The following is a 57,671-nucleotide window of genomic DNA, read 5'->3' as shown; positions in this document are numbered from 1 at the left end:
GCGCCGTCCGGGCACCGGGACGGTTACGCAGGGTGGCTCCGAACGATTGGGAGGTTGGCCGGACGGAGTGTGGATACGACAGGGCGGGCAGCCGGTTGCGAAGGCGCTCCCACCGGGCGATGGCCCGGGTCGCACCGGTCGGCATGGTGTCCGAGGGGACATCAGCCGAACGGTCATCGCGACTCAGGGTGGCGTCCTCGCTCCTTGTGGTGTCGTCATCAGGCATTCGACGAGGCTAGGCAGGCCGAAACCCGATCACCTAGGGTGATTTTGTGATGGGCGCCACAATCTCTCGTCGGGTAATCGGACGACCCCTCAGCAGCATCGGCACGACTGAACACACAGGGCAAACCACCGGTAAACGAAATTTCGCTCTTCACTGTTTACTACAGCATTTATCGCCTGTTAACCGACTACCTCCCGCCACCACCCCACCACTCCCCCGTCCGGCCGGCGGGCATCACCCGTCCCGCCGGATGCGGCATCCCCCGGACAGGCAGGAGCCGATCAGTAATTGTTGACCCGGAAAGCGGAATGCGCCGGCATGGGACTAGCGTTGCCGCAATTGGAGATGCCGTACCCGCCGTACCGTTCTGAGGAGGTTGCGCCCGGTGCTCGACCCACACGAGCTCTACGACGTCGTCGACGAGGTGCCCGAGCTCGGTCAGCCGGTGCTGATCCAGGCGATGACGGGTTTCGTCGACGCCGGCAACGCGACCCGACTCGCCCGTGAGCACCTGCTCGCCTCCCTCGAGCACGAGGTCGTGGCCACCTTCGACATCGACCAGCTGCTCGACTACCGGTCCCGCCGGCCGGTGATGCTCTTCGTCGAGGACCACTGGGAGAACTACGAGGAGCCCCGGCTCGAAGTCCACCTGATGCGTGACGACGCCGGCACGCCGTTCCTGCTGCTCGGTGGCCCCGAGCCTGACCTGCAGTGGGAACGGTTCACCGCTGCGGCGATCGCGGTGAACCGCCAGTTCAACGTCGGCACCACGATCGGGCTGAACGCCATCCCGATGGCGGTGCCGCACACCCGGCCGACCGGGGTCACCGCGCACGCCAGCCGCCGCGAGCTGATCAGCGGCTACGAACCCTGGCTGCAGCGGGTCCAGGTGCCGGGCAGCGCCGGGCACCTGCTGGAGTACCGCCTCGGTCAGCAGGGCCACGACGCGGTGGGCTTCGCCGTGCACGTCCCGCACTACGTGGCCCAGGCCGAGTACCCGGCCGCCGCCGAGCTACTGCTCAACTCCGTCTCGCGGACCACTGGTCTGCTGCTGCCCACCGAGCAGCTGCACAGCGCCGCCGAGGCGGTCCGGGAGGACATCGACCGGCAGGTCGCCCAGACCGAAGAGGCCGGCTCCCTGGTCAGTGCGCTGGAGGAGCAGTACGACAGCTTTACCCGGGGTCGGTCCGGCACCAACCTGCTCGCCGAGTCCAGCGGGCCGCTGCCGACCGCCGACGAGCTGGGCGCGGAGCTGGAGCGCTTCCTCGCCGAGCAGACCCGGCCCGGTGACCTGCCCGGCTGACCGGCTCAGAGGCGGCCCTCCCCCGGGTGACCTGCCCGGTCCGGCGAAACCGGCCGGTGTTGTGGCACGCTGGCCGGGTGCGGATCGCCACCTGGAACGTCAACTCGGTCAAGGCCCGGCTTAACCGGCTACTCGGCTGGCTGGCCGACACCGCCCCGGACGTCGTGTGTCTTCAGGAGACCAAGTGCTCGGCGGCCGCGTTTCCGGCCGCCGAGGTCGGTGACCTCGACTACGAGGTCGCGGCGCACGGTGACGGTCGCTGGAACGGCGTCGCGGTGCTGTCCCGGGTCGGGCTCGACGACGTACGGACCGGGTTCGACGCCGAGCCCGGCTTTCCGCTGCCGGAGGCCAGATCCGTCGCGGCGACCTGCGCCGGGGTCCGGGTCTGGTCGGTGTACGTGCCGAACGGGCGCAGCCCCGACTCGGCGCACTACACGTACAAGCTGGACTGGCTGGCCGGGCTGCGCCGCGCGCTCGCTGCGGAGGCCGCCACCGATCTGCTGGTCTGCGGCGACTTCAACGTCGCGCCCACCGACGTGGACGTGTGGGACCCGACGGTGTTCGCCGGATCCACCCACGTCACCCCGGCCGAACGGGCCGCGCTGGCCGACCTGCTCGCCCTCGGCCTGGTCGACGTGGTGCCACAACCGATGAAGGGCCCGCACCCGTACACCTACTGGGACTACCGGGCCGGGATGTTTCCGAAGAACATGGGCATGCGGATCGACCTTGTCTACGCCAGCGGCACCGTCAACCGGCGGGTCCGGGCGGCCTACGTGGACCGCGACGCCCGCAAGGGCCCGACCCCGTCCGACCACGCCCCGGTCGTCGTCGACCTGGCCTGAGCCACCGCTGCCGATCGCCGTGGCTGACGGGGTACGCCAGCCACGGCGACCGTACGGCCGGACCGGGTCAGTCGGCCGGGTCGGGTCAGCGAGACTCGACCTGGCTGCGGTCGTCGGCCCACAGCACGTGGAAGCTGCCCTCGGCGTCGACCCGGCGGTAGGTGTGCGCGCCGAAGAAGTCCCGCTGCCCCTGGATCAGGGCGGCCGGCAGCCGGGGCGCGCGCAGCCCGTCGTAGTAGGCCAGCGCGGAGGCGAACCCGGGAGCCGGCACCCCGATCTGCGCGGCGGTCGCCACCACCCGGCGCCAGCCCTGCTGGGCACCGGCCAGCGCCTCGGCGAAGTACCCGTCGGTCAGCAGCGTCGGTAGCTGCGGCGCTGTGGCGTAGGCCGCCCGGATCTTGTCCAGGAACGCGGCCCGGATGATGCAGCCGCCGCGCCAGATCCGGGCCACCGCGCCGAGGTCGATGTCCCAGTCGTACTCGGCGCTGCCCGCCTGGATCTGGTGGAAGCCCTGCGCGTACGCGACAATCTTCGACGCGTACAGCGCCTGCTCGACGTCGGCGATCAGCTCGTCGGCCGAACCGGCCCAGCTCTCCACCGGGCCCGGCAGGTCGGCGGCGGCGGCCCGGATGTCGGCGTGGCCGGACAGCGACCGGGCGAAGACCGCCTCGGAGATGCCGCTCACCGGCACCCCGAGGTCGAGGGCACCCTGCACGGTCCACCGGCCGGTGCCCTTCTGGCCGGCCTGGTCCAGCACGACGTCGACGAACGGCTTGCCGGTGACGGCATCGTTGTGGCCGAGCACCTCGGCGGTGATCTCGATCAGGTACGAGGAGAGCCGACCGGAGTTCCAGCTGCGGAACACGTCGGCGATCTGCACCGGGGTGAGCCCACCGGCGCGGCGCAGCAGGTCGTACGCCTCACCGATGAGCTGCATGTCGGCGTACTCGATGCCGTTGTGGACCATCTTGACGAAGTGGCCGGCGCCGTCCGGGCCGATCCGCACGCAGCACGGCGTGCCGTCGACCTTGGCCGAGATGTCCTCCAGCAGCGGACCGAGCGCGGCGTACGACTCGACCGAACCGCCGGGCATGATGCTCGGCCCGTGCAGGGCGCCCTCCTCGCCACCGGAGACGCCGGTGCCGACGAAGTGCAGGCCGCGTTCGCGCAGCTCCGCCTCCCGCCGGCGGGTGTCCAGGAAGTGGGCGTTGCCGCCATCGATGATCATGTCGTCCGGCTCCAGCAGGGGCGCGAACTCGTTGATCACCGCGTCGGTGGCGGCCCCCGCGTTGACCATGATCACCACACGGCGGGGCCGTTCCAACGAGGCCACGAAATCGGCGGGGCTCTCCGCCGGCAGGAAGGTGCCCTCGTGGCCGAACTCGGCCATCATCTCCTTGGTCCGGCCGACCGACCGGTTGTGGACCGCCACCACATGGCCGTGCCGCGCGAGGTTACGGGCCAGGTTACGGCCCATCACCCCCAGACCGGTGACCCCGATCTGCGCCGTCTGGCTCATGAATCCTCCTCGGTGCTGCTGGATGTGCTGGCTATCTTTCCGCCTTCCGGATGGCGGGACACTCCGGGGCGGCCGGCGGTGGTGGAGGCCCGTCCGCACGCCCGCCCCGGAGTGGGACCGCAGCGGGCACGACCAGAGGTACGGCGTCCGTCCGGCAACGGTTCACCGGCCGACCCGCAGGCAGCTGTCACAGGCCCGGCTGACGCCTCAACTGTCCCTGGTCTGCACCAGGGAGGCGAACACCACGATGTTGTCCGCGTACCCGATGCCGTCACCCAACCACTCGCCACCGCAGGTGATCAGCCGCAGGCCGGGCCGAGCGTAGTCGCCGTACACCTGCTCGATCGGCAACTCGTCCTTGCCGAAGTAATCGACCGAGTTGACCTCGAAGACGGCCACCACCCGGTCCCGCCGGGTCACCTCGACGGTCGCCCCCGGCTCGATGCCGGCCAGATCATGGAAGACCGACGGCCCGTCCCGGGTGTCGGCATGCCCGACGATGATCGCCGGCCCGAACTGACCGGGCGTCGGCCCCCCGTCGTACCAGCCGGCCTGGTTGTGCCGGTGCAGCGCCGGTACGGCGATCGACCCGTCGTCGGCGAGCCCGACCGAGTGCACCGGGGCGCGGATGTCGAGCGACGGGACGGCGATGCGGATCGGCCGGCTCGGCTCCAGCACCGGGAACTCCCGGGGCGGCGGATTGTTGCCGCCGGCCAGGATGTCCCGCCAGTTGCCGTCGCCGCCGGAACCGATCGCGAAGAGCCCGACCAGCACCAGCACGATCGCGGCCGGCCCGGTCCAGCCCCGGCCACCGCCCTTCGCCACGGCCCGTCCCCTCCCCTGCCGCGCGCCCGGTCAGGCCGACCGGCGCCGACGCAGGGTCAGTACGCCGAGCACCGCACCGGCGGCCAGCGCGACCACACCTACCCCGGTCAGCAGGCCGCCGGCACCGTCGTCACCGGCGGTGCCACCGAAGCCGGTGGCCGGGCCACGACTGGGCCGGGTCGGATCCAGCACGTACAGCGTGGTGGCCGCCGACCGGTCGTCCGGGCAGGTCAACCGCACCCGGTAGCTGCCCGCCTCGGTCTCGGCCGGCACGGTCACCGCCGCGGTGAGCTCCTCGAACTGCGGACGCACCTCGACGCTGCCGAACGCGTCGGACTCGACGGTGGCCGGCGCGGTGTTGTCGGTACAGCTGGCCCGGATGCCCACCAGGTAACCGGACTCCACCGTGCTCGGATTGAGATCGACGAACACGTCGGCGGCCCGGGCCGGGGCCGCGCCGAGCAGCCCGCCGATGACCGCGAGAGTCACGCCCAGCCCCACGGTGGCCAGTGAACGGCGTACGGACATCGGTCACCATCCTCTCCGCGACGCTGCCGGGATCCTCTCACCACGCAGCCCTGGATGACACCCCGGACACGCTCGGTGTCGGAGATAGGCTGTCGCCACGTGAGCATCCGCACCTACCACCCGCGCCGGGGACGGCTCAGCAGCCGACACCACGACGCGCTCGACCGGCTGTCCGACGCGTACCGGACCGTGGTCGCCGAGCTGCCGGCGCCGCTGGACCCGGCGGCGTTGTTCGGCCGGACGGCACCGGTGGTGCTCGACATCGGTTTCGGCATGGGCGACGCCACCGCGACGATGGCGGCGGCCGACCGCGACCGCGACTACCTGGCCGTCGAGGTGCACACCCCGGGCATCGCGAACCTGCTGGCGCTGATCGAACAGCACGCGCTGACCAACGTCCGGGTTGCCACCGGCGACGCCCTCGACCTGGCCCGCCGCTGCCTGCCCGAACGCAGCCTGGACGCGGTGCACGCGTTCTTCCCCGACCCGTGGCCGAAGGCCCGCCACCACAAGCGGCGACTGGTCCGACCCGAGCATGTGGCGCTGCTGCGCTCCCGGCTGCGGCCCGGTGGGCGGCTGCACTGCGCCACCGACTGGGCGCCGTACGCCGAGGCGATGCTGGCCACCCTGACCGCCGACCCGCAGCTGCGCAACCTGCACGACGGGTACGCGCCCCGGCCGGCGTACCGGCCGGAGACAAAGTTTGAACGGCGCGGGGTCCGCGCCGGCCGACCTGCGCTGGACCTGGTCTTCGAACGCGTCATGGGTACGCCCGACGGCTGACGGGCGTACCCATGTTGGCGGCGGACGGCGGCGGCAGGCAGGATGGACAGACTTGACATTTCCCCCTGCTGAGGCAGGGAGATTCAACCCTCACGGATCGAGTTTTCTGCTTCGCCGACCACAGCCGACCCGAATCAACGGCGAGGGACGGGGTACCGCCCATCGGTCTTACACAGTCTCCACAGACGTTACTTCCCACCAGCCCGGCGGTAGGCCCGACCGGCTTGGTTGTCACCGGAAAGGCAACACCGCGTTAGCACACTTGTTCGCATGCCGGATGTCCCGGTGTGCGGGTAGTGGACGTCGATCCGCCCCGGCGGCGAATCGACTTCCCTGCCATGCTCCACAGGAGTCCGTTTCCTCCCCGGCCGCAACGCCGGAGTATCCACGGAAGGCATCTGATGACGCAGACCGCCCCGACTCTGACCGACCTGCTGCCGCGCGGCGCGGACCCGGACGCCGTCTACGAGGCGTTCGCCGGCTGGGCGGCCGGCCGTGGCCTGGAGCTGTACCCGCACCAGGACGAGGCGCTGATCGAGATCGTCTCCGGGGCGAACGTCATCCTGAACACCCCGACCGGCTCGGGCAAGAGCCTGGTCGCCACCGGCGCGCACTTCGCGGCCCTGGCCGACGACCGGGTCACCTTCTACACCGCGCCGATCAAGGCGCTGGTGTCGGAGAAGTTCTTCGCGCTCTGCGAGATCTTCGGCGCGTCCGAGGTGGGGATGCTCACCGGTGACGCCAGCGTCAACGCCGACGCGCCGATCATCTGCTGCACCGCCGAGATCCTGGCCAACCTGGCGTTGCGCGACGGTTCCGCCGCCGACGTCGGCCAGGTGGTGATGGACGAGTTTCACTTCTACGCCGAGCCGGACCGGGGCTGGGCGTGGCAGGTGCCGCTGATCGAGCTGCCGCAGGCCCAGTTCGTGCTGATGTCGGCGACGCTCGGTGACGTGACCCGGTTCGTCGACGACCTGACCCGGCGGACCGGGCGGGCCACCGCCGTGGTCTCCTCGGCGCAGCGGCCGGTGCCGCTGATGTTCACCTACGCGACGACACCGCTGCACGAGACCCTGGAAGAGCTGCTCAGTACCCACCAGGCCCCGGTGTACGTGGTCCACTTCACCCAGGCGGCGGCGCTGGAGCGGGCCCAGGCGCTGATGAGCATCAACGTGTGCACCCGGGCGGAGAAGGACGCGATCGCCGCGGCGATCGGCAACTTCCGGTTCTCCTCCGGCTTCGGACGCACCCTGTCCCGGCTGGTCCGCCACGGCATCGGGGTGCACCACGCCGGCATGCTGCCCAAGTACCGCCGACTGGTGGAGACCCTCGCCCAGGCCGGGCTACTCAAGGTCATCTGCGGCACCGACACCCTCGGCGTCGGGATCAACGTGCCGATCCGCACGGTGCTGTTCACCGGCCTGTCCAAGTACGACGGGGTACGCACCCGACTACTCAAGGCCCGCGAATTCCACCAGATCGCCGGGCGGGCCGGGCGGGCCGGGTTTGACACCCTCGGCACCGTGGTGGTGCAGGCCCCGGAGCACGTCATCGAGAACGAAAAGGCGCTCGCCAAGGCCGGTGACGACCCGAAGAAGCGGCGCAAGGTGGTCCGTAAGAAGCCGCCGGAGGGGTCGATCGGCTGGGGGAAACCGACCTTTGAGCGGCTGGTCGAGGCCGAGCCGGAGCCGTTGACCTCCAGCTTCCGGGTCAGCCACGCGATGCTGCTCAACGTGATCAGCCGGCCCGGCGACGCGTTCACCGCGATGCGGCATCTGCTCACCGACAACCACGAGGACCGGGCGGCGCAGCGCCGGCACATCCGCCGGGCGATCGCCATCTACCGGGCGCTGCGCGCCGGCGGGGTGGTCGAGCAGCTACCCGAGCCGGACGCCGAGGGCCGGCGGGTCCGACTCACCGTGGACCTGCAACTCGACTTCGCGCTCAACCAGCCGCTGTCGCCGTTCGCGCTGGCCGCGATCGAACTGCTCGACGTGGAGTCGCCGACGTACCCGCTCGACGTGCTGTCGATCATCGAGGCGACGTTGGACGACCCCCGGCAGATCCTCTCCGCGCAGCAGCACAAGGCCCGCGGCGAGGCGGTCGCGCAGATGAAGGCCGACGGCATCGAGTACGAGGCCCGCCTGGAACTGCTCGACGAGGTCACCCACCCGAAGCCGCTGGCCGAGCTGCTGGAGATGGCGTACGAGACGTACCGGCAGGGGCATCCGTGGGTGGCCGACTACGAGCTGGCGCCCAAGTCGGTGGTCCGCGACCTGTACGAGCGGGCGATGACCTTCGTCGAGTACGTCAACTTCTACGGGCTGTCCCGGTCGGAAGGTCTGGTGCTGCGGTACCTGGCCGACGCGTACCGGGCCCTGCGCCAGACGGTGCCCGACGACGCCAAGACCGAGGAGCTGGTCGACCTCATCGAGTGGCTGGGTGAGCTGGTCCGCCAGGTCGACTCCAGTCTGATCGACGAGTGGGAGCGGCTGCGCAACCCGACCGACGACCCCGAGGCCGCAGTGGTTGCCGACGACCGGCCGCCGGCGGTCACCGGCAACCCCCGGGCCTTCCGGGTGCTGGTCCGCAACGCGCTGTTCCGCCGGGTGGAGCTGGCCGCGTTGCGCCGCTACGACGAGCTCGGCGAGCTGGACGCCGACTCCGGCTGGGACGCCGACGCCTGGGCCGACGCGCTGGAGCCCTACTTCGACGAGTACGACGAGATCGGCACCGGACCGGACGCCCGTGGACCGGCGCTGCTGCTGATCACGCAGGAGCGGGAGCGTTGGCTGGTCCGGCAGATCTTCGCCGACCCGGCCGAGGACCACGACTGGGGAATCAGCGCGGAGGTCGACCTCGCCGCCTCGGACGAGGCGGGCAGCGCGGTGCTGCACGTCACCGCCGTCGGTCAGCTCTGACGGTCAGCGTCGCTATCCCGGCCCGCGACCAGAGCTGAGTGATCACTTGCGCGAAATTCGGCCGACACGCCGGTAGCTGCCCTGCAGCACGTCAAGTGATCATGGCGGTGACCTCACCGGGCCCGCCCGGCGATCGGGACGGACGCCTCGGCGGCAAGAACGGCGTCGGCCGGGCCCAGTGGGGTCACCAGCAACCCCCTATCGTCCGGCGTTGCCACTGAATCCGCGACGATGAACACCCCGTTGTGGACCCCGACGCGGACGGCCGCACCTCCCGACGACCGCACCAGGACCGCACGCGCGTCCGGCAGGGGAACCGTCCCCACGTACGCCTCGAACACCTCGGCGACGGTGAACTGATGACCCCCGCTCCCGGCGCCGATGAATGCCTCGTGCTCGCCGTCGACCAGGCGCTGCACGTACCAGCTGCCCGGTTGCACCCAGAGCCGCATCGTGCGGTCGTCACCGAGGTCGACGGTGTCGACGACGACGTGACCGGCGGGTGGCCGCCACGACTCAGCCGGCCCCGGCTCGTCGCGCGGCACCAGGCTGACGACCACAGCCAGCGCCAGCGCGACACCGGCGAGACCGGCGACGGTACGGATGTTGCCCCTGGTCGCTGAGCTGTCCATCTGTCGATACTGTCATCCGGCACTGGCTGGTGAAGACCCGTCAGGGCCGGCCCTCGGCACCGGCCGTCTCGGCCAGGAACGGGAGCATCAGCGCGACCACCTCGTCGGGGAACTGGGTGTGCGGGTAGTGGCCGGCTCCGTCGATCATCGCCACCGTACCCAGGCCGGCAGGCAGCGCCGCGACGATCGCCTCGCCCTCGGCACGCGGGTCGGCCCAGTCCGGGTCGATCGTCCCTTCGATGATCAGTACCCGGCAGCGGACGTTGCCGAGCTGCGCACCGGCGTCGGCCGGGCTGGACTGGCCCATCTTCTGCAGCACCTTCATCCGGCCGGGCTCGCGCAGGCGTGCCTCGGTCCTAGCCAGCTGCTCGGCCCAGTCGGCCGGCCGCTGCCCGGGGAAGGCGACGTCGAGGTAGCGCAGCCACTGCCTGACGCTTCCGAACACGCCGGCGCCCAGCAGCCGGCTCATGCCCTGTCGGTACCGCTTAACGCGCAGGTCACCGAGGCTGATCGACTGTTTGCGGGTGAACGGCGCGAGCTCGACCACGGCGGTGATCAGCTCGGGTGCGGTGGCGGCGGCGATGGTGGCCGCCCCGCCGGAGATCGAGTGCCCGACCAGCACGGCCGGACCGCCCAGGTGCCGGATCAGCGCGACCAGGTCACCGGCGATGTCGGTACGGGAGTACGCCGGCCAGCCGATGCTGGACTCGCCGGTGCCCCGCAGGTCGGTGGCGGCGACCCGGTAGCCGGCCGCGACCAGCTGCGCGACGACGAACCGGTACGCCGTGCGGCTCTCGCCCATGCCGGGCGCGAGGACCACGAGTGGGCCGTCGCCGGTGACCTCGTAGGCGATGCGCCCGCCGTCGAGGGACAGGTACGCGGTCATCGCAACCTCCAGGCTGACAGCTAAATTTGATAGCCCTAAAGCTAACGGCATTAGCCAGCCATGTCAACCAGCACCACCCCACACGGTGCCGCACCGAGGCCAACCGACAACCCACAAACGCGGCGCAGCGTGATCAAACACTGGGCGCAGCGTCACTTCTCGATTAGAATGGGTGTACTAATCCGGCTCCTGACCTGGGAAGGAACGCCGTGATCGCACCCCCTCCTGCCACCGCTTCGACCCCCACCGCAGCACCGACCAACCCCGCCCCGGTCCCGTACGCGACTCTGCTCGGTTTCACCCGCTATGTCGGGCAGTCCGGGCCGGCGAAGGCAACCTTCGTCGGCGGGCTGCGCCGGCAGCGGGTCAGCCGCTCCGGGTTCAACCCACACGGGCAGCTGGTCAAGGCGCTCAAGGCCGACATCCGGTTCCGCACCGGCGGCAGCCACCTGGCCGCCGTGGTCGGTCAGGTCGCCCAGCGCTGGCAGCCGCTGTACGCCACCCTCGTCCCGGGTGCCCAGCGCTACCTGGAGTCGCTGGGAGACCTGAGCCAGGTGGAGCTGGCGCAGACCCACGACGCACTCGGCATGGTCGGCAACCTTCCCGTCAAGGTCAACCCCCACTTCGGCCTGCGGTACGCCGACGGGCACGCCGAAGCGGTCCGGATCCACTTCGACGATCAGCCACCCAGCCCCGACGCGTACACCGCGACCCTGCACCTGATGGCCCGGCACATGGACCAGGTGCTGCCGCACGCCGAGCCGGTCCTGGTCGACCTACGGCGCGGCACCACCTTCCGGCGTCCGGACGTCACCTCCCGCCCCGACCAGGTGGAGCGCTGGCTGGCCGGTGAGGCCGCCGCCTTCACCGCCATCTGGTCCACCGCCGGCTGAGCCGTCCGGCGCATCGCCTCTCGATGCGAGCGCAGGGTGCGCCGGGGGTACGCCGCCACGTGCGGCGTATCCTCGGCCACCGGTGAACCTGTGGACCGAACTTCGCGCCGGTGCCGTCCTGTTCGAGGACGACACCGCCCTGGTGTTGAACAAGCCTTCCGGTGTGTCGGTGATGGGCGAACGGCACGGCACCGACCTGGCCCGCCTCGCCGAGGAGGCCGGTGAGCCGGTCTTCCCGGTGCACCGCATCGACAAGAACACCTCCGGGGCGATCCTGTTCGCCAAACAGCTGCGCCACCACGGCGACCTGACCCGGCAGTTCAACCGCCGTACCGTGGAGAAGGTCTATCTGGCCGTGGTGTCGGCCGCCGCCACCGATGCCGATGCCGCTCGCGCGCCGCTGCCCGACGTCGGCGTCGTCGACCTGCCGCTGAGCGTGGGCCGCAAGAACCGGGTCCGGGTCGCCGGTAACCGCGCCGACATCGGCTTCGACGCCGCCGCCGCGCGCTGGTCGCTCGCCGCCGGGGCCGAGTTCGACCACGTCAAGACCTATCCGTCGCAGAGCCGGATCACCGCCGTCACCGCCGGGTCCGACGGGGGCACCACCGGATCCGGTACGGCGGCAGCCGACGCCACGCACCGGCTGCTCGCCGTCGCGCCGCTGACCGGCCGCCGGCATCAGATCCGGGTGCACCTGGCCTGGATCGGCCACCCGATCGTCGGTGACCCGCTGTTCGACCGGGCCGCCGCTGCCAACGGGGTACGCACCCATCTGCACGCCTGGCGACTCGGCTTCGACACCACAGCCGGCAAGCGGGTCGACGTGACAGCGCCGCCGGACCCCGACTTCTGGCAGCCGGTGTCCGGCGGCGCACCCGCCCGGACCGAGCTGGACCGGGCGTACCAGCGGTTGCGCGGGTCCGGCTGACCTGGCGGACATCCGCGCCCCACTGGCCCGGCAGCGCGTCCGGCGGCTGCGGCGAAACCGTCCGGTGGGGCGCTGCCTCTCCGGGTGGCGGGTCAGCTGGTCCAGCCGCCATCCGAGGTGATGACGGCGCCGTTGACGTTGACCGCCTCGTCGCTGCCGAGCCAGGCGACCAGGGTCGCGACCTCGTCCGGTGCGGCGGTCCGGGTCACGTGACCGGCGAAGGACTTCGACAGTCGCTCGTACGCCCATTCGACCTTCGGTTGGGCGCTGCGGCCGATGTTCGTCTCCACCCCGCCGGGGCAGACAGCGTTGGTCCGGATGCCGTCCGCGCCGTACAGGAACGCCGTCGAACGGGTCAGTCCGATCAGGCCGTGCTTCGACGCCACGTACGCGGACCCGGCGACCGAACCGGTCAGCCCACCGATCGAGGCGATGTTGACGATCGCCCGCCGGGCAGCCGGGTGACCAGTTCGTCGATGTCGGCCTGCACGGTCACATCGGCGGTGACCAGGTCGGCGGCGTGTCCGGCGGCGGCAAGCAGCTTGCCGGTGCCGTCCAGCCCATCGGTGTCGACGTCGCAGCCGACCACCGTCGCTCCCTCTGCGGCCAGCCGCAGCGCCACCGCCCGACCGATGCCGGAGCCGGCGCCGGCGCCGGTGACCAGCGCGACCTTACCCGCGTACCGCTGCTCGGACATGGGTTCCGCCTCCTGTGGCGGCGCGGTCCGGACCGGTCGCCCGGACCCGCCCACGTCCACCCTTTCCCGGTGGGATCCCGGCCAGCCAGGCCCAAGGTCACGACCTTTCGGGCCGACCGGATCAGCCCCGGCCTTCGGAACGTTGATCCGCGCAGTCGAGGGAACCGTCATTGTCGTCAAACCGGCCCGGAGACAACCATGTGGGTGCCCTCGACCGTGGCCACTCGACGCAGGCTCGCGCTGCCACGACCACCGCCAAGATCAGTTAAATGGCATGCTTGGTCGAGGCGACAAAGCGGGACCAGGCCGACGGGGCGAAGGTCAACGTCCCGCCGGCACGGTCCTTGCTGTCCCGGACCAGCACCCGGCCGGGCAGGTTGTCGGCGACCTCGACACAGGCACCGCCGTTGCTGCCGCTACGGGTGGACGTGCGCCACACCGGCTCGCTCATGCTCATCGATCACTCTCAGGATCAGGTCACGGGACTGGTTACAGGGCAGTGCCCGCGCGCAGATCATCTCCCAGGCGAGCACCAGGTGGCGGAGCTTGTCGGCGGTCTCGCAGACCCGCCCCGCGACTTGGTCTTCAATGTACGCCGCCGTTCCGCCGTCCGGCAGGGTCGCCAACACGAACGCCCCGGTCAGGCCCGGATGCAGCCCGGCGGAGAACGGCAGGACGCGCACGTGCACGGTCTGCCGGTGGCCGATGTCGACCAGATGCTCCAGCTGGTCCTTCATCAGCGCCGACGGACCGACCCGCAGCGCCGCCTCGCCGATGATCGCGGTCAGCGGCACCGGGTGCGGGTGTGCCCGCTCCAGCGCCGCCGTCTGCCGCTCCAGCCGCTCCCGGGTCATCTCCTCGATCTGCACCTCGGTGTGCGTGCCGGCGGAGATGACCTCCCGGGCGTACGCCTCGGTCTGCAGCAGCCCCGGGATGAGCGAGTGCTCGAACCAACGCAGCTGCACCGCCCGGGACTCGTTCAGCTTCCACGGACGCATCCACGGAGCGACCGCCTCGCCGCGCGCCTGCTCGGCCAGCCGGCGCAGCTCGTCGCCGGTGCCGAGCGCCCGGTCCAGGTTGACCGCCAGGTCGTCGGGCGGCAGTGAGCGCCCCGTCTCGTAGTGGCCGATCTGCGAACCGGTCACGTGCACCTGTGAGCCGAGCGCGTCCTGCGACAACCCTTTCTCGGTCCGCCGCAACCGCAGGATATGCCGAAACTCATTCACATTCGCCATCTGTTCCCCCACGACGATGAAGTAGTGACCCTATTACCGCCACACATCTTCCTGGCCAGGACACGGATAGTCCAGGGTGGAAGTCAGACCCGGAGGGAATGACCGGCAAGCGTTCCCTCCGGGGCACCCGAATCGCACTCTCCACGTAGGGGGAACAGTGCCCAGGAACGATGGAATCGGCGGGACGCCCCGGCTCGCCCGGTACACCTCGATCGGTACGCCACGCAATGTCGACTTGACACCGAACCGGCCTCCGCTGCCGAAGCGAACCCCTGGGCAGATCGACCCGGACCGCGACTGGCCGTTCCAGCTCAACGGCGCTCAGCCACGCTCCGCCGCGCTGGAAGCGGCGATCCGGCAGGCGAACGAGACGGCTCGTACGCATATCCCGAACCGGACCACCGGCGAGTGCCACCGGTGCGGCGGGGTGGTCGCGCCGTGCCGGCCGTCGCTGCGCGCCCTCGCCATCCTGGACCGGTGGGACCCGAGCTCGGCGCGACGGGTCCGGGCGGTGCTGCACCTCTCCGGCCTGATGCCGGCCGGCTATCCGCACGACAACGCAGGCAACGACCAGGGTGACGACGTCAACGACGAGTGACCAGCCCCCGTAGACACCCGGGGTGCTCCGCTCCCCCGCTCGCCGCGACCGGTCCCATGACGGTCCTCTCCCCAGCCCCCGTCCGGGAGGGTCCGCCACGACGGCCGGTCCAGCGCGGCCGACCGGCCGCGTTCCCTGCCCGGGAGGCACCACCGAATGGGCGGGCGACGGAGCACCCCGGGCCATTCCCGACGTCCGCACGGGATCCTGGCGCATCGATCCGCACGGGATCCTGGCGCATCGATGTGAGGCTGAGATACCTATTCCGCGCCAGATAACGTATCTCAGCCTCACATCGCGGAGCGGCCGGGCGGGGAAGCGGCGGGGGCGGGAAGCGGGGAGCGGCGGGCAGAAAGCGACGGACAGCGCGCGGGGCAGTCGACGGCAGCGCCGTGGCCGGTTAAGCTCACCGGCAGCGCGTCGGGGATCGCGCCGAGACTCGCCGGAAGGCTCGAAGCCACCCCAGGTCCGAGGTTCGAGCGACGGACGCCGGAGCTCTGAATCCGCCCGTGCGAGTCCGGGCGCAGAGCGAGGTTTCCCGTGAAGACGCTCCCCGACAATCCGCACCTGGATCACCTGCGGCAACAGGCCAAGGAACTGCTGGCCGGGCTGCGTGACGTCGATCCGACCGCGACCCTGGCCGACGCGCAGGCGGCGCTGGCCGGTCAGTACGGCTTCCATACCTGGCCGGAGCTCAAGGCCGAGGTCGACCGGATGCACGGGCAGGCCGACACCGCCGACCCGTCGCTTGCCCGGGCGGTCGCGGACCGCTTCGACCTGGGCAGCGTCGCCGGCCCGATGCGCTCGCTGGCCCGCCCGGACGACATCGGTCGCCGCTGGTCGATCACCACCGACCGGGGCCGCTTCACCATCCGTACGATGGACACCTGGCTGCCGATCGTCGACGCCGACACCGACGTCGCCCTGCAGCTGGCCGCCGCAGCGGCCGGTGTGCTGCTGCCGACCCCGGTACGCAGCCGCGACGGCGAGGTCGTCGAGTCCGTAGGTGGTCACCGGTGGCGGGCGTACCACCAGCTGCCGGCCGGGCCGCCGCTCGCGGCCCCGGTGAGTGCGGCGGTCGCCGGTGCGGTCGGCGACGTACTCGCCACGCTGCACGGCCTGGCGTTGCCGGTCGACCGGGTCAGCCCGTGGCACGCCAGACGGCTCGGTCCGGCCAGTTGGGCCGGGCTGGCGGCCACCGCGACCGCCCGGCAGGCACCCTGGGCCGGGCAGCTGGCGGCGGCGGTGCCGGCCCTGGAGGACCTGGCGGCGGTCGGCCGCGACGTGCCGGTGCCGGATCCGGTGCTGACCCACAACACGCTCGGGCCGGCGCAGACCCGGCTCGCCCCCGACGGTCGCCTCGTCGTCGTCGGCTGGGAGCACTCCGGTGGCCAGCCGCCGGCATGGGAGCTAGCGAACGCACTGCTGGACTGGGCGGTCGCCCCGCACGGTCGGGTCGACGCCGTCGGTGCGCGGGCGCTGGTCGACGGCTACCGTCGGCGGGCCGGTGGCGTGCCGACACGGTGCCTGGCCGATTTCCGGGGCGCGGCGACCGGTCTGGTCAACTACGTGTACGAGCAGGTCGAGGCGGCGTTGGCGGCGGAGACGACCGAGGATCGGCGGTACGCCGACCGCGGCGTCCGCCACCTGCTGACGCACCTGCCGACCCGTACCACCTTGGAGCGCCTGCTCGACGCGGTGGCCTGAGCCAGGGACGGGTGGCCGGAAACCCAGGCGACCGGGCGAGGGGCGGCGGGTATCGTGGGCAACGCCATGAACCCGCCCTCCGCCGCGCGCTCCGCCCCTGAACTGCTGAAACTCCTCCCCGAGCTGACGCTTCGTGACGAGCGGCGGCTGCGGCGACGCCTCGACGGAGTGCGCAAGGTCCGGGATCCGCAGGCCCGGCAGTCGGCAATCGACGAGATCGCCAGCGCGGTAGCGTCGGCCCGGCAGGCGGTGCAGCGGCGGCGGGACGCGGTGCCGCAGGTCAGCTACCCCGCCGGGCTGCCGGTCAGCGAACGCGCCAGGGACATCGCAGCGGCGATCCGCGACCACCAGGTGGTGATCGTGGCCGGCGAGACCGGCTCGGGCAAGACCACCCAGATCCCGAAGATCTGCCTGGAGCTGGGTCGTGGGGTGCGCGGGCTGATCGGGCACACCCAGCCGCGTCGGCTGGCCGCCCGTACCGTCGCCGACCGGATCGCCGACGAGCTCGGCACCACGCTGGGCGACGTGGTCGGCTACAAGGTCCGGTTCAACGATCAGGTCGGCGGCCAGACCCTGGTGAAGTTGATGACCGACGGGATCCTGCTGGCCGAGCTGCAGCACGACAAGATGCTGCGCCAGTACGACACGTTGATCATCGACGAGGCCCACGAGCGCAGCCTGAACATCGACTTCATCCTCGGCTACCTCAAGCAACTGCTGCCCCGCCGCCCCGACCTGAAAGTGGTCATCACCTCGGCGACGATCGACCCGCAGCGCTTCGCCGACCATTTCAGCGAGCCGGGCCGGCCACCGGTGCCGGTGGTCGAGGTGTCCGGGCGTACCTATCCGGTGGAGGTCCGCTACCGGCCGCTGCTGCGCGAGACCGTCGACCCGGACGACCCCGACGCCACCCCGGGCACCGTGACGCTCGACCAGGTCGACGGGATCGGCGCGGCGGTCGAGGAGCTGGCCGGCGAAGGCCCCGGTGACATCCTGGTCTTCCTCAGCGGCGAGCGGGAGATCCGCGACGCCGCCGACGCGCTGGGCAAGCTGGTCGCCAACCGGCCCCGGCTGCGCGATACGGAGATCCTGCCGCTGTACGCCCGGTTGTCCGCCGCCGAACAACACCGGATCTTCCAGCCGCATCCGGGCCGGCGGGTGGTGCTGGCGACGAATGTCGCCGAGACGTCGCTGACCGTGCCGGGCATCAAATACGTGATCGACCCGGGTACGGCGCGGATCTCCCGCTACAGCAACCGGCTCAAGGTGCAGCGGCTGCCGATCGAACCGGTGTCGCAGGCGTCGGCCAACCAGCGAAAGGGCCGCTGCGGGCGCACCTCCGACGGCATCTGCATCCGGCTGTACGACGAGGCCGACTTCGAGTCGAGACCGGAGTTCACCGATCCGGAAATCCTGCGGACCAACCTGGCCTCGGTGATCCTGCAGATGACGTCGATCGGGCTGGGCGACATCGCCGCGTTCCCGTTCGTCGAGCCGCCGGATCGCCGACAGATCACCGATGGCGTCGCGCTGCTGCACGAGCTGGGCGCGATCGAGCCACCGTCGCCGGGCCTGCCGCCCCGGTTGACCCAGGTGGGCCGACGGCTGGCGCAGCTGCCGGTGGATCCCCGGCTGGGCCGGATGGTGCTCGCGGCCGAGGGCAACGGCTGCGTCGACGAGGTCGCGGTGATCGCCGCCGCGCTGTCCATCCAGGACCCCCGGGAGCGGCCGGCGGAGCAGAAACCCCAGGCCGACCAGGCACACGCCCGGTTCGCCGATCCCGAGTCCGACTTCGTCGCGCTGCTGAACCTGTGGCGCTACCTGCGGGAGCAGCAGCGGGAACGCTCCGGCAGCGCGTTCCGGCGGATGTGCCGCGCCGAGTTCCTCAACTACCTGCGGGTCCGCGAGTGGCAGGACATCCACAGCCAGATCCGGCAGGTGCTGCGCGGGATGAACGTACCGGTCGACCGGGGCGGTGAGCCGGCCGCGCCGACCGCCGTACACCAGTCGCTGCTGGCCGGCCTGCTGTCGCACGTCGGGGTGAAGGATCCGGCCAAGCCGGAGTACCTGGGTGCCCGGGGAGCCAAGTTCGCGGTCTTCCCCGGCTCGGCGCTGGCCCGCCGACCGCCCCGTTGGGTGATGGCCGCCGAGCTGGTCGAGACGTCCCGGCTGTGGGCCCGTACGGTCGCCAGGATCGAACCCGGGTGGGTCGAGGCGCTCGCCGGTCACCTGGTGAAACGCTCGTACAGCGAGCCGCACTGGGAGAAGAAGCAGGCGGCGGTGATGGCCTATGAGAAGGTCACTCTGTACGGCGTACCGCTGGTCGCCGGACGTAAGGTGACCTTCGGCCGGGTCGATCCGGCGCTGAGCCGGGAGCTGTTCATCCGGCACGCCCTCGTCGAGGGCGACTGGCACACCCCGCACCGGTTCTTCCACGACAACCGGGCGTTGCTCGACGAGGTCGGCGAGCTGGAGGAACGGGTCCGCCGCCGGGACATCGTGGTCGACGACGAGACCCTGTTCGAGTTCTACGACCAACGGCTTCCGGCCGAAGTGGTCTCCGGCCGGCACTTCGACAGTTGGTGGAAGAAGGCCCGCCGGGACCGGCCCGACCTGCTCACCTTCGACCGGGACATGCTGGTCAACCAGGGCAAGGGCCGCATCGACCCGGCGGACTTCCCGGACGAGTGGCACTCCGACGGGGTGGCGCTGCCGCTGACGTACCGCTTCGAGCCCGGTACCGGGACCGACGGGGTGACCGTCGACGTGCCGTTGGCGATGCTCAACCAGGTGCCGGACGACAGTTTCGACTGGCACGTGCCCGGGTTGCGGGAGGAGCTGGTGGTGGCCCTGATCCGGTCGCTACCGAAGCAGCTGCGCCGCAACTTCGTGCCGGTGCCCGACTTCGCCCGCGCGGTGCTGGCCGCCATCAAGCCCGGCGCCGAGCCGCTGCTGGACGCGCTCGGCCGGGAACTGCGGCGGCTGACCGGCGTCGTGGTGCCGCACGACGCCTGGGACCTGACAAAGGTGCCGCCGCACCTGCGGGTCACCTTCCGGGTGGTCGACGAGAACGACAAGCCGCTGGCCGAGGGGAAGGACCTGGCCACGCTGCGCCGCGAGCTGACCACCGAGGTACGCAAGGTGGTGGCGGCCGCCGCGCCGGACGTGGAGCGGCGCGGGCTGCGCGAGTGGACCATCGGCACGCTGCCGCGCAGTGTCGAGCAGGACCGGGTCGGCTACCGGATCACCGCGTACCCGGGTCTGGTCGACGAGGGTGCCAGCGTCGCGGTCCGGGTGTTCGACAGCGCCGCCGTGCGGGACCGGTCGATGTGGGCCGGCACCCGGCGGCTGCTGCTGCTCACCCTGCCGTCGCCGGCGAAGTTCGTCTCCGGCCGGTTGTCCAACCAGGACAAGCTGGCATTGAGCCGCAACCCGTACCGCAACGTCGTCGAGCTGCTGGACGACTGCGCCGGGGCGGCGGCGGACCTGCTGATGACGCAGGCGGGCGGGCCGGCCTGGGACGCCGAAGGCTTCGTCGCGCTACGCGAGCAGGTCCGCGCCGGGCTGGTCGACGTCACGGTCGAGATCGTTTCCCGGGTACGCCAGGTGCTGGCGGCGGCGTACGCGGTGCAGCAACGGCTCGGCCGTACCACCGATTTCGCGCTGGTGGCCGCGCTCACCGACGTCCGCGAGCAGCTCGCCGCCCTGGTCTATCCGGGGTTCGTGACCGCCACCGGGTACGCCCGGCTGGCGGACCTGCCGCGCTATCTGACCGCGATCGAACGCCGGTTGGAAAAGCTGCCGCAGAATCCGCGCCGGGACCGCGACCAGCAGGCCAGGATCGACACGGTACGCCGGGAGTACCAGCAGATGCTCGACGGGTTGCCGCCGGCCCGGCACAACACCGAAGCCGCCCGGCGGATCCGCTGGATGATCGAGGAGCTGCGGGTCAACGTGTTCGCTCAGGCGTTGGGTACCCCGTACCCGGTGTCGGAACAGCGGATCTACCGGGTGATGGACGAGGCCGAGCAGGCCGAGTGAGTCAATCAGTTCCGTTGCAGGGTGAGCACAGACAGCCCGGCGACGGCGTCGATGTCGTACCGGTCGGTCGCGCCCGCCCAACCCTGGCCGGTGAAGACCGCCCCGGGGGCGATGCCGTCGTGGCTGCGGGTGTCGATGGTGGCACTGGCCGCCCCGGACCCGAACCGGACCTGGGCCGGCGGCCCGTCCGGGGCGTTGATCACGAACTGGTTGGCACCGCCGGTCATCCGCACCGGCAGGGTGCCGTCCGGCGCGGGCAGGGACAGCTCGATGCGGGCCGCCCCGCCGACGATGTCCACTCCGCTCAGTTCAGCATCGGTCAGGTCGATCGAGTGTTCCGCGACGCCGCCGGTGAGCCGCAACTGCCAGCGCACCGACGAGTGCAGCTCGATGTCGACGACACCGGGCCCGGGCTGGTCGTTCGGCACCAGGTGCAGCTTGATCCGGTCGCCGTCGGCGATCACCCGTGGTTGCACGTCGGCGTCGATCGGGGTTCGGATCCGGTACAGGTCGTCGCCGAGGTCGGCGGCCCGGATGCTGACCGTCGTGGTACCGCTGACCAGGTTGAATTCGGCCTGCTGTAGTTCGCCGAGCGGGCCGGTCACCAGGCGTTCGGTGGCGGGCTCCGGGGCGACGGTGGCCGGGTCGACCGCATCGGAGCCGGCGGTTGGCGACGGGGAGTCGGCGGCCGGCGACGGGGAATCGGCGGTTGGCGACGGGGAATCGGCGGCCGGCAACGGGGAATCGGCGGCGACGGTGTCCGAGGCGGTCCGCAGCGTGTCAACGACGCCGGCCCCGACCAACGCGGCGACGAGGAACAGCGCCACCAGCCCGGTGACGACCATCGCTAGTCGGCGCGGACCGCGACCGGTCGGCACGGACATGTCTGGTTCCGAGTCGAAGGACGGTACCGCCGGAGTGACCGGTTCCGGTCGGTCCAGTTCCCGGGCCAGCCACGGTGGCGGCGGCACCAGGCGCGGCGGCACGGTCACCGGCTCGTCGAGGTCGAGGCGCTGCGGGTTGTTGGCCGGTTCAGGTGGATACCCGGCCGTGGGACCATGCCAGGCAGGATCGGGTCGCCGCATCGGATTGGGTTCCCGTGCCGGCGCTGGACCCTGCACCTCGCCGAGTTCGATCGCGGCTGGTTCGCCCCCCTGTGCCGGTCGCTGCATGACTGCCCCTCCTCGGCGTTCGCGGGCGCGGCGCACCGTTGTGCCCGTACAGCAGTACGCAGCCGGACGTTGCGCGGATCGATGCCGGTGCCGGAAAGTTCCGGCCGCCGGCCGCAACCTGACCTTGGGCTCAGCGGTCACTCATACTCGGTGGCAGGGCTCGCGTCCACCCCCGCCTACCGGCGCGGGCCCGGAGGACAGTGATGCGCATTCAGGTCGAAACGAGCATCCCACCCGAATTGTCCGAACCAACCTGGCAGTTGTACACCACGGCGTTCGACGAACTCCGGGTCACCGCGGTCCAACGGCACGTGATGTACCGGGTCGAGTTCGACCAGGTGCTGAGCGACACCCGGGTGCTGAAGTATCTGGGGCGCGACGACCGGTCCCCCGATCTGCTGACCGCGCTCGCCACCTTCACCAACGAGCTGGAGTCCATGCCGCTGATCTCCCCGGACTACTTCGCCCACCGCTGGCCGGACCTGTACGCGCAACGCCGGATCTGGTACATCGGCTTCTTCGCCGTCCATCCGCGGTACCGAGGCAGCGGCATCTTCGAATCGGTGATCGCCGACATGTGGCAACGCGTGCAGGACAGCGACGGGGTCGCGGCGTTGGACATCTGCCGCCGCAACGACCAGATCGGGCTCGGCCGGGCCATCCATCAGACCTTGGGGACGTTGACCGAGGGAGCGCGAGCGACCCGGCTGGACGAGCAGACGTTCTGGCTCTACGAGTTGCCGCCGCGCCCCTGAACCTGTCCGGCAGCCGGCACCACTGGCCCGTCCACCGGGTCGGCGGGTCGGTCTGCCCACCGTCGGGCGAACTCAGCCGGGCCGACCGGCTCTCCCCAGAGCCTGCCCTGCCCGAACAGCACGCCGAGGACGGCCAGCACGCCCTGCTGCAGCGGGGTCTCCACCCCCTCGGCGACCACGGTCAGGTGCAGGGCGCTGCTCATCGCCACCACCGCCCTGACAATCTCCTCATCCTTGGCGCTCTGGCCGAGGCCGGCGACGAACGCCCGGTCCACCTTGACCCCGGTGACCGGATGCTTGCGTAGATAGCCCAACGCGGAGAACCCTGTGCCGAAGTCGTCGACGACGACCCGAATTCCCCGCTGCCGCAGGTCAGCCAGCACCTGGCCGGTCGCGCTGGTCGGGTCGATCATCACCGACTCGGTGATCTCCAGGACGACGGCGGAGGCCGGCACCCGGTGACGGTCGAGCGCATCGTCCAACGCCCGGATCAGACCCGGGTCACGCAACTGGCGGGGCGACACGTTGACCGACATCCAGAAATCTGCCGTCACCGTGCCGTCCGCCCGCCACTGTGCCAGTTGCCGCAACGACCGGTCGAGCACCCAGCGTCCGATCGGGCCAATCAGCCCGGTGTCCTCGGCGATCGGGATGAACACCGCCGGTGAGATGCTGCCCCGGCCCGGGTGTTCCCAGCGCAGCAGTGCCTCGGCGCCGATCAGGCTGCCGCTTTCCAGGTCGACGATCGGTTGAAAGGCGATGCGCAGATCGTCCTCGCTGAGGGCGATCCGCAGGGCCTGTTCGATCTCCACCCGCTCGCGGACCCGCTCGTGCATCGACGCGTCGAACATCACCCAGCGGCCGCGACCGTCGGCCTTCGCCTGGTACATGGCCGTGTCGGCGTCGCGCAGCAACGCGTCGGCGGTCACCGGCGGATCGTTGCCCGCGCCATCGTCGTCTAGGTGGGTCCCGGCGATCCCGACCGAGACGGTGATCACCGCCTCGACCTGCCTGATCCGCAGCGGTTCGTGCACACAGTCGATGATCCGGTCGGCCAGCGCCACGGCCTGCGCGCGGCTGCCCAACTGGACCACGACGAACTCGTCCCCACCGACCCGGGCGACCGTCGCCGCAGCCGGCAGCGCCGCCCGCAGGCGGGCCGCCATCTGCGCGATCAGCTGGTCGCCAGCGTGGTGCCCCCACGAGTCGTTGACCAGCTTGAAGCCATCGAGGTCGAGGAAGAACACCCAGACCCCGGCATCCGCTGGCCGACCGATGGTGAGCAGCCGGCGCACCTCGGCGGCGAGCATCAACCGGTTCGGCAGGCCGGTCAGCGGGTCGTGGGTGGCGCGGTGTTCGTAGCGCCGTTGCGCGGCGGCGTACCCCTGGACGGCGGAGACCGCCCGCATCATCAGCAGCACTACCATGGCGGCGCCGCCCACGCCGAGTGCCAGCCGGTCGGCTGTCGACCGGCCAGAGACGAAGACGGTGAGCACGAACGGCGCGGCCAGCGCCGGGCCGATCAGCAGCAGCCGCTGCCAGGACCAGGCCTGCACCGGCAGTCGGGCCGCCTGGCCGAGGTCGACCACGGAGGGGTGCAGGGCGGCGGCGCCGATCAGCAGGAAGCCGAGCATGAAGGGCAGATCCAGCAGCCGGGATCCGGTGAGCTGACCGGAGACTCCGATGATGGCGTACAGCACGTCGCCGACCACCAGCAGACTCATGGAGGCGACCAGTAGCAGGTAGCTCGGCCGCCGTACGGCGGTGGTGAAGGCCAGGCTGACCAGCAGCAGGATCAGGATCACGTCGAAGATCGGATACAGCGCGGCGAGCGCCGAGACCAGGGCCGGCCGGTCGGTGATGCTGCCCGCCGGCACCGCCAGCAGCAGTACGGAGCACAGCGCCGCGCCGATGAAGACGATCAGACCGTCGATCACCGCGTGTGACGGCAGCCGGCCCCGGGTGCGCAGCAGCCCGGCCAGGCCGAGCAGCATGAACAGGTAGCCCGGCACGGTGGCGGCGTCGGCGGTCAATGCGTACGGCCCGTCCTGCTCGACCGCCCACGGCCGGGCCAGCGCCCCGGTGAGGAAGCACACGCAGGCGACGGCGAGCAGCCGCCAGGCCCAGCGGGGCTGGGCTCGGTGCCAACGAGGGCCCAGGGTCACGGCGAGCGCGCCACCGACCCCGGCGACGGTGAAGGCCGGTCCGGCGATCATCGGCGTGTCGAACGCCGCGTAGAGCGCGGCGGCGACAACGCCGAAGGCCAGGAACACCAGTGCCGGCAACGACGACGACAAGGCCCGTCCCGTCCCCGGCGCTGCGGGTCGCGTCACGATGGCCCCTGCGCACATGTCATTCACCGGCTGATTCGTCGAACAGGCCGACACCATACCAAGGTGACGGGGCGGTCAGCCTGGTCAGGCCGGGCCACCACGGCGGGGCCGATCGGTCGCGGCTGATGGCCGCTGCCACACCGCCAACCAATCGTCCGCTTGGCATACGCACGGGTGGATATCGCCGGTTTGACGTGCGAAGTCGGTGGATATGTTGGCCCGGTGCCTGCCACCCCTCCCTCGCCGGGCCGGCTGCCGTCGCTGACCGGGCTGCGGTTCGCCGCAGCGCTGCTGGTCTTCGGCGTGCACGCCTACTCGTTCATCCCGTTGGCTGACCCGCCGGCCGACCAGGTCGCCGGCATCCTGTTCAACGGCGGTGACCTGGGCGTCTCGTTCTTCTTTGTGCTGTCCGGCTTCGTACTCACCTGGTCGGTCCGCCCCGGCTACCGGCCGGGCCGGTTCTGGTGGGGACGCCTGGCGCGCGTCTACCCGGCGCATCTGGTCGCCCTGGGGCCGGCCGTCGTCGGCCTGATGCTGACGGCACGACTGCCGGACATCTGGCCGCGGCTGCTGGCCTTCTCGGCACCGCTGGTCCAGGCCTGGCATCCGTCGGACGTGTACTACCTGGGGATCAACCCGGTCACTTGGTCGCTCTCCTGCGAAATGGCGTTCTACCTGGCGTTCCCCCTGCTGTACGCGGGACTGCGCCGGCTCGGCACGACGGCGTTGCGGGCCACCGCCGTCGCCCTGCCGGCCGCCGTCTGGCTGATGCCGGTGGTGGCCGACCTGCTGATCGCGGCGGAACACCGCCGCTGGTTCGTCTACATCTTCCCGCCGGTACGGATGTTGGAGTTCCTGCTCGGCATCGTGCTGGCGCTGCTGGTGCGGCGGAGCGCCTGGCGAGGTCCGGGACTGCCGGTGGCCACTGCCCTGTGGGTGGCGAACTATCTCGCCGTCGAGTGGCTGCCGGCGCAGGCCCGCGACACCGCGGCGACGATCGTGACGATCGGTCTGCTGGTCCCGGCGGCGGCACTGGCCGACCTGCACGGCCGGCGGTCCTGGTGGCGGCACCGGGTCGCGGTCCATCTGGGCGAGGTGTCGTACGCGTTCTTCCTGCTCCATCTCGTGGTGATCGTGACCGTGATGCACCTCGTCGGCCGGGACCGGGAGTGGACCGCCTGGCAGGCGGTCGGGTTGACGCTGGCGTTCCTGGTCGGGTCCTACCTGTTGGCGGTGCCGCTGCACCGGTGGGTTGAGCTGCCGGCGATGCGTCGACTCAGGCCGACTCCGCCGGCAACTCCGCCCGGGCTCCGGGCCGGACCGCCGCCCGGACCGCAGGAGCGGGACCGGCGGCAGACCGGATCGGATCCCCGGCGGGACGCTCTCACCGGTTGACTACGCTCGCCGACGGGGCGGCACCGCACGCCGATGGGAGGCACCATGGACAGGCCAGTGGGTGGGTTCGACGCACAGCTCGGCGTTCGGGCCGAAGAGATCTCCGCGGAGCGGGTGGAGCTGCGGCTGCCGGTGACCCCGGCGCTGCACCAGCTGTTCGGGATCGTGCACGGCGGGGTGTACTGCGCGCTGGTGGAGAGCGCGGCGAGCATCGGCGCGGCGACCTGGCTCGGTGACGAGGGCCGAGTGGTGGGGGTGGCCAACCAGACCGACTTCCTGAAGGCGGTCTCCGGCGGGGAACTGATCGCCGTCGGCACGCCGGTCCACCGCGGCTACAGCCAGCAACTGTGGCAGGTCCAGATCACCGACGGTGACGATCAGCTGATCGCCCGGGGTCAGGTGCGGCTGCAGAACCTCCGGCCGGGAGGCGGCCGCCGCTCCTGACATCGCCCGCTGCCCGCCCAGCCACGACAGCCCGCCCATTGGTCCGGTGATCCGGCGAACCGGACACCTCTCCGGCCCGTACACACTGGCAGGAGGCGATGAGACATGGGCATCATGGTAAACCCTGCACGCCGTGACACGACCGGTTCCGACCTCTACATCCTGCGCGGTCTGCTGTGGTGCGGCGACCGCCTGTTGATTCCGGCCAGCACCGACGACGGCACCCGCCACTACGCCTGCCCCGACACGGAATGTGACCGTTCCCTGATCAACGCCGAGGAGATCGAACAGCAGGTGTGGCAGCGGTACGTACAGTTGAACGCCGACGCCGCCGACGTGGTCAGTCGCGACCAGCGGCGGGCGGCGCTGGTCGGCGTCCTGGCCCGGATCACCGTCGGCACCAGCCTGGTGGGGCTGGACTACGGCTGGCGGGACTGACCGCAGCCTGGACCGCCACTCGCTACCGGGACGGGCCGGTCACAGCACGAACGCATCGGTCCACAGCTGCCCGGACCGGCCGGTCAACGCGCCCAGCAACGCGACCGCCTGGCCGTCGGTGAGTGAGGCGACGTAGTCGATGATCGCCCGGCCCTGAGCGGCGGCGGCCAGGCCGTCCACCCGACTGCGGCCCGGGGCACCGGTCAGGCCGTCGCGCGGGGCACCGCCCGCCCCGGACGGGGTGTCGCTGCCGACGGTCGCAGCCAGCTCGGCCTCGGCCAGCTCGACCAGGTCGTGCAGCCGGCGGGGCAGCCGCCCCTGCTCGTCCGGGTCGGTCACCCAGGCGTGCAGCGCGTCGACCAGGGTGGCCAGCAGATCGGCCTGACCACGCTGGTGCAGCGCCAGGTCCGGCCGGGCGAGGACGAACCGGTGGTGCACGAACTTGAGCACCTGCACCTCGTGCCACTGGGCGGTGGCCAGCAGCACGTGGCCGGAGCGTACCGGCGGGTCGGCGGTGACGCCGATCGCGCCGACCAGTCGCCGGGTCCACCGCGCGGAGAACGTGCTGATGCTCTCCTCCGCTTCGATCGACCCGTCGAACGGCACCATCAGCAGGCCGTCCACCAGCTCCTGACGGACGTGTTCGACGGCGGCGGCGAACGCCTCGTCGGAGGCGATCCAGCTGTCCTTGCGGTGCAGCTGGCGGCGGAGCCGCTCGATGGACCGGCCGGGGCGGTGCGCGCTGGCGGCGATCTCCGCGTCGGTGAGCTCCCGCAGCTCGGCGGCGGAGCGCTGCCAGGTGACGAGTTCACCGGCGACCGGGCCCTGCTGCAGTACGCCGACCCGGTGGAAGTCCTCCACGTCGTGGATGGCGTACGCGATGTCGTCGGCGGTATCCATTATCGACGCTTCGACGGTCTGTTGCCACGGCTCGATCACCCCGGCGAACGGCGCGCGGGCCTGCCGCAGGTCGGCCGCCTCGGTGGTGTAGGCGCCGAACTTGACCGACCCCACCGCCGGATCGTCGGGCGCGACCGCGGCACCACGGGGCGCCGGACGCAGCAGGCTCGGATGCGGCTGCGGATAGGTGCGCCGGGTCCACGGGTACTTGAGCATCGCGGCCCGCACCGCTGCGGTCAGGTCCAGACCGACGGCCGCCTCGCCCCGGATCTCGGTGCTGGTCACGATCCGGTAGGACTGGGCGTTTCCCTCGAACCCGTCCGGCAGACCGAGCCGGTGCCGGGCCACCCGGTCCAGCACCCGTTCACCGAGGTGCCCGAACGGTGGGTGGCCCAGGTCGTGGGCAAGCGCCGCCGCCTCGACCACGTCCGGATCGCAGCCGCCGAGTTCGTCGAGCAGGGTCCGGTGCCGTTCGTCGGCCGTCAGCCGCTCGGCGACGGCCCGGCCCACCTGGGCCACCTTGAGGCTGTGGGTGAGCCGGTTGTGCACCAGCAGGCCGGAGCCGCCCGGGCTGATCACCTGGGTCACGCCGCCGAGCCGGGCGAAGAACGGTGAGGAGACGATCCGGTCCCGGTCGGCCCGGAACGGACTCGCCGCCAGATCGCTGGCGGCGGCGGCCCGTCGGCCGGACAGGCGGCGGGCACGGAGGTCCCCGGCCGGCGGGGTGGCCGACCGGACTGCTGCTGGTGCCAGGTCCACCAGCAGACGCTAACCCGGCGCCGGTGCGATACCTGGTCCGGGGTGGCATTTCGGCGCTGTCGAAGGAACATTTACCGGTTTCCAACAAAGGAATGGCTTGAGCTGATTGGTCCGGCGTCGTAAGGTTCCGCTTCAGCAAGGTCATCCGTCCTTGCCGGGCCGTTCCCGCGGCCCTGCTCGGCTCGCGCACCAGAAACCGCCGCAGGGGACGACTCGATGCGCCGTGCTCGAACTCCGACGGAGTTGACGCTGACCGAGGAGTTCTTCCTGGTTGCGCTCGACGACAGCACCGGCCGGCCGATGGCCGGCCGGGATCTGCTCGGTGCCGGGCTCGCCGGCGCCGCGATCGCCACGCTGATCCTCGCCGGTCGTGCCGAGGTCCGCGACGACCTGCTGGTGCCGGTTGACGGGCAGCCGCTCGGTGACCCGGTCGCCGACCCGCTGCTGGCCGAACTGCGGCTGGAACAACGCCAACCGGTGCCGGACTGGATCGCCCTGATGCGACCAGGGCTGCCCGGGGTGGTCGCTGAGGATCTGGAGACCCTCGGCGTGCTGCGCACCGAACAGGTCCGCCATCCGGTGACCCGCCGGATGACGACCCGGTTCCCGGCGATGGATCCGGTCCGCGCGGTCGGCCCCCGGGTCCGGCTCGGCCACGCCCTCGGCCGGGTCGTCGCGGTCGACGCCCGGACCGCCGCGCTCGCCCAGATCGTCCGCGCCACCGGCACCGAAGGCTGGTTCGTGACCATGTACGGGGCGACGGTACGGCGGCAGCTGGCGGCCACCGCGAGCCGGCTCGACCCGCAGCTGGCGGTGGTGGTCGACGCGATCAACCACCCGGCGCCACGGTCCCGGCTGCCGGTGCGGCTGTGGCCGCAGCGGGACACGTCGATCGCCTGGTGACCTGCGCCGTCGACCGGGTCGCGTGGTGGCGCGACACCGACCGCCGGTAGCCGGCAGAATGCTCCCCGGACCACCCACCGTGGTCCCCGGCACCGGCCGCAGGACGGGTGCCGGCCACAGGCATCGGGCCGGGCGGGAGCACCCCCGCCCGGCAGCCGGGAGTTGGAGCGGGGCACGCGACGTGACCACAGCGATTGATCAGCGGATCGCCGAAGAACTGGGAGTACGGGCCGGGCAGGTGGCGTCCGCCGTCGAACTGCTCGACGGCGGCGCGACGGTGCCGTTCATCGCCCGGTACCGCAAGGAAGCCACCGGGATGCTCGACGACGCGCAGCTGCGTACCTTGGAGGAACGGCTGCGCTACCTGCGCGAGCTCGACGAGCGCCGCGACGCGATTCTGGAGTCGATCCGCAGCCAGGGCAAGCTCGACGAGGCGCTGACCGCGCAGATCATGGCGGCCGACTCGAAGGCCCGGCTGGAGGACATCTACCTGCCGTACAAGCCGAAGCGGCGAACCAAGGCGCAGATCGCCCGCGAGGCAGGCCTGGAGCCGCTCGCGGATCTGCTGCTCGGCGATCCGGGTCAGGACCCGCGGACCGCGGCCGCCGGCTACGTCGACGCAGACAAAGGTGTGGCTGACGCGGCGGCGGCGCTCGACGGCGCGCGGGCGATCCTGGTGGAACGCTTCGCCGAGGACGCCGACCTGATCGGTGGGCTGCGGGAGCGGATGTGGTCGCGGGGCCGGCTCACCTCCCGGGTACGCGAGGGCCGGCAGACCGAGGGGGCCAAGTTCGCCGACTACTTCGACTTCGCCGAGCCGTTCACCAGGCTGCCGTCGCACCGCGTGCTGGCCATGTTCCGGGGGGAGAAGGAACAGGTCCTCGACCTGACCATGGAGCCGGAGGAGGTGCCGGCCGACGCCGTCGCCGGGCCGAGCAGCTACGAACCGATCATCGCCGGCCGGTTCGGCATCAGCGACCAGGGCCGGCCGGCGGACAAGTGGCTGGCCGACACCGTCCGCTGGGCGTGGCGTACCCGGATCCTGATCCACCTCGGCGCCGACCTGCGGATGCGGCTGTGGCAGGCGGCCGAGGACGAGGCGGTCCGGGTGTTCGCCGCCAACCTGCGGGACCTGCTGCTGGCCGCGCCGGCCGGCAGCCGGGCCACGATGGGTCTGGACCCGGGCGTACGCACCGGGGTGAAGGTGGCCGTGGTCGACGCAACCGGCAAGGTGGTGGCCACCGAGACGGTTTACCCGCACGAGCCGCGCCGGCAGTGGGACGCCTCCATCGACACGCTGGCGAAGTTGGCCGCCGCGCACCGGGTGGACCTGGTGGCGATCGGCAACGGCACCGCGTCGCGGGAGACCGACAAGCTGGTCGCCGACCTGATGGCCCGGAACCCCGGGTTGAAGCTGACCAAGGTGATGGTCTCCGAGGCCGGCGCGTCGGTCTACTCGGCTTCGGCGTACGCCTCTCAGGAGCTGCCGGACCTCGACGTGTCGCTGCGCGGCGCGGTCTCCATCGCCCGCCGGTTGCAGGACCCGCTCGCCGAGCTGGTCAAGATCGACCCTCGGTCGATCGGCGTCGGGCAGTACCAGCACGACATCTCCGAGACGAAGCTGTCCCGCTCGCTCGACGCCGTGGTCGAGGACTGCGTCAACGGGGTCGGGGTGGACGTGAATACCGCGTCGGCGCCGCTGCTGACCCGGGTCTCCGGCATCGGTGCCGGGTTGGCCGAGAACATCGTGCTGCACCGCGACACGCACGGGCCGTTCCGGTCCCGGGAGGCGTTGCGAACGGTGGCCCGGCTGGGGCCGAAGGCGTTCGAACAGTGCGCCGGCTTCCTGCGCATCCGCGACGGTGACGACCCGCTCGACTCGTCCAGTGTGCACCCTGAGGCGTACCCGGTGGTCCGTCGGATCCTCGCCGACACCGGTAGTGACCTGCGGACGCTGATCGGCGACACGAAGACGTTGCGCCGGATCCGGCCGGAGAAGTTCGTCGACGCCGTGTTCGGTCTGCCGACGGTCACCGACATCCTCGCCGAGCTGGAGAAGCCGGGCCGCGACCCGCGACCGGCGTTCCGTACCGCCACCTTCGCTGACGGTGTGGAGACCCTGGCCGACCTGCGGCCCGGCATGGTGCTGGAGGGCGTGGTGACCAACGTGGCCGCGTTCGGCGCGTTCGTCGACGTCGGGGTGCACCAGGACGGTCTGGTGCACGTGTCGGCGATGTCGAAGACGTTCGTCAAGGATCCGCGCGACGTGGCCAAGCCCGGTGACATCGTCCGGGTGAAGGTGCTCGATGTGGACGTCGCCCGCAAACGGATCTCGTTGACGCTCCGGCTGGACGACGAGCCGGGTGCCGGCCGCGCACCGGGTCAGCGCGACGGCGCGGACGGCAGCCGGGGCGGCGGCCCCGGCCGGGGTGGGCAGCCCCGGCAGCAGGGCCGGGACGGCAAAGGCGGCCGAAGCGGCCAGGTCGGCAAGGACGGCCGGGGCGGCAGAGGCGGCAGGGACAGCCAGCGCGGCGGAGGCCAGCCCGAGGGTGCGCTCGCCGACGCGCTGCGCCGGGCGGGTCTGGCCTGACCGGTCGGTCTGCACGCGAGGGGTCGGGACGGTTGCCGTCCCGACCCCTCACCGGTCAGGTGCTCGACGAATAGGTGAGGAAGAAGTTGTTCGGTGCCTGCGAACCTCCGGCGTTGAAGCAGATCACGTTGCGAACCAGCGCCGTGTTGGCGGACAGCACCCACGGTGTCTGCAGGTTGCAGTAGTCCGGGCTGGTGCCGAGCGCGGTGACCTGCACGGTGCTCGCCGGAACACCCACCGACGGCAGTGTCACCAGGTACTGCCCGACGCCGGAGACCGCGATGCTGTTGGCCCCACCGGCGGAGTTGAAGTTGGTCGACCCGCCGAAGGGCGAACTCAGCAGGTAGGCGAACCGGGTCGGCGGCACCGAGCCGAAGATCGGCCGCTCCCGGTGGTAGGTCAGGTTGAAGTAGCTGTCGATGAACGACCCGGCTGGGTCGAAGCAGAACACGTACGCCAGGATCGCGCCGCCGCTGGGGGACCACTGGGCGATCTTGCACCGCCGCGGACCGAACGGGTGCTCGGCGGTGGCCTGCAGGTTGCCGTCCAGCAGGGCGGTGCCGAGTCCGTTGAGCTTCACCTCGTAGAAGCCGGTGCCGAGCTGGGTGACCGTGTTGCCGGCACCCATCGAGTTGTAGGACGACAGCATCGCCCCGACCGGGTTCGCCCTGACGTAGCCGAACGCGTCCGACCCCGGCGGCAGCATCCCGGAGGCGGAGGTGTAGTCGACGACGAACCGGGCGTTGTCCGGTACGCCACCGGGCCGGTAGCACTGCACGATCACCATGTGGTCAGGTCCGGCGGGGGCGTTCGAGACCACCTGGCACCATCGTGGTGCGTTGTCGACCGTGGTGACGTGAACGACACCGTTGGGTGAGGCGGCCAGCGGGAACCGCACCTGGTAGCGCCCGACACCGACCTGGTCGACGGTCGCCCAGAGCGCGGGTGCGGTGGCCTTCCAGCTGCCCCACTGCCGGGTGGTGTCGAGGATGGTGCCGGGTGCCGGGGTCGGCGTGTGCAGGTAGGCGAAACCCCAGCGGTCAGCGACGGCTGCCTGAGCCGGCGCGGCGGCTCCGACCACGGCGGCGGTGGCGGTCAGTAGCCCGGTGGCGAGCAGGGCGATGCCACGGCGGACCAAGCCGCGGCCGTTGTTGGATCCAGTGCGGACAGACACCGGTCCACCTCCATTCACGAGGAGCGATATCCAGTCAGCCTAATGAATACACCACGTGCCCGTACAGTTATTGACCGTGATCTGATTTGATGCGGCATCCGGTCCGGCTCACAATCCGGGAATCACCCGCCAGCAGCGACTTTTACCTGATCCGTACCGGAAACTGATGCGGTCGTTTACCGGTCACGTCAAGATGGGCGGGTGACCGCAGCACCGCAACCGGACCGGGGACTGGTGCTCGTCGTCGAGGACGAACAGCCGATCGCCGACCTGATCCGGCTCTACCTCACCCGCGACGGGTTCGGCGTACATGTGTGCGCCGACGGTGACAGCGGGCTGGCCGCCGCCCGACGGCTGCGCCCGGTGCTGGCCGTGCTGGACATCGCGCTGCCCGGCGTCACCGGCACCGAGATCTGCCGGCGGCTGCGCGCCGACGACGACTGGACCCCGGTCATCTTCCTCACCGCCCGCGACGACGAGATCGACCGGGTCGTCGGCCTCGAGCTGGGCGCCGACGACTACGTCACCAAACCGTTCAGCCCCCGCGAACTGGTCGCCCGGGTGCGGGCCATCCGCCGCCGCAGCCTCGGCCCGCCCGGCGGTCGACCGGTCCGTACCGTCGGTGGCGTCACCCTCGACCCGGCCCGGCGCACCGTCACCGCCGACTCCCACCCGGTCGTCCTCACCTCCACCGAGTTCGACCTGCTGGACCATTTGATGCGCCGGCCCGGACGGGTCTACACCCGTGAGGAGCTGCTCTCCGCCGTCTGGGGTTACGCCGCGCACGCCGGCACCCGCACCGTCGACGTGCACGTCGCCCAGGTCCGGGCCAAGCTCGGCACCGCCGCCACCGTGATCCGCACGGTACGCGGCGTCGGCTACACCGCCGATGGTTGAACCGGACCAGACCGGGCAGCGGTCCGGCTGGCGCCAGCTCACCGGCACACTCACTGCCCGTGCCGTCGGGGTCGCCTGCGCGGTCGCCCTACTGTCGGTGCTGGTCACCGCAGCGGTCGCCATCCCGCTCGGGGTCCGGGGCACGGAACGCGGCGCCCGCGCCTCGCTGGCCGCCAAGGCCGACCTGGTCGCGGCGGCCGTCACCGACGCCCCGGCCGGCACGCGGACGGCTCTCGCCGGCCGGCTGACCGGCGAACTCACCGACCAGGGCATCGAAGTGCTGCTCGTCCGGCCCGGCGGGACGGTGCCTCGGCAGCTGCCCGGCCAGGTGGTCCGCCGGCTCGCCGCCGGTGCGCCGGTGACCAGCCGCCGGCCGGCCCGCGTCGACGGCCAGCCGACCCTGATCGAAGGACGGCCCACCGGCGACGGCACGGCGGTGGTGCTGCTCCAGCCGGTACGACCAGGAGTCGGCCGGCTGGTCTGGAGCAACCTGTGGCTGGCGTTGGCCGCCGGGCTCACCGCCGGCCTGATCGCCGGGGTGCTGCTCGCCGCCCGGCTGTCCCGGCCGATCCGGGCCGCCGCACACGCGGCGCAGCGGCTGCGCGCTGGGGACCGCACCATCCGGGTACCGCTGGATCCGCCCGTCGAGGCCGAGCAGTTGGCCCGCGCGCTCAACGACCTCGCCGCCGCGCTCGCCGTCAGCGAGGCACGGCAACGGGACTTCCTGCTGTCCATCTCGCACGAGCTGCGCACCCCGCTGACCACGCTGCGCGGGTACGCCGAGGCGATCGCCGACGGCGTGGTGGACCCCGACGGAGCCGTGCGTACCGGGCAGATCATGCTCGGTGAGGCGCAGCGGCTGGACCGCCTGGTCGGCGACCTGCTGGCGCTGGCCCGGCTGGAGGCCTCCGACTTCGCCCTGGAACTGGTCGACGTCGACCTCGACGCGCTGCTCACCGACGCCGTCGATGCCTGGCGGCCCCGGTTCACCGGCAACGGGGTGACGGTCGACCTGACCCCACCGGCCGCGCCGGTGACCGTCCACACCGACCCGGGGCGGCTCCGGCAGGTCGTCGACATCCTGCTGGACAACGCGCTGCGGGTGGTGCCGGCCGGCGGCACCGTGCGGCTCGGCGTACCGCCGGAACCGGCGACCGGGCAGGCTGGATCCGCCGCCGGGCAGCCGGACTTCGTCGCGGTGCAGGTGCACGACGACGGCCCGGGGTTCACCGACGACGACCTCGCGGTGATCTTCGAACGCGGTGCGCTGCACCGCCGCTACCGGGGCGAACGGTCGGTCGGCACCGGGATCGGGCTGGCCCTGGCCGCCGGGCTGGCCCACCGTCTGGGCGGGCGGATCAGAGCCGGCCACTCCCCCGGCGGCGGTGCCGTGTTCACCGTACGGTTGCCGCGCAGGACGGCCCGGTAGCTCGGCTGCCTCCGTCGGACCGACGGCGCCTTACCTGATCCGAACATCGACCTGACGGTGGCTTCGTGTCGGTGGCCGATGCTGACCACATGAGAAGTTCAGTTGGCACGAAGGCATTCACCGGTGCTGCGGCGGGGGCGGTCGCGATCCTGGCCCTCACCGGCTGCGGGTCCGGCGGCTCCCACACCGCTGCGGATCCACTCCCGGTCGCCGCGGTCGACACCGTCGACTACAGCGACTTCGGTCTCTCCAGCGACGACCGGCCCGGCTGGTGGGACGGCCGCCGTGGCCCGTGGGGGCGACCCGGCCCACGCGTCGGCTGGCTACGCGGCCTCGGGGCGGGCGGTGCCGGTCTGCACGGCGAGATGACCGTACAGACCGACGGCGGGCCGCGCACGCTCGTCGTGCAGCGCGGCACGGTCGACTCCATCGACGGCAGCACGATCAGCGTCGAGTCGGCGGACGGCTTCGTCCTCGACTGGACCTGCGCCGACGAGTGCCGGGTGATCGACGACGGCGACGAGGTCAAGCTGTCCAGTCTCGACGTCGATGCCGAGGTCGGCGTCCGCGGCCTCCGTGACGGCGAGGAACTGCTCGCCCGGATCGTGCTGCGACCCGAGACGGACTGACCCGCACGTCGCAGTGACCTGTAGTGACCCGCACCGCCGGGCACGCGGCCCGCGCGGTGGACTCCGGTCCCACGACAGCCGCGTGGGCCGCGGTCGATCCGGGCGTCGAGTGCCTTGCCGCGCCGGTCCGGCACCCGGATCGCCGACCCTCCTACAGCGTGATCTGCCAATTCTGCTGCAGGAACTGACGCAGCGCCGCGACGCCCGGTTCCACCGCCGCCCGATACGCTCCGGACCTCGCTTCCAGAACGTTCCGGATTTCCTCGTCGTCCAGCACACCTACGGCATTGGCCAGACTTGTGACCTCGTACAGGTAGACGTTCCCGTTTTCGGTCTTGCCGTGCAGGACATGCCCGTGCTCGTGCCAGATCACCGCTGAGCGGTAGGCCATGGTTCCGTCGAAAACCCCTTCCTGGATCACCAGCGTGTCCACCGCGACGGTGTCGATGATCCCGTCCCAGTCCACGTCGTCCTCGACGTACTTGCGGACCTCGGGCGCGGCCATCTGCTTCTTCACCCAGGTCACCTGAATCGCCGACTTCAGACAGATGGCCGGGTTCTCGGCCGTACCGACGGACATCGACTGCGGAACGACGACAACGTTCACGCCGTCGACGACCTGCCCCAAAATGGCACCTGCCTGCTGCAGCATGGCGTTGCTGATCACGTGCCGAACTCCTGTCTCGATCAGGATGGACAACCCGGTCCGCGCACGAGAAGCAAACACCCAACGGGCATCGACAAGGAGCGTGGATCTGGTGCGGAGCGAACAGACCGGGTGGATTCGAGTAGCGGTCGACCCGGACGTCGGGCGAATCCTGAATCCGCCTCGACAATAGTCGAACGGCGACCGTGGTCACCAGGGTCGTCACGGTCCGGATCACGACAAGGGCTGGCTGCCCAGAGCGCCGGCCAGGGCGACATCGACGGCTCGCTACGGCATCCGACGTGCGGGATACGCTCAGACGATGCGGGTGAACGGGCACGCTGCGGCGGCGGGCACGGCGATGCCGATCGCCACGCCACGGCTGGTGGGACGGTCCGGTGAGGTGGCGGCGCTGGCCACAGCGCTCACCCGTCCCCCGGCGGTGGTCCTGCTGGAGGGTGAGGCGGGGATCGGCAAGAGCCGGCTGGTGCGGGAGACGTCGGCAGCCGGGGCCGGTCTGCGCCCCGGCACCCTGCTGGCGGTCTGCCCACCGCTACGCGAATCGCTCACCCTGGCGCCCATCGTGGACGCGCTGCGCGATGTCCGGCCACGGCTGACCGGGGTAGGGCTGAGCGCGTTGGCCGGGGCACTGCGCCCGCTCCTGCCGGAATGGTCGGCCGAGCTGCCACCGCCACTGGACCCGGTGGACGACGCAACCGCGGCCCGGCACCGGCTGTTCCGGGCGTTGGACGAGCTGATCCGTGCGCTCGACGTCGACCTGCTCGTCGTCGAGGATGCGCACTGGGCCGACGAGGTCACTCAGGAGTTCCTGGTGTTCCTCACCGCCCGACCGGCCCCCGGTGGGCCGAGCCTGCTGGTCACCTACCGGCCCGAGGAAGTCGACGACCGCTCGCTGCTGCTGCGGCTGTCCCGGCCGGCGGCCGGCGGCGGCGCCCGGCTGCGGATCACCCTGGCGCCGCTGGACGTGGCCGACACGGCGGCGATGGTCTCGTCGATGCTGGACGGCAATCCCATGTCGACTGAGTTCGCCACCTTCCTGCACCAGCGCACGAGCGGCGTACCGCTGATGGTCGAGGAGTCGGTACGCCTGCTGTGTGACCGGACCGACGTGGTGTTCCGGGACGGACGCTGGGTGCGGTTGAGCCTGAGTGAGCTGCAGGTGCCGGCGTCGGTACGGGACTCGACCCGGGAACGGGTCGGGCGGCTGACCCAGGCCGCCCAGCGGGTGCTGCGCGCCGCCGCCGTACTCGGCGAACCCGCCGACGAGGCCACCCTGGCGGCCACTGCCGGCCTGCTGACCCGGGCCTGCCGGGCCGGGTTGACTGAGGCGGCCACCGCCGGTCTGCTGGACAGCGACGAGCGTGACCACCCCGGCGGCGGTCGGTGGCGGTTCCGGCACGCCCTCGCCGCCACCGCCGTCTACGAGGCCATCGCGCACCCCGAGCGGCGTACGCTGCATCTGCGGGCCGGACAGGCAGTCGAGGGTCTGGATCCGCCGCCGGTCGCCCAGCTGGCCCGACACTTCCGCGAGGCGGGTGACGTGGCGCGCTGGGCCCGGTACGCGGAGGCCGCCGCCGATCGGATGATCGCCTCCGGCGACCACACCACCGCCGCGGTCGCCCTCGACGAGCTGCTGACCGTGGCGGAACTGGCGGCACCGGACCGGGCCCGGATCGCCCGTACCGCCGCCGTCGCCGCGCTCGGCCGCCGCGAACCGGTCGACGACGTATACCACCGGGTGGTCGCCACCCTGCGGGCCGTGCTGGAGTCGACCCAGCTGACCGCGCGGCAGCAGGCCGACATCCGCAACCCGCTGGGCCGGCTGCTGATCATCGGCGGTGAGGCACAGGCCGCGCTCACCGAACTCGGCCGGTCGGTGGAGCACCTGGCCGACCCGGTGGAGGCGGCCCGTGCGATGACCTACCTCGGCTGGGCGTACGCCGGCCCGTGGCCGGCCGCCACCCATCTGCGGTGGCTGCACCGGGCCGCCGAGCTGATCCCGCGGATCCCGTCCGCCGCCGACCGGATGTCGCTGGCCGGTAACCGGGCGGCGGCGCTGCTGATGCTCGGCGAGCCGCAGGCCTGGGAGGTGGTGGCCGGGCTGCCGACCGACGGCGCGGCGGCGGCCGAACGGCGGGACATCGCCCGGATCCACGCCAATGTCGGCACCGGGGCGCTGATCTGGGGCCGGTACGCCGACGCCGGGCGGCACCTGTCGGTGGCGCTGGCTCTCGCCGACGCCGAGGGTCTGGTCCGGCTGCGCTACAACGTCCTGGTGGAACAGGCCAACCTGGACTGGCTCACCGGCCGGTGGGACGGCCTGGCCGACCGGGCCGCCCAACTGGCCGAGGTGGACCGGGACCGGCCGGGCGTCTATCTGGGGAGTCTGCGGCTGGCCGGACGGCTGGCCGCAGCCACCGGTCAGCTACGCCACGCCGAGCAGCAGTTCCAGGTGGTGCTGGACGAGGCGGCCCGGCGCGGCGCGGTCGACGACACGGTGGAGCCGGCCGCCATGCTGGCCCGGCTGTGGCTCGACGACGGGCAGGCCGATCGGGCGGTGCGGGTCACCGATGGTCCGATCGGGGCGGTCGCCGCCAAGCGGGTCTGGGTGTGGGCCACCGACATCGCCCCGGCGCGGGTGGCGGCGCTGCTCGCCGCCGGCCAGCCGGGCGAGGCGGCCGATCTCGTGCGTCGATTCGCCGGCGGGCTACGCGGCCGGGCCGCGCCGGGCCCGGCGGCCGCGCTGGCGGTGTGCCGGGCCGCGCTGGCCGACGCAGCCGGTGACCATGACCGGGCGGCGGCCGGCTTCGACCGGGCCGCCCGCGCGTGGGCGGCGCTGCCCCGCCCGTACGACGCGCTACTCGCCCGGGAGCGGCAGGCGCTGGCGTTGCTGGCCGCCGAGCGGGCCGAGCCGGGACGGGCGCTGCTGGTCGAGGTGTACGACGGTCTGGCCGACCTCGGCGCGCGCGGTGCCGCCGACCGGGTGGCGCGACGGCTGCGCGAACACGGCGGGGAGGTGCCGCGCCGGTGGCGGGGAGGTCGCAAAGGGTACGGCGACCGGCTGTCCCCGCGCGAGCTGGACGTGGTCCGGTTGGTGGTAGCCGGGCACACCAACCGGGAAATCGGCCGGATCCTCGCCAAGTCGTCGGCCACAGTGGATCAGCAGCTCCGATCGGCGATGCGCAAGCTGCGGGTGTCCAGCCGTACCGCGCTGGCGGTCGCCGCCGTGGAGGCCGGCGTCCTTGCGGCGGACGACTGAAACGGCCCGGCAACCCGGTCGAAACCGGATCGGGCACATCGACCGCGACCGGTCGATTCTTTGACGTATCTACTGGATAGCTAACGATCCGCCGGCTCAGCAGCATGACTTGCATGCACGAGCCACCAGGGCGGTCAACGGATGAACCCGCGCCCGAACCCGACCCCGAATCCGACCGACCCGTACCCGGTGGACCCGTTCCCGGTGGACCCGAGGCGGGCGGACCCGAGGCGGGCGCGGACGCGGCACCCGACGGTGGCACCGGTACCTGCGCGACCTGCAGCGCGGAACGCCGTGACCCGTACCAACCCCTGTGAGGGGCACGGCGTGCCCACCCGCGTGGCCGATCCCACGGAAGGAACCCCCAATGAGACCTATCGCACGAGCGATGTCGCTGGTGCTGCTGGCCGGTGTGGCGTTGGCCGCGCCGAATCCGGCGGCGGCGGCACCCCGGCCCGGCCCCGATCCGGGCGGTGACCCGGCGCGCGGCGTCGCCGACAAGATCCAGCCCGAGTTGGAGCGGTCGCTGGAGTCCGACGGCGCCACCGATCTGTGGATCCGGTTCGCCGAGCGGGCTGACCTGGCGCAGGCGCGGCAGATCGACGACTGGACGGCGCGCGGCGAGGCGGTCGCCGAGACGCTGCGGACCACCGCTGCCACCAGCCAGACCAGTGTCCGACACCTGCTCGACACCGAGGGCGTGACTTACCAGGCGTTCTGGGCCAGCAACGCGATCTACGTACGGGACGGATCGTCGATGCTGGCCCAGGAGTTGGCGACCCGGCCCGACGTCGAAGGCCTCTACCAGCCGGTCGAGTACCAGCTGATCGAGCCGACCCCGGGCGAGCCGGCCCGCGACGACGCCGACGGTGCGGACGAGCGTGGGACCCAGGCCGAGGATGTCGAGTGGGGCATCGCCAACATCAACGCTGACGACGTGTGGGACCAGTTCGGCACCAAGGGCGCCGGCATCACCGTCGCCAACCTGGACACCGGTGTCCAGTTCGACCACCCGGCGCTGGTCGCCCAGTACCGGGGCAACCTGGGTGACGGCACGTTCGACCACAACTACAACTGGTTCGACGCGGACAGCCGGTGCGGCGCGGCCCCGTGCGACCGGGGCTCGCACGGCACCCACACGATGGGCACGATGGTCGGCGACGGCGGCACCGGCAACCGGATCGGCGTCGCGCCCGAGGCGAACTGGATCGCGGCGAACGGCTGCTGCCCGACCGACGCGGCGCTGGTCGCCTCCGGCCAGTGGCTGCTGGCACCGACCGACCTCGACGGGCAGAACCCTGACGCCGGCAAACGTCCGCACATCATCAACAACTCGTGGGGCAGTACGCAGCCCTCGCTGGACCCCTTCATGGAGGACGTGTCGCTGGCCTGGGACGCCGCCGGCATCCTCGGCATCTGGTCCAACGGCAACAGCGGCGCGCAGGGCTGCCAGTCCAGTGGCTCGCCCGGTAGCCGCTCCGTGAACTACTCGGTCGGCGCGTACGACGTCGACAACGAGATCGGCTCCTTCTCCGGCCGCGGTCCGGGCCAGGACGGCGAGTTCAAGCCAAACATCTCGGCCCCTGGCGTAGACGTGCGTTCGTCCGTTCCAGGCGGCTACCGCGCCACCGACGGCACCTCGATGGCCGCGCCGCACGTCGCGGGCACGGCGGCACTGCTGTGGTCGGCGGCACCGGCGCTGATCGGTGACACCGACGCGACCCGGAAACTGTTCGACCGCACCGCGATCGACACCGCCGACCCGCAGTGCGGCGGCACCGGCGCGGACAACAACGTGTACGGCGAGGGCCGCCTCGACGCGCTGGCGCTGCTGGAGGCGGCTCCGGTCGGTGACACCGGCACCCTGTCCGGTGCGGTCACCGACGCGGCGACCGGCGCGCCGGTCGAGGGCGCGACGGTGACCATCGAAGGCGAGACGGTCCGGGAGCGGGTCACCGCGGCGGACGGCTCCTACTCGGCCCGGTTGACCGTCGGGACCTACCCGGTGACGGTCACCGCGTTCGGTTACGCCGAGCAGAGCACCGAGGTGACCATCACCCTGGGCGCCACGACCGTCGAGGACGTTGCGCTGACCGCGCTGCCGACGATGACGCTCAGCGGACTGGTCCGGGACGGCTCCGGGCACGGCTGGCCGCTGTACGCCAAGGTCAGCGTGGCCGGCACCGAGGTCAGTACGTTCACCAACCCGTTCAACGGCCGGTACCGGCTGGTGTTGCCGACCCACGCGACGTACACCCTGGTGGTGGAGCCGCAGTACGACGGCTACGGCACCGTCGAGCAGCCGGTGCAGGTACACGGCGGCAACCGGACCATGGATGTTGCCGCGCCGGTGCAGCGGTGCGCCTCCGCACCTGGCTACGCCTTCTCCGCCGGGATCGGGGTGCTCGGCGACGAAAACGGGCAAATCGGCTCCTTCCTTGACGACCAGGGCGTCCCGACCACCGAGGTCGGCTGGGATACGGACGTGTCCGGCTACGACGCGATCATCGTCAACCGGCCGAGCAACCCCGGCGAGGAGACGTTCCTGCGGTTCCTGGCGGACACCGACGCGGCCGGCGTGGGTGTGCTGTTCCTGGACACCTGGTCCAACGTGGGTGGTAACGGCATCTACCTGCTCAGCCAGTACACCGGTAACCCGGGGGCCCGCAGCAGCGGCATCGTCTACGACACCGAGGGCGACCTGTCGTACCAGGTGATGCAGGAACACCCGGTGGTGGAAGGGTTCCCGCTCGGCGGACGGATCGCCTTCGACGAGACGGACAACTACTCCAAGTACTACGGCTTCTTCGACGCCTACGGCGGCGAGGGTCGGATGGTGGTCGCCAACGCCGTCACCTCGGAAGTCGGCACCGTCGGGGTCGGCATCGGGGTGCAGCAGCGGACGAACAACCGGCACGTGCTGCTGTCGATGCACGCCGCCAGCTACAACACCGGGCCGCAGACCTGGCACGACGACAGCGCCCGGGTCTTCAGCAACGCGGTGGACTGGATCGCCGAGACCGAGTTCGAGTGTGTCAAGGTCGAAGGTGGGCTGGCCGTCGGCTTCGTCCGGGACGCCAACACCGGCGCCGGGCTGGCCGACGCCGAGGTGACGCCGGTGGACGGCTCCGTCGGCACCCGTACCGTCGCGACGCCGCAGGACCCGGACCTCGACGACGGCTTCTACGCCCTGTTCTCCCCCGCCGGCCGGCACCGGATCACCGCCTCGGTGAACCAGTACGCGGAGCTGACCCGATGGGCAGAGGTCACCGAGGACTGGGTCACCCGGCACAACTACAAGCTGGCGGCCGGACGACTGACGGTGACCGGCTCGCCGGTCGAGGCGACCGTGCAGCTCGGCGGAGCGACGACCGCCGAGGTCACGGTCACCAACACCGGCGGCGCGCCCGCCGAGGTGGAGCTCAGCGAACGAGCCGGCGAGTTCGAGATCCAGCGCGCCGACGGTTCGCGAGCGGCGTCGCGCCAGGTCGCGGCGGCCGCCGGGGCACCGACCCGCCGGATTCCGCTGGACGCGCCGATCGAGCAGCTCGCCGGGGCCGCGTCGGCGACGGTGTTCGGACCGGGTGCCGCACCGGCGGCGACCCCTGCGGCTGAGCCGTGGCTCAGCCTGCCGGGGCTGCCCCGGACGGTGATGGACAACAGCGCGGTCACCGTCGACGGCAAGTTGTACTCGTTCGGCGGGTCCAACGGATCGTCGTCGCTGGCCGAAGGGTACGTCTACGACCCGGCCACCCAGGCCTGGTCCCGGCTCGACGACATGCCGCACGGTGCCCGCAGCCAGGCCGCCGAAGGCGTCATCGACGACAAGGTCTACCTGGTCAGCGGGTGGAGCACGTTGAACACCGACACGCTGATCTTCGACCCGGCCACCGGCGGGTGGAGCACGGGTGCCGACGTGCCGGCCGCGTCGGCCGCCGCCGGATCGGCGGTGCTCGACGGCGAGTTGTACGTGGTCGGCGGCTGCACCACGACCAGCTGTGCCCCGTACAGCGACCAGGTGTTCCGCTACGACCCCCGGGCCGACGCCTGGGACACCGTCGCCAGCTACCCGATGCCGATTGCCTGGCAGTCCTGCGGCGCGGTCAGCGGCGGGATCGTCTGTGCCGGTGGACTGTCCAACAGCCAGCCGGTGACCGCCAGCTACTCCTACGACCCGGCCAGCGACTCCTGGACGCAGGTAGCGGACCTGCCGGTGAACCTGTGGGGTTCGGCGTACCACACCGCCGACAACCAGCTGCTGATCTCCGGTGGCGGCACCGGCACCCAGGCGATCACCAACGAGGGGTACGCCTACGACCCGGCGACCGACGCGTGGTCGAGCCTGCCGACGGCGAACAGCCCCGGCTTCCGGCCGGGCAGCGCCTGCGGGCTCTACCGGGTCGGCGGATCGGCGATCTCCGGATTCCAACCGACCAACACAGTGGAACTGCTGCCCGGCTTCGACCAGTGCGGGTCGATGACGGACACCGGATGGTTGACGGTGGACCCGGGCACCGCCACGATCGCCCCCGGCGAAAGCCTCACGGTGACGCTGACCCTGACCGCCGAGGTGGCCCAGCCGGGCACCTACACCACCGGCGTCACCGTCTTCGAGGACACGCCGTACGCGGTGGACACGGTGCCGGTGACGATGACCGTCACCCCGCCGGACACCTGGGGCAAGATCACCGGTACGGTCTCCGCCGTGGGCTGTGACGGCGACCTGACCCCGATCACCGGGGCGACGGTGCAGCTGAGCACGTGGACGATGGAGCTGCCGTTGACCACCGACGCCGACGGCGGCTACGCCCACTGGCTCGACCACCGGCACAACCCGGTCACGATGATCGTGGCCAAGGACGGCTACATGCCGCAGACCCGCCAGACCCAGGTCACCGCCGGTGACGTACGGGTCGAGGACTGGGCGCTGCGCCAGGTGTGCGGCCGATCGGCGGGAGCGCTCGAGACCAGCTGACCCGTGACCCGGCTCACCGGTAGATGACCCGTCGACGGTGAGCCGCCCCGAGCGTACGCCCCGAGGTGACCCCTCGGGGCGTACGCCGTTGTCGGCCGACTCACCGACTCACCGCTTTCCCGCACGCGGCCCGGCGGCGGATCTGTGGCGACGACCCACGATCGCGCGGACTTCGACCAGGCCAGGAACGCATCACCGATCGGCATCAGGCCGAACGCGTACCGCCGGGTGGTCGGGGTCAGGCGCACCGAGCCGACCACCGCCGCCGATCCAACCAGTACGGCGACCTCCACCCGCAGGGCCCGGCCGACACCCGAGGTGGACGACGGGCCGGACCGACGACGCTGCTCGATCATCGGCCCATCCTGCCAACCGTGCAGGCCCGCCCGGGCCGGGGCTTCAGCCGAGCGTGCAGGCCGCCGACACCGCAGCGTCGCCGACACCGGAGGCGAGGAACCCGAAGCTGGCCGAGCCGCCGACCGGAAGGCTGCCGTTCCAGCTCACGTTGCGGGCGGTGGCCGTCGCCCCGGTCTGGGTGACGGTGGCGTTCCACGCCTGGTTGACCTGCTGACCGCCGCCGAGGGTGAGCGTCGCGGTCCACGCCGACGTCGCCGCCGACCCGGCGTTGCGGACACTCACCTCACCCTGGAAGCCGCCGTTCCACTGGCTGACCACCCGGTAGGTGGCGGTGCAGTCCCCGCTGGGCGGCGGGGTGGTCGGCGCGACCGTCGGCGTCGGGGTGACCGGTGGCGTCGGGGTGACCGGTGGCGTCGGGGTGACCGGTGGCGTGGTCGGCGCGACCGTCGGCGTCGGGGTCACGGTGCCGAGGAGTCGCGCGATCGCCGGCGCGAACCGGTCGGCCATCTTGCGGAACCCGGCGTCGTTGGGGTGTACGCCGTCGCCGGTGTCCGTCGCGGCGTCGAATCCGGTCCACTGGTCTACCACGGCGATCGGCGACCGGGCGGTGGTCAGGCCGGTGGCCCAGGCGGCGATCCGGTTGTTGAGCGTCACCGTGTCGGCCGGGCAGGTCGTGCAGCCATGATGCGGGATGATCTGCGCGACCAGAAGCTTCATGTCCGGGTTGTTCGCCCGCATCTGCCCGACCAGTTTGGTGAACGCGGCCATGATGGTGTCCATCGACTGCCAGCCGCCCCACAGGTCGTTGGTCCCCAGGTGCATCACGACGATGTCCGGGGCCGCCGCGCTCAACCACGGCGGCAGTTGGTTGTTGTCGGCGATGCCGACCGCCGAGAAGCCGCCGTGGCCCTCGTGGTCGGGGTCGTAGGAGAAGCCGTAGTTGCAGCTGCCGCCGTCGGAGGCGCTGCCGACGAAGTCGATGTCGGCGTGCCCGGCGCTGCGCAACTGGTCCCAGACGAGGGCCCGCCAGCAGCCGGGGCCGGCAGTGATCGAGTCACCGAGCGGCATGATCCGGACCGGGTCGGCGGCCGACGCCGCAGGCGCCGCCGTCACCGCCAGGCCCAGGGCCATGGCAAAGGCGGCGAACAGCGAGCACACGAGGGCTCTTCGTGGCATGGTCTGCGTTCCTTTCGAGGTCACACTGGACCTGCCGGCCGCCCGAGTGGTGACCGCAGGTGCCGTGGGAGGACCGTCGATGGAAGCGCGCCCCCAGTTTTGTTTAGCTTCCCGACTAAGTCAAGCAACACGTCGCACTAACTTCCGTGGGTCGCTATCGGTACGACCTGACCGACACGACCGAGTTCACGACCGGCAACTCGCACATCGACGCCTGGTTCCGGGTCACCACCGCCGACGTCGCGTTCGCCCGTACGCTGCTAAACCCGCAGATCGGGCGTCGGCGGGCGAGCTGATCTACGGACCGGCGGTCACGTCGACTGCGACGGGCTGACGACTGTCCGAGTGCGTTGCGGGTGTCGCATCCCAGCCTGCCGAATGCCGGGGCTTGTCAGTTCGTGCAGAGCGCGCCGACCGTGACGTTGTAGACATGCCAGGATCCGTCCGGCGCGGTGAACACATCGCTGGCATTCGTCGCCCAGTTCGCGCAGGCGACGCCGACGGCGAGAATGTCAGCGCGGGCAGCCTGGGCCCCGTTCTGGATCGCGCTGGTCGAGGTGGCACCGCTGCCCTGCCGGGTAGCCGAGCGGGCAACGGCGTACGACGGTGGCGCCGGGGCCGGTACGCAGTAGCCGGTGGCTGTCGCCTCATAGACGTACGCCGAGCCGCGATCACCTCATAGGTGACCGAGCCGGTCCACGGTTGACCTCGAGCGCGCTCCAGGTGCAATCCTGAGTCGCAACAGGATCATCGGAAGGAGCACATGACGATGGAACAGCGACCTCTCGGCAGCGTCGGACCGGTCAGCGTCCTCACCCTCGGTGGGGGCGGGCTGGGCCAGGTGTGGGGCGTCACCGACCGGGACGAGGCGGTGGCGACCGTACGGGAGGCGGTCGACGCCGGCATCGACCTGCTCGACGTCGCTCCCGGCTACGGCGACGGCGAAGCGGAACGGGTGGTCGGCGCGGCCTTCGACGGCAACCTGCCGGCCGGCGTACGGGTCGTCACCAAATGCGGGCTGGGCAACCCGGCCGCCGGTGACGTCGCGGCCCTGCTGGAGAAGTCCCTCGACGACAGCCTGCAGCGGATGCGACTGTCGTTCGTCGACGCGCTACTGCTGCACAATCCGATCGTGGCACAGGCCGCGCCGGGCACCACCGGGGTGACCTCCGCCGACCTGTTCACCGAAGCCGTCCGGCCGGCGTTCGAGGACCTGGTCCGGCGCGGCCGGATCGGCGCCTGGGGGATCACCGCTGTCGAGGAGCCGGACGTGATCATCCGCGTACTCGGCGATCAGCCGTCCCCGGCGGTCGCCCAGTGTGTGACGAACCTGCTGGACTCCCCCGGCGATCTGCTGATGCCCGGCAGCGGGGGCTCCCGGCCACGCGACATCCTGACGGCCGCCGGCCGGCACGGCGTCGGAGTGATGGGCATCCGCGCGGTCGCGGCCGGCGCGTTCACCGACGCCGTCGACCGGGACCTGCCGCCGGAGCATCCGACCATGGTCGACTTCCGGCGGGCCGCGCCGCTGCGCGAGCTGGCCGGCGAGCTGGGTGAGTCGGCCGCCTCGCTGGCCCACCGGTACACGCTGTCGATGCCCGGCGTCGACACCGTTGTCCTCGGCGTGAAGAACCGCACCGAGCTGCGGGAATGCCTCGCGGCGGCAGCCGCCGGTCTGCTTCCGGCCGACCTGATGGCGACCATCGAGGCCCGCGTCGGCGCTCAGATATCCAGGTAGCGGGGCGGCACCGCGTCGGTCAGCCACACCCCGTTGGCGCTGCGGTAGAACAGGTGACCATCGCGGGCCATCGCCGCCGCGTCGACGGTGAGGATTACGACGCCACCGGCTCGCCGGGCACCGACCCGGCGGGCCGTGTCGGTGTCCGCCGACAGATGCACGTGGTGCCGCCGGGCCCGGTGCAGCCCGGTGGCCCGGATCGAGTCGAGCGCGGCGGCGGTGGTGCCGTGGTAGAGCCGCTCCGGCGGAGGCAGCGCGACCAGCCCCAGGTCGATCGGGACCGAATGCCCCTGGTTCGCCCGAATCTGCTCGGTGCCGTCGGGGTCGCGGCGCAGCGCGAACCGTTGCTTGCTGTCCCGCTTGACGACGGCGTCCAACTCCAGTCGGGTGATCCGTAGCGCGTCGAGCAGGTCCGCCACCGGGACCCACCCGGCCGGGTCCAGTTCGAGATCGAACCGGTCGGGCGCGTGACGCAGCGCCAGCGACATCCGTTTGCTCAATTTGACCAATACCATGTCGTTCACACCGGCATTGTCGCCGTACGGCGCACCCGCCCGCATCGGCGTTTGCTGCCACCCGACGCCCGTGTGCCACGATGCCCGGCTGCGGATGCTCACTGGCCCAGCGGCCCTACCATCGGTCGGCGACGTTGCCGGGCTGTCCCAGCCCTCGCTCTCCGTCGTCGATGGAGGTTGTGATGGGCAAGGGCAAGCGCAATCGGAAGGCCCGTAGCGCCACGAGGGCCGCTGACGCCCGTCGGGCCCGGCGGGAGATAGCCGCGCTCGCAGTGGCCTTGCTCGTGGTCGGGCTGGGGCTGTTCGGTGGTTCGCTTGCCTACCGTTGGCATGTCTCGGCCGAGGCGGACCGGTTGCGTGGTGTGGGTATTCCGGTCACCGCATACATCACCGACCGGGCCGGTGGCGGGCGCGGTACCGGAATCGACCGGATCGAGGTCCATTACCTGTACGACGGGGCGCAGTACGGCGCGTGGATTCCCTGTGCTGGTGTGACCGGGTGTCGCAGTACGCCGGAGCGGGAGATGCCGGTCCTGGTGGACCCCGCCGATCCGCAGAGGTTCCTGGCTGAGAACGGGCACACTGACGGCTCGTTGTCGTTCCTGATGTCCTGGACCACGATCCCGCTCTGCCTGGTCGCGGCAGTCGCCGGTGCCGGTCTGCTCATCCTCATCATCCGGGAGAAGACAAGCTGAAGTGACCCGCGTTGCCGCTCCGGGGGAGGAACCTACGTGGTACGTGATTCCGTCGGAGCCTGCCTGGATCGGTGATCAAGGGGCCGAAGTGTCAGCCGGGTGTGATTACCTACCGCTATGCCGCATCCGATCATGTTCGACGACGCCGACCCGCTGCTCGCCGAGGTACGCCGGCTCGCGCTGGCCTTCCCCGACGCCGCCGAGAAGATCTCGCATGGGCATCCGGCGTTCTACACCACCAAGGTGTTCGCCTACTACGGCGGCTCGGTGAAGGTCGACGGGGTCTACCAGCAGCATGATCACTCCGTACTGGTGCTGGTGGACCCGGACGAGCGGGCGGCGCTACTGGCCGAGCCGCGCTGCTACGCCCCGGCGTACCTGGCCAGCTCCGGCTGGGTCGGGGTGGACCTGGCCGACGACACCGACTGGGCGGAGATCGGCGAGCTGCTCGACGCCAGCTACCGGCGGACCGCCGGACCCCGTCGGGTCGCTCGGCTCGACGCCCGATAGGTCGACGGGTCAACAGGTCGACAGAACCCCATCCGACAGAACCCGATATCGATCACACAAACTATCCGGAATTCATCCTATCTCCATCATGGACTCCGATCCGTCGTACTGATAGAGGTAGGGGTGGCATTCGACGCACCGCCCCACCATCAGCAGATCGGGGATCCGACAATGCACGAGGTGCACCGCATCATTCGCACCCTGCGCACCGAGCGCGGGCTTTCCCAGCAGCAGCTCGGCGCGTTGATCCAGCTCAGCGCGTCGTCGATCGGCAGTTACGAGAACGGCCGCCTGGTCCCGGTGCAGCAGAACGCGAAGATCCTCGACGATGTGCTGGGCAGCGGCGACCGCGTGCAGCGCGCCTCCGCCGAGGCGCGCGGGATGTCCTTCGCCGGTTTCCTGCGCCCGTGGGCCGAGTTGGAGGAGCGGGCCACCCTGCTGCGGTCGTTTCAGCTCGCGGTCGTCCCGGGCCTGTTGCAGACCCGGGAGTACGCCGAACGACTGTTGCGTGTCGGCCCGGTCGACGACGTGCCGACCCGGCTGGCTAACCGGCTCACCCGCCAGCAGGTGCTCACCCGCGCGGACGACCCGGCCGAGTTCATCGCCGTCATCGACCGCAGCGTGCTGCACCGCCAGGTGGGGACCCCGGAGCAGATGGCCGAGCAGCTGCGCGGTCTCGCCGAGGTGGCGGCGCGCCCCAACGTCTGGGTGCACGTGGTGCCCGGTAGCGCCGACGCCTACCACGGGCTCAACGGATCGTTCGCGTTGGCGACCGTGGACGACCACGTGTTCGGCTACGTCGATTCCCACTTCGGCGGTGACGTGGTGAGCAACCCGGCCGACGTGCAGACATTGGAGCGGTCCTGGGAAGGTGTCCGCAGCTATGCTCTGCCTGTCGAGGAATCCCACGACATGATCCTGAAAGCGGTGCAGACATGGAGCTGAGCACCACCCCTCGCTGGCGCAAGTCGACCCGCAGCAACCCCGCTGGCGGCGACTGTGTCGAGGTCGCCGACAACGTGCCCGGCCGGGTCCACGTCCGCGACACCAAGGACCGCGACGGCGGCACCCTGACCTTCGCCCCCGCCGCCTGGTCCGCGTTCGTCACCCTGGCCAAGACCACGTCCGTACGCTGACCGGCGCCACGACCGTGCCCAGGTCGGGCCGGCTCCGATCCACGGTCGATGGTCGCGTCATCGCGCGGCGGGTCATCGCGCGGCGGGCGCACCCGCCATCGTCGCTGGTTCTGCCAGCCACCGGCGGTAGCGCCGCAGCGACCGGCCTCGCCGCAGCCGCTCGTTGGCGAGCGAGACGACCGGATGTACTCGGCCGGCACTGGTAGCACCCCGGCCGACCTGCCGGAGCCGGCAGCGGACGACGGACTGGGTAGCCGCCGCCGCCAGATGCTTGTCCTTCCAGCGCGGGCCCGGCACGGGCACCGCCGCCTCCGCACCGCGCAGCCAGCGCTGCGGTAGCTCCGGATCCACGGCGAGCGCCGTCGCCACTCCGACGACCCCCGCGCCCTGGGCACGTACCCGCTCAGCGACGGCGCGGCGTCGCACGCCCCCGGTCAGCATGACCGGCACCGGGGCCTGCGGGATGATCGTCGCGGCGGCGTCGAGGAAGTACGCCTCGCGGGCGAGGGTCCGCCCGTCGGCGGAGTGACCGTGGGTCGCCAGGCTCTCCACCGAGCCGCCGGAGAGTTCGACCAGGTCGACACCGGCGTCAGCGAGCATACCGACCACCTGCCTGGCGTCGTCCGGGTCGAAGCCGCCGCGCTGGAAGTCGGCGGTGTTGAGTTTGACCGCCACCGCCGAGCCGTCGGGTAGCCGGCGCCTGACCTCGGTGACCACGTCGATCAGCAGTCGGGCACGGTTGCCCAGGTCGCCGCCCCAGCGGTCGGTACGCCGGTTGGTCAGCGGTGAGAGGAACTGGCTGAGCAGGTAGCCGTGCGCTGCGTGGATCTGCACTCCGTCGAACCCGGCCTGGACCGCCCGGTACGCCGTACGGCCGAACCGGGCGACGACCTCGTCGATCTGCTCGGGCGTCATCGCGGTGGGCCGGGCGAAGAACCGGGAGTAGCGCCCGGCGTCGACCGGTACGTCCGATGCGGACCAGGCCACGCCCGGCATGTCCGCGTTGACGACCCGGCCCGGGTGATTGATCTGCATCCAGACGCGGGCACCGCCGGTGGTCGCCGCCGCCGTCCAGCGCCGGAACGGCTCCAGCGGGGTACGGTCCGCGAGCACGACGTCGGAGGGGTCGGCGAGGGCCCGCTCGTCGACCATGACGTGCCCGGTGATCAGCAACCCGGCTCCGCCGGCACCCCAGCGCTGGTAGAGCGTGGCGAGCTCGGTGCCGGGCAGCTGGTCGTCGACGGCCAGGAACTCCTCCATGGCGGCCTTGGCGATCCGGTTCGGCAGGCCCTGCCCGCTGGGCAGTTCGAGCGGTTCGGCCAGTTGGGACATGCTGTGGGCTCCTCGGCTCCGACGACATACTTCGAGACTCGAAGCATTCCAGACCGTAATAGTTCGAGACTCGAAGCGCAAGTGGTACCGTCAGCCGGTGGACCACCGGGACCTCGTCGACGCCATCCGCGCCAACCACGAGATCTTCATGACGACCAGCGACCGGCTCGAACCCGCCCTGACCGCCCACGGGCTGACCAACGCGACCGCGCAGGCGCTGTGGGCGATCGACCCGACCGGACCGGCCCCGTCGATGAAGGCGCTCGCCGAGCGCCTGTACTGCAACGCCCCCAACCTCAGCTTCATCGCCAACCAGCTGATCGAGCGCGGACTGGTCGAGCGCAGCGTCGACCCCATCGACCGACGCGGCCGGGTGCTCGCCCTCACCGACAAGGGCCGACAGGTACGCCAGGAGATCATCGCGTCGACGCTGGAGGCGAGCCCCTTCGCCGACTGCCCGCCACAGCTGCTGCACGAACTCGCCACCCTGCTCCAGCAGGTCGCCGCCGGGCACCCGCCGGCAGCAACCTGACTCCGACCGAGGCGCCACGTCTCCGCACAGCTCAAACAGATCCGGCCAGCACCACTATTCGGGGGCAGCATGCTCGAGGTTGATCAGGTCGGGTTCCGGTACGGCTCCAAGCCAGTACTCAGGGGCGTCAGCGCGACCTTCGAGCCGGGGGCGACTGTGCTCCTCGGCAGGAACGGCGCCGGCAAGACGACCCTGATCCGAATCCTGGCCGGCGCCGCCGCCCCCAGCGGCGGGCAGGTCCGGCTGAACGGCTCGGCTCAGGGCAGCCACAGCCGGGCAACCCGCGCCGCGCTGCGGCGCATCGGGTGGCTCCCGCAGACGTTCGGATTCCCGCCCCGAATGGCCACCGCAGAGTTCGTGGCGTACGCGGCCTGGCTGAAAGAGGTACCCGGCAGACAGCTGACCAGGCAGGTGGCTGACGCGTTGGCGACCACGGGCCTCAGCGAGCAGGCACGGAATCCTCTACAGACGCTCTCCGGTGGACAGCTACGTCGGGCCGGGCTGGCAGCGGCACTCGTCGCCGAGCCTGAGGTTCTCGTCCTCGACGAGCCCACGGCCGGCCTGGATCCCGAACAGCGGGACGCGTTCCACGGCCTGGTCCGACGCATTCGATCGGAGCGGGTGGTAGTGATCGCTACCCACCTGCTGGAGGACGTGGAGGCGCTGGCTGACCGGGTCGTCGTCATCGACCGGGGTAGCGTCCAGTGGACGGGCACCATCGACGATCTGGCCGGACTGTCGCAGCAGCAGGGCCTGTCGGCGCTCCGCGAAGGGTTTCAGATCATACTCGACCGGACCGTGTCGTGATCGTCTCCCGCCGTCTCGCAGCGGGACGGATCGCCCTCTTCCTCGGCGTCGCGGGGATCACCATCATCCAGGGCATCGCCTCGGTGGCGTCGAAGTCGCAACGGTGGTCCGGCCATTGGGCGAACAGCAGCGTCGTGATCGGCTGGGCAGGGGTGTGGGGCGCGTGCATCGCTGCCGGAGCCACCGCCCTGATCCTCGCGGCACCCCGCAGCCGCGGGTACGACGACCTGCTGCGTGCGTCGTCCCGATCCCAGGCTCGGATCCACCTCGCCGGCCTGGCCACGGTCGCGGCCGGGAGTTTGGCCGGCTACACCGTGGTGACTGGATACGTTGCCGCAGCGACCGCGACGAGCGCGACACACGGTGGACTCGACATCGTCGAACTGCTCCCGACTGCCGCGTCGGTGCCGCTGGCGGTGGGAATCGGCGCCCTCCTCGGGCGGCTGGCCCCGCCGAGGATCGCTCCGGTCGCGGCGGCCGTGGCCCCGTACCTGATCTACATGGCTGTGGTGTACGCCGAGGCGTACAGCGGCCAGATCGCGTACATGGATCTTTTGTGGACAGATCAGGTGGATCGCACCTACCTCAGGCTTCCGGCTGAGCTTCTGGTGTCCCGTGCAGTGCTCTGGATGATGCTCGGTGTCGCTCTGCTCGGCTTGTCGCCCCACGCGTTACGCCTCGCCTACGCCAGCGCCGTCGTAGCCAGCTTGTCCGCCGCCGTGGCGCTACTCTCCGTCGGTACGCGGATCGAAGTGCCGGCGGCGTACGCCGCTGCCTGCTCGGGTGAACAGCCACGGGTCTGCGTCGACCGGGCACACGACCACATTCTGCCCGAGTATCAACGGGAGATCGTCACATCCGTACAGCCGGTGCAAGGTCTGGATCTGTCCGCCATGGTCGTCGTGATGGACGAACACCTCGCCGTCCCAGGGGCGGACCTTCCCGGGTCCGGTCCCGACGCGCGGCGGGTCATCGTGCCCATCGTGAAGCGCAACACCTCGCCCGCGCATGAGATCGACTCTGCGACGCTCACCGCCAACGTCGGGTTCGCACTTTTCCTTGCGCCCTGCATGGCGAGGCCGACAGCAGCCGAAGACGTCGGGCTGACCACCGCCGCCGCGCTCTACCACTGGTGGCTCACCAGCCACGGTCTGCCGACCGACGGCACGAACTTTCCCGGCGAGCCGAGCCTCGACTCGATCCTGATCGAGAACGAGGAGGCGGCGCGTACCGCCGGCAGCTTCGTCCGGTTGGTCGAGGAGGAACGACAGGAATGGTTCAGCGAGTCGACCGAGTCGGTTCTGACCTGCACGGCCGTTCCGGCCCGGTGAGCCGTCCGCACCGAACCTCAGCTGCGTTCGCTCTCCGCGCATTTGCGACGGCGCGGGGCGTTACCGTCCGCGGGCTCGTCAGCTACGTGCTGATCTGGCTGTTCATCGCAACCGCATCACGGTTCACGGTCTCGGCCACCGGCCTGCAGTTCGCCCCGCCGGGCAGCGCGGCGTTGGACACGGTCGCCGTGATTCTCCTGCTCCTGCCAGCCGGTGTTCTCGCCGGCACGTTGACCTCCCGGACACCGCACCTGGAGGCGACCCGGTCCCGCAGTAGTCAGCCCGCACACGCGATCTGGGTGGTCGGCATCACCGGTGTAGGTCTGCTGAGCCCATGGCTCGCCTCCCCGTTGATCCATCCGTCCATCGACATTGTCGGCTTCTTCACGACCTGGTGCACCGTACTGGGCCTCTGGTGGGCCATCGCCCGTATCGGGCCGACGGTTCTCGCCCTAATCTGTACGTTCATCGTGCTCGCCGGATTCAGCACACCGGGACTCGTACCCTGGCACCTCAACATCGTCTACAACGTGGAGATCGGCGGCAGCGCCGCGCTCGTGGCCACAACCGCTCTCGGCTCAGGCACGATCCTGCAGGCACTACTCAGCCCGCCCCCGACTCGAGGAAGCGGTGGGCGTTGCCGCCGCGCAGGGCGACCCGCTGGTCGGCGGTGAGGAAGTCCGCCTTGTCGACCACCGCGCCGACCGGCCGCTCCCCCAGCGGGTACGGGTAGTCGCTGCCCAGCAGCACCCGGTCGGCACCCATCGTGTCGACCAGCAGCCGCAGCGCCGCCGGGTCGAACACCACCGAATCGACGTAGAACCGGTCCAGGTAGTGGCTCGGCGGGTGCGCCGACCGGCCCCGTACCACGTCGCCCCGGCGGTGCCAGGCGTTGTCGGCGCGGCCCAGCCAGAACGGGAAGCTGCCGCCGCCGTGCGCGAAGCAGATCCGCAGCGTACGGGGCAGCTGGTCGAAGCCGCCGCCGAGGATCAGCGCCAGGATCGACAGGTGGGTCTCGGCGGGCATGCCGGACAGCCAGCGGGCCATCCACCGGTCCAGCCGTGGCCCGTCCGGCATGTCCCACGGGTGGACGAACACCGGCGCGCCGACGTCGGCGCAGTGTCGCAGGAAGGCGACGATGCCGGCGTCGTCGAGGTCACGGTCGCCGACGTGGTTGCCGATCTCCACCCCGGCGTGGCCGGCGGCCAGGCAACGGTCCAGCTCGGCGCAGGCGGCGTCCGGGTCCTGCAACGGCACCTGGCAGAACGGCACCAGCCGGCCACCACCGGCGGCGGTGACCTCAAGGGTCAGGTCGTTGAAGATCCGGGCCACCTTGACCGCCTGGTCGGCCGGTCGGTCGTAGGCGAAGAAGACCGGCGTCGGCGAGACCACCTGCACGTCGACCCCGTCGACATCCATGTCGGACAGCCGGGTGGCCGGATCCCAGGTCTGCGGGCCGACCGGCCGGAACTCCGTCTGACCCACCATGATCATGGCGGCGCGTTCGGAGTCGACCCGCAGCCACGGCCAGCCGGTTCCGCCGCAGGCGGCGGCGAGATCCGGCCAGCCCCTGGGCACCAGGTGGGTGTGGACGTCGATGGTCTGCCCGGCGTCGGTCACGGCGACGATCAGCCCTTGCCCGGGTGCAGGGCACCGCACTTGTCGCAGGTACGCGCGGCTTCGTCGCCGTAGAAGGCGGTGAAGACCGGCGGCAGGTCGGCGACGATGTCGCGCACCTGCAGCTCCACCTCGTGCACCAGGTTGCCGCAGTCGAGGCAGTACCACTGAAACTTCTCCAGGGTGCCCTCCTCGCGGACCCGTTCGATGACCACCCCGATCGAACCGGCCTCCGGGCGCTGCGGCGAGTGCGGCACGAATCCGGGCAGCACCCACATCTGGCCTTCCCGGATGTGTACGGTCTGCGGCCCGTCGTCGGTCATCAGGTTGACGTGCATGTTCCCTTTGACCTGGTAGAAGAACTCCTCGTACGGGTCGACGTGGAAGTCGGTGCGCTGGTTCGGCCCGCCGACGACCTGCACGATGAAATCGTCGCCGGTGGGGAACAGCTGCTTGTTGTTCACCGGCGGCTTGAGCAGATGCTCGTTCTCACTGACCCAGTTGGGAAAGTTGACCGGTTCGGCGATGTCGCTCACGGGTGTCACTCCTTCCGGGTGGGGGCGTCGGCGGGCACGACCGCGACGGCCTGGATCTCGATGAGCAGGTGCGGGTGGGGCAGTTGGTGGACGGCGACGGTGG

The 57,671-nt window shown here is 71.2% G+C and carries 51 protein-coding genes and 1 pseudogene (1 of these 52 running past the window's edge); 31 read left to right on the top strand and 21 right to left on the bottom strand.

All coding sequences use genetic code 11. The features are described 5' to 3' along the window. Positions 1-226 carry the beginning of a hypothetical protein gene (locus tag ACFHWS_RS21535; RefSeq protein WP_416568901.1) on the bottom strand. It extends 737 nt beyond the left edge of the window, so the window shows 226 of its 963 coding nt (coding positions 1-226); it begins with the start codon at positions 224-226; the stop codon falls past the left edge of the window. Positions 227-611: 385 nt separating this feature from the next. On the opposite strand from ACFHWS_RS21535, the gene ACFHWS_RS21530 reads away from it, so the two are divergent. Together ACFHWS_RS21530 and ACFHWS_RS21525 are read left to right on the top strand one after the other, a co-directional pair. Further along, on the top strand, positions 612-1,529 hold the full coding sequence (locus tag ACFHWS_RS21530; protein WP_416556703.1) for a proteasome assembly chaperone family protein: 918 nt from the start codon (positions 612-614) through the stop codon (positions 1,527-1,529). A 77-nt stretch (positions 1,530-1,606) separates the two neighbouring features. Continuing rightward, the gene (locus tag ACFHWS_RS21525) at positions 1,607-2,374 is read left to right on the top strand and encodes an exodeoxyribonuclease III (RefSeq protein ID WP_416556704.1); all 768 of its coding nucleotides are present in this window, start codon (positions 1,607-1,609) and stop codon (positions 2,372-2,374) included. An 85-nt stretch (positions 2,375-2,459) separates the two neighbouring features. Here the strand turns inward: ACFHWS_RS21525 and gndA are convergent, their stop codons facing one another. The 3 genes from gndA to ACFHWS_RS21510 all read right to left on the bottom strand — a co-directional run bounded on the left by gndA (position 2,460) and on the right by ACFHWS_RS21510 (position 5,246). Beyond that, positions 2,460-3,893, bottom strand: coding sequence for an NADP-dependent phosphogluconate dehydrogenase (gene gndA / locus ACFHWS_RS21520; protein ID WP_416556705.1), 1,434 nt, complete (start codon positions 3,891-3,893; stop codon positions 2,460-2,462). A 207-nt stretch (positions 3,894-4,100) separates the two neighbouring features. Beyond that, a complete protein-coding gene (locus ACFHWS_RS21515) occupies positions 4,101-4,718 on the bottom strand; it encodes a class F sortase (RefSeq protein WP_416556706.1) in 618 nt (205 codons plus the stop codon). 30 nt (positions 4,719-4,748) lie between these two features. Then, positions 4,749-5,246 (bottom strand): hypothetical protein, encoded by a 498-nt coding sequence (locus ACFHWS_RS21510; protein ID WP_416556707.1) that lies wholly within the window; start codon positions 5,244-5,246, stop codon positions 4,749-4,751. Between the two features lie 99 nt (positions 5,247-5,345). Between ACFHWS_RS21510 and trmB the strand changes: the two genes are divergently transcribed. Both trmB and ACFHWS_RS21500 read left to right on the top strand, forming a co-directional pair. Then, complete coding sequence (gene trmB / locus ACFHWS_RS21505; protein ID WP_416556708.1) at positions 5,346-6,029, top strand: tRNA (guanosine(46)-N7)-methyltransferase TrmB; 684 nt, start codon at positions 5,346-5,348, stop codon at positions 6,027-6,029. A gap of 401 nt (positions 6,030-6,430) precedes the next feature. Continuing rightward, entirely contained in the window at positions 6,431-8,950 is a 2,520-nt protein-coding gene (locus tag ACFHWS_RS21500; RefSeq protein ID WP_416556709.1) for a DEAD/DEAH box helicase, read from the top strand. A gap of 113 nt (positions 8,951-9,063) precedes the next feature. On the opposite strand, the gene ACFHWS_RS21495 is transcribed toward ACFHWS_RS21500, so the two are convergent. Then, positions 9,064-9,582 (bottom strand): hypothetical protein, encoded by a 519-nt coding sequence (locus ACFHWS_RS21495; RefSeq protein WP_416556710.1) that lies wholly within the window; start codon positions 9,580-9,582, stop codon positions 9,064-9,066. A 40-nt stretch (positions 9,583-9,622) separates the two neighbouring features. Beyond that, a complete protein-coding gene (locus ACFHWS_RS21490; RefSeq protein WP_416556711.1) occupies positions 9,623-10,468 on the bottom strand; it encodes an alpha/beta fold hydrolase in 846 nt (281 codons plus the stop codon). A 212-nt stretch (positions 10,469-10,680) separates the two neighbouring features. Here ACFHWS_RS21490 and ACFHWS_RS21485 point away from each other — a divergent pair, with 212 nt between their 5' ends. Both ACFHWS_RS21485 and ACFHWS_RS21480 read left to right on the top strand, forming a co-directional pair. Continuing rightward, positions 10,681-11,361: a hypothetical protein gene (locus ACFHWS_RS21485; protein ID WP_416556746.1), complete on the top strand. Its 681-nt coding sequence runs from the start codon at positions 10,681-10,683 to the stop codon at positions 11,359-11,361. Between the two features lie 82 nt (positions 11,362-11,443). Then, entirely contained in the window at positions 11,444-12,289 is an 846-nt protein-coding gene (locus tag ACFHWS_RS21480; protein ID WP_416568900.1) for an RluA family pseudouridine synthase, read from the top strand. 92 nt (positions 12,290-12,381) lie between these two features. On the opposite strand, the gene ACFHWS_RS21475 is transcribed toward ACFHWS_RS21480, so the two are convergent. The 4 genes from ACFHWS_RS21475 to ACFHWS_RS21460 form a co-directional block, all read right to left on the bottom strand. Beyond that, on the bottom strand, positions 12,382-12,705 hold the full coding sequence (locus ACFHWS_RS21475) for an SDR family oxidoreductase (RefSeq protein ID WP_416568909.1): 324 nt from the start codon (positions 12,703-12,705) through the stop codon (positions 12,382-12,384). Then, positions 12,702-12,986: an SDR family NAD(P)-dependent oxidoreductase gene (locus ACFHWS_RS21470; protein ID WP_416568899.1), complete on the bottom strand. Its 285-nt coding sequence runs from the start codon at positions 12,984-12,986 to the stop codon at positions 12,702-12,704. Before ACFHWS_RS21470 ends, ACFHWS_RS21475 begins: the two co-directional genes overlap by 4 nt. Before the next feature lie 265 nt (positions 12,987-13,251). Beyond that, positions 13,252-13,443, bottom strand: a complete 192-nt coding sequence (locus ACFHWS_RS21465; protein ID WP_416568898.1) for a DUF397 domain-containing protein — start codon at positions 13,441-13,443, stop codon at positions 13,252-13,254. Further along, positions 13,403-14,221 carry a helix-turn-helix domain-containing protein gene (locus tag ACFHWS_RS21460; RefSeq protein WP_416568897.1) on the bottom strand — a complete coding sequence of 273 codons (819 nt, stop codon included), beginning with the start codon at positions 14,219-14,221 and terminating at the stop codon, positions 13,403-13,405. The genes ACFHWS_RS21465 and ACFHWS_RS21460 overlap by 41 nt, the downstream gene beginning before the upstream one ends. A gap of 157 nt (positions 14,222-14,378) precedes the next feature. Here ACFHWS_RS21460 and ACFHWS_RS21455 point away from each other — a divergent pair, with 157 nt between their 5' ends. The 3 genes from ACFHWS_RS21455 (at position 14,379) to hrpA (ending at position 20,567) form a co-directional block, all read left to right on the top strand. After that, a complete protein-coding gene (locus ACFHWS_RS21455; RefSeq protein ID WP_416556716.1) occupies positions 14,379-14,819 on the top strand; it encodes a hypothetical protein in 441 nt (146 codons plus the stop codon). A gap of 540 nt (positions 14,820-15,359) precedes the next feature. Further along, positions 15,360-16,526, top strand: coding sequence for a phosphotransferase (locus tag ACFHWS_RS21450; RefSeq protein WP_416568896.1), 1,167 nt, complete (start codon positions 15,360-15,362; stop codon positions 16,524-16,526). 66 nt (positions 16,527-16,592) lie between these two features. Continuing rightward, positions 16,593-20,567: an ATP-dependent RNA helicase HrpA gene (gene hrpA / locus ACFHWS_RS21445; protein ID WP_416568895.1), complete on the top strand. Its 3,975-nt coding sequence runs from the start codon at positions 16,593-16,595 to the stop codon at positions 20,565-20,567. Between the two features lie 5 nt (positions 20,568-20,572). Here the strand turns inward: hrpA and ACFHWS_RS21440 are convergent, their stop codons facing one another. After that, positions 20,573-21,739: a hypothetical protein gene (locus tag ACFHWS_RS21440; protein ID WP_416568894.1), complete on the bottom strand. Its 1,167-nt coding sequence runs from the start codon at positions 21,737-21,739 to the stop codon at positions 20,573-20,575. 203 nt (positions 21,740-21,942) lie between these two features. On the opposite strand from ACFHWS_RS21440, the gene ACFHWS_RS21435 reads away from it, so the two are divergent. Continuing rightward, a complete protein-coding gene (locus tag ACFHWS_RS21435) occupies positions 21,943-22,494 on the top strand; it encodes a hypothetical protein (protein ID WP_416568893.1) in 552 nt (183 codons plus the stop codon). Here the strand turns inward: ACFHWS_RS21435 and ACFHWS_RS21430 are convergent. Continuing rightward, on the bottom strand, positions 22,470-24,827 hold the full coding sequence (locus ACFHWS_RS21430; RefSeq protein WP_416568892.1) for a putative bifunctional diguanylate cyclase/phosphodiesterase: 2,358 nt from the start codon (positions 24,825-24,827) through the stop codon (positions 22,470-22,472). The genes ACFHWS_RS21435 and ACFHWS_RS21430 overlap by 25 nt on opposite strands. A 222-nt stretch (positions 24,828-25,049) precedes the next feature. Here ACFHWS_RS21430 and ACFHWS_RS21425 point away from each other — a divergent pair, with 222 nt between their 5' ends. The 3 genes from ACFHWS_RS21425 to ACFHWS_RS21415 all read left to right on the top strand — a co-directional run bounded on the left by ACFHWS_RS21425 (position 25,050) and on the right by ACFHWS_RS21415 (position 27,104). Further along, positions 25,050-26,222 (top strand): acyltransferase family protein, encoded by a 1,173-nt coding sequence (locus ACFHWS_RS21425; protein WP_416568891.1) that lies wholly within the window; start codon positions 25,050-25,052, stop codon positions 26,220-26,222. A 45-nt stretch (positions 26,223-26,267) separates the two neighbouring features. Then, positions 26,268-26,666: a PaaI family thioesterase gene (locus tag ACFHWS_RS21420; RefSeq protein WP_416556723.1), complete on the top strand. Its 399-nt coding sequence runs from the start codon at positions 26,268-26,270 to the stop codon at positions 26,664-26,666. Between the two features lie 105 nt (positions 26,667-26,771). After that, on the top strand, positions 26,772-27,104 hold the full coding sequence (locus ACFHWS_RS21415; protein WP_416556724.1) for a zinc ribbon domain-containing protein: 333 nt from the start codon (positions 26,772-26,774) through the stop codon (positions 27,102-27,104). 39 nt (positions 27,105-27,143) lie between these two features. Here ACFHWS_RS21415 and ACFHWS_RS21410 read toward each other — a convergent pair whose 3' ends face one another. Beyond that, positions 27,144-28,763, bottom strand: a complete 1,620-nt coding sequence (locus ACFHWS_RS21410) for a deoxyguanosinetriphosphate triphosphohydrolase family protein (RefSeq protein ID WP_416556725.1) — start codon at positions 28,761-28,763, stop codon at positions 27,144-27,146. 216 nt (positions 28,764-28,979) lie between these two features. Between ACFHWS_RS21410 and ACFHWS_RS21405 the strand changes: the two genes are divergently transcribed. Beyond that, the gene (locus ACFHWS_RS21405; protein ID WP_416556726.1) at positions 28,980-29,666 is read left to right on the top strand and encodes a GOLPH3/VPS74 family protein; all 687 of its coding nucleotides are present in this window, start codon (positions 28,980-28,982) and stop codon (positions 29,664-29,666) included. Positions 29,667-29,847: 181 nt separating this feature from the next. Then, on the top strand, positions 29,848-32,256 hold the full coding sequence (locus ACFHWS_RS21400; RefSeq protein WP_416568890.1) for a Tex family protein: 2,409 nt from the start codon (positions 29,848-29,850) through the stop codon (positions 32,254-32,256). Positions 32,257-32,311: 55 nt separating this feature from the next. Here the strand turns inward: ACFHWS_RS21400 and ACFHWS_RS21395 are convergent, their stop codons facing one another. Beyond that, a complete protein-coding gene (locus tag ACFHWS_RS21395; protein ID WP_282230291.1) occupies positions 32,312-33,430 on the bottom strand; it encodes a hypothetical protein in 1,119 nt (372 codons plus the stop codon). A gap of 201 nt (positions 33,431-33,631) precedes the next feature. Here ACFHWS_RS21395 and ACFHWS_RS21390 point away from each other — a divergent pair, with 201 nt between their 5' ends. The 3 genes from ACFHWS_RS21390 (at position 33,632) to ACFHWS_RS21380 (ending at position 36,385) form a co-directional block, all read left to right on the top strand. Beyond that, a complete protein-coding gene (locus ACFHWS_RS21390) occupies positions 33,632-34,327 on the top strand; it encodes a response regulator transcription factor (protein ID WP_282230290.1) in 696 nt (231 codons plus the stop codon). After that, positions 34,320-35,756 (top strand): sensor histidine kinase, encoded by a 1,437-nt coding sequence (locus tag ACFHWS_RS21385; RefSeq protein ID WP_416556728.1) that lies wholly within the window; start codon positions 34,320-34,322, stop codon positions 35,754-35,756. The genes ACFHWS_RS21390 and ACFHWS_RS21385 overlap by 8 nt, the downstream gene beginning before the upstream one ends. Positions 35,757-35,845: 89 nt before the next feature. Further along, the gene (locus ACFHWS_RS21380; RefSeq protein ID WP_281554381.1) at positions 35,846-36,385 is read left to right on the top strand and encodes a hypothetical protein; all 540 of its coding nucleotides are present in this window, start codon (positions 35,846-35,848) and stop codon (positions 36,383-36,385) included. A gap of 151 nt (positions 36,386-36,536) precedes the next feature. Here ACFHWS_RS21380 and ACFHWS_RS21375 read toward each other — a convergent pair whose 3' ends face one another. Next, a complete protein-coding gene (locus ACFHWS_RS21375; protein WP_416556729.1) occupies positions 36,537-37,052 on the bottom strand; it encodes a hypothetical protein in 516 nt (171 codons plus the stop codon). Between the two features lie 301 nt (positions 37,053-37,353). On the opposite strand from ACFHWS_RS21375, the gene ACFHWS_RS21370 reads away from it, so the two are divergent. Both ACFHWS_RS21370 and ACFHWS_RS21365 read left to right on the top strand, forming a co-directional pair. Continuing rightward, a complete protein-coding gene (locus ACFHWS_RS21370; RefSeq protein ID WP_416556730.1) occupies positions 37,354-40,311 on the top strand; it encodes an AAA family ATPase in 2,958 nt (985 codons plus the stop codon). A gap of 367 nt (positions 40,312-40,678) precedes the next feature. After that, positions 40,679-45,286, top strand: coding sequence for a S8 family serine peptidase (locus ACFHWS_RS21365; protein ID WP_416568889.1), 4,608 nt, complete (start codon positions 40,679-40,681; stop codon positions 45,284-45,286). A 399-nt stretch (positions 45,287-45,685) separates the two neighbouring features. Here ACFHWS_RS21365 and ACFHWS_RS21360 read toward each other — a convergent pair whose 3' ends face one another. After that, positions 45,686-46,819 carry a cellulose binding domain-containing protein gene (locus tag ACFHWS_RS21360; RefSeq protein ID WP_416568888.1) on the bottom strand — a complete coding sequence of 378 codons (1,134 nt, stop codon included), beginning with the start codon at positions 46,817-46,819 and terminating at the stop codon, positions 45,686-45,688. Positions 46,820-46,965: 146 nt separating this feature from the next. On the opposite strand from ACFHWS_RS21360, the gene ACFHWS_RS21355 reads away from it, so the two are divergent. The 3 genes from ACFHWS_RS21355 (at position 46,966) to ACFHWS_RS21345 (ending at position 48,557) form a co-directional block, all read left to right on the top strand. After that, positions 46,966-47,115 (top strand): hypothetical protein, encoded by a 150-nt coding sequence (locus ACFHWS_RS21355; protein ID WP_416556733.1) that lies wholly within the window; start codon positions 46,966-46,968, stop codon positions 47,113-47,115. Positions 47,116-47,271: 156 nt separating this feature from the next. After that, entirely contained in the window at positions 47,272-47,451 is a 180-nt protein-coding gene (locus ACFHWS_RS21350) for a hypothetical protein (protein WP_416568887.1), read from the top strand. Between the two features lie 137 nt (positions 47,452-47,588). Beyond that, positions 47,589-48,557, top strand: a complete 969-nt coding sequence (locus ACFHWS_RS21345; RefSeq protein WP_416568886.1) for an aldo/keto reductase — start codon at positions 47,589-47,591, stop codon at positions 48,555-48,557. On the opposite strand, the gene ACFHWS_RS21340 is transcribed toward ACFHWS_RS21345, so the two are convergent. Further along, complete coding sequence (locus ACFHWS_RS21340) at positions 48,542-49,072, bottom strand: RNA 2'-phosphotransferase (protein WP_416568908.1); 531 nt, start codon at positions 49,070-49,072, stop codon at positions 48,542-48,544. The genes ACFHWS_RS21345 and ACFHWS_RS21340 overlap by 16 nt on opposite strands. Before the next feature lie 182 nt (positions 49,073-49,254). Between ACFHWS_RS21340 and ACFHWS_RS21335 the strand changes: the two genes are divergently transcribed. The 4 genes from ACFHWS_RS21335 to ACFHWS_RS21320 all read left to right on the top strand — a co-directional run bounded on the left by ACFHWS_RS21335 (position 49,255) and on the right by ACFHWS_RS21320 (position 51,413). Further along, positions 49,255-49,767 (top strand): hypothetical protein, encoded by a 513-nt coding sequence (locus ACFHWS_RS21335; protein ID WP_416568885.1) that lies wholly within the window; start codon positions 49,255-49,257, stop codon positions 49,765-49,767. A gap of 117 nt (positions 49,768-49,884) precedes the next feature. Then, a complete protein-coding gene (locus ACFHWS_RS21330; RefSeq protein WP_289206736.1) occupies positions 49,885-50,277 on the top strand; it encodes an MmcQ/YjbR family DNA-binding protein in 393 nt (130 codons plus the stop codon). 180 nt (positions 50,278-50,457) lie between these two features. Continuing rightward, the gene (locus tag ACFHWS_RS21325) at positions 50,458-51,222 is read left to right on the top strand and encodes a helix-turn-helix domain-containing protein (RefSeq protein ID WP_416556738.1); all 765 of its coding nucleotides are present in this window, start codon (positions 50,458-50,460) and stop codon (positions 51,220-51,222) included. Continuing rightward, complete coding sequence (locus tag ACFHWS_RS21320) at positions 51,213-51,413, top strand: DUF397 domain-containing protein (RefSeq protein ID WP_289206738.1); 201 nt, start codon at positions 51,213-51,215, stop codon at positions 51,411-51,413. Before ACFHWS_RS21325 ends, ACFHWS_RS21320 begins: the two co-directional genes overlap by 10 nt. Before the next feature lie 72 nt (positions 51,414-51,485). On the opposite strand, the gene ACFHWS_RS21315 is transcribed toward ACFHWS_RS21320, so the two are convergent. Beyond that, positions 51,486-52,745, bottom strand: a complete 1,260-nt coding sequence (locus tag ACFHWS_RS21315) for a hypothetical protein (RefSeq protein WP_416556739.1) — start codon at positions 52,743-52,745, stop codon at positions 51,486-51,488. Between the two features lie 97 nt (positions 52,746-52,842). Between ACFHWS_RS21315 and ACFHWS_RS21310 the strand changes: the two genes are divergently transcribed. The 4 genes from ACFHWS_RS21310 (at position 52,843) to ACFHWS_RS21295 (ending at position 56,089) form a co-directional block, all read left to right on the top strand. Then, positions 52,843-53,277 (top strand): MarR family winged helix-turn-helix transcriptional regulator, encoded by a 435-nt coding sequence (locus ACFHWS_RS21310; protein ID WP_416556740.1) that lies wholly within the window; start codon positions 52,843-52,845, stop codon positions 53,275-53,277. A gap of 69 nt (positions 53,278-53,346) precedes the next feature. Continuing rightward, entirely contained in the window at positions 53,347-54,084 is a 738-nt protein-coding gene (locus ACFHWS_RS21305) for an ATP-binding cassette domain-containing protein (protein ID WP_416556741.1), read from the top strand. Continuing rightward, positions 54,081-55,415: a hypothetical protein gene (locus tag ACFHWS_RS21300; RefSeq protein ID WP_416568884.1), complete on the top strand. Its 1,335-nt coding sequence runs from the start codon at positions 54,081-54,083 to the stop codon at positions 55,413-55,415. Before ACFHWS_RS21305 ends, ACFHWS_RS21300 begins: the two co-directional genes overlap by 4 nt. 86 nt (positions 55,416-55,501) lie before the next feature. Beyond that, positions 55,502-56,089 carry a hypothetical protein gene (locus ACFHWS_RS21295; protein WP_416568883.1) on the top strand — a complete coding sequence of 196 codons (588 nt, stop codon included), beginning with the start codon at positions 55,502-55,504 and terminating at the stop codon, positions 56,087-56,089. Here ACFHWS_RS21295 and ACFHWS_RS21290 read toward each other — a convergent pair. From ACFHWS_RS21290 to ACFHWS_RS21280, 3 genes and pseudogenes are all read right to left on the bottom strand, one after another. Further along, positions 56,019-57,074, bottom strand: coding sequence for an amidohydrolase family protein (locus ACFHWS_RS21290; protein ID WP_416568882.1), 1,056 nt, complete (start codon positions 57,072-57,074; stop codon positions 56,019-56,021). The genes ACFHWS_RS21295 and ACFHWS_RS21290 overlap by 71 nt on opposite strands. After that, positions 57,044-57,568 (bottom strand): 3-hydroxyanthranilate 3,4-dioxygenase, encoded by a 525-nt coding sequence (locus tag ACFHWS_RS21285; protein WP_123601006.1) that lies wholly within the window; start codon positions 57,566-57,568, stop codon positions 57,044-57,046. The genes ACFHWS_RS21290 and ACFHWS_RS21285 overlap by 31 nt, the downstream gene beginning before the upstream one ends. 5 nt (positions 57,569-57,573) lie before the next feature. After that, a pseudogene (locus tag ACFHWS_RS21280) lies at positions 57,574-57,671 on the bottom strand (RidA family protein); the annotation flags it as partial.

Source organism: Micromonospora sp. LOL_013, from assembly GCF_048060315.1.
GTDB lineage: Bacteria > Actinomycetota > Actinomycetes > Mycobacteriales > Micromonosporaceae > Micromonospora_E.
The sequence above is the reverse complement of the archived record's forward strand: the minus strand, read 5'-3'. Positions and strand labels throughout refer to the sequence as shown.

What these genes read in the sequence shown, in the direction of transcription:
- gndA (WP_416556705.1), bottom strand. Translation starts at nt 3,893, where the DNA reads ATGAGCCAGACGGCGCAGATCGGGGTCACCGGTCTGGGGGTGATGGGC.
- ACFHWS_RS21510 (WP_416556707.1), bottom strand. Translation starts at nt 5,246, where the DNA reads ATGTCCGTACGCCGTTCACTGGCCACCGTGGGGCTGGGCGTGACTCTC.
- ACFHWS_RS21500 (WP_416556709.1), top strand. Translation starts at nt 6,431, where the DNA reads ATGACGCAGACCGCCCCGACTCTGACCGACCTGCTGCCGCGCGGCGCG.
- ACFHWS_RS21495 (WP_416556710.1), bottom strand. Translation starts at nt 9,582, where the DNA reads ATGGACAGCTCAGCGACCAGGGGCAACATCCGTACCGTCGCCGGTCTC.
- ACFHWS_RS21490 (WP_416556711.1), bottom strand. Translation starts at nt 10,468, where the DNA reads ATGACCGCGTACCTGTCCCTCGACGGCGGGCGCATCGCCTACGAGGTC.
- ACFHWS_RS21470 (WP_416568899.1), bottom strand. Translation starts at nt 12,986, where the DNA reads ATGTCCGAGCAGCGGTACGCGGGTAAGGTCGCGCTGGTCACCGGCGCC.
- ACFHWS_RS21465 (WP_416568898.1), bottom strand. Translation starts at nt 13,443, where the DNA reads ATGAGCATGAGCGAGCCGGTGTGGCGCACGTCCACCCGTAGCGGCAGC.
- ACFHWS_RS21460 (WP_416568897.1), bottom strand. Translation starts at nt 14,221, where the DNA reads ATGGCGAATGTGAATGAGTTTCGGCATATCCTGCGGTTGCGGCGGACC.
- hrpA (WP_416568895.1), top strand. Translation starts at nt 16,593, where the DNA reads ATGAACCCGCCCTCCGCCGCGCGCTCCGCCCCTGAACTGCTGAAACTC.
- ACFHWS_RS21440 (WP_416568894.1), bottom strand. Translation starts at nt 21,739, where the DNA reads ATGCAGCGACCGGCACAGGGGGGCGAACCAGCCGCGATCGAACTCGGC.
- ACFHWS_RS21435 (WP_416568893.1), top strand. Translation starts at nt 21,943, where the DNA reads ATGCGCATTCAGGTCGAAACGAGCATCCCACCCGAATTGTCCGAACCA.
- ACFHWS_RS21420 (WP_416556723.1), top strand. Translation starts at nt 26,268, where the DNA reads ATGGACAGGCCAGTGGGTGGGTTCGACGCACAGCTCGGCGTTCGGGCC.
- ACFHWS_RS21415 (WP_416556724.1), top strand. Translation starts at nt 26,772, where the DNA reads ATGGGCATCATGGTAAACCCTGCACGCCGTGACACGACCGGTTCCGAC.
- ACFHWS_RS21405 (WP_416556726.1), top strand. Translation starts at nt 28,980, where the DNA reads ATGCGCCGTGCTCGAACTCCGACGGAGTTGACGCTGACCGAGGAGTTC.
- ACFHWS_RS21385 (WP_416556728.1), top strand. Translation starts at nt 34,320, where the DNA reads ATGGTTGAACCGGACCAGACCGGGCAGCGGTCCGGCTGGCGCCAGCTC.
- ACFHWS_RS21380 (WP_281554381.1), top strand. Translation starts at nt 35,846, where the DNA reads ATGAGAAGTTCAGTTGGCACGAAGGCATTCACCGGTGCTGCGGCGGGG.
- ACFHWS_RS21370 (WP_416556730.1), top strand. Translation starts at nt 37,354, where the DNA reads ATGCGGGTGAACGGGCACGCTGCGGCGGCGGGCACGGCGATGCCGATC.
- ACFHWS_RS21365 (WP_416568889.1), top strand. Translation starts at nt 40,679, where the DNA reads ATGAGACCTATCGCACGAGCGATGTCGCTGGTGCTGCTGGCCGGTGTG.
- ACFHWS_RS21360 (WP_416568888.1), bottom strand. Translation starts at nt 46,819, where the DNA reads ATGCCACGAAGAGCCCTCGTGTGCTCGCTGTTCGCCGCCTTTGCCATG.
- ACFHWS_RS21345 (WP_416568886.1), top strand. Translation starts at nt 47,589, where the DNA reads ATGGAACAGCGACCTCTCGGCAGCGTCGGACCGGTCAGCGTCCTCACC.
- ACFHWS_RS21340 (WP_416568908.1), bottom strand. Translation starts at nt 49,072, where the DNA reads ATGGTATTGGTCAAATTGAGCAAACGGATGTCGCTGGCGCTGCGTCAC.
- ACFHWS_RS21335 (WP_416568885.1), top strand. Translation starts at nt 49,255, where the DNA reads ATGGGCAAGGGCAAGCGCAATCGGAAGGCCCGTAGCGCCACGAGGGCC.
- ACFHWS_RS21330 (WP_289206736.1), top strand. Translation starts at nt 49,885, where the DNA reads ATGCCGCATCCGATCATGTTCGACGACGCCGACCCGCTGCTCGCCGAG.
- ACFHWS_RS21320 (WP_289206738.1), top strand. Translation starts at nt 51,213, where the DNA reads ATGGAGCTGAGCACCACCCCTCGCTGGCGCAAGTCGACCCGCAGCAAC.
- ACFHWS_RS21315 (WP_416556739.1), bottom strand. Translation starts at nt 52,745, where the DNA reads ATGTCCCAACTGGCCGAACCGCTCGAACTGCCCAGCGGGCAGGGCCTG.
- ACFHWS_RS21305 (WP_416556741.1), top strand. Translation starts at nt 53,347, where the DNA reads ATGCTCGAGGTTGATCAGGTCGGGTTCCGGTACGGCTCCAAGCCAGTA.